Source organism: Streptococcus entericus DSM 14446 (assembly GCF_000380025.1).
GTDB classification, from domain to species: Bacteria; Bacillota; Bacilli; order Lactobacillales; family Streptococcaceae; genus Streptococcus; species Streptococcus entericus.
Window position 1 is genome coordinate 1 of sequence record NZ_KB904184.1, and the last position, 57,671, is coordinate 57,671.

A 57,671-nucleotide genomic window follows, 5' to 3' on the forward strand; every position below is an offset into this window, starting at 1 on the left:
TGGAAGCACTAGAGCTGACAATTACTGGTACTGTTACAGATAGGAATGCCCCGCATCTTATTTCGATTAGTACTGATAAGACCGAATATAGAGCAGGGGAAACGATTTCTGTCCAAGTTGAAGTTAGCGATGAATCAGCCTTATCAAGTGCTTATGTCAGCTTTAGAAATGAATCAAACACACACTCTCTGGGTAACGGTATTTATGACTCTTCTCAATTTCATCAGTTACCTAATGGTCATTACGTTGTTGAAATTCCTATTAATATCCCATTAACTCGACCAAGCGACCATTATACTCTTAGTTGGATTAGTTTAAGAGATACGGTTGAAAATGAAGTTACTTACTCTAGTTCAGAATATGAGACTAATAAAATTGAACCCCTAACAATTGTCATTGGGAAACCTAGCCAACCAATAGAAACGGTCACAACGCCCCCGTCAAATGCAACACCTAATCCTGATAGTACAGAAGAGGTTGATAAACCTGAATTACCGGATGCACCAGTAGAAGTAACCAGTCCTGAATTACCAGATACTTCGGTAGATCTGATTGAGCGTGATGTGGTTAATTTAGTGGTAGTCGTTGATGAGGGAACTGGAAGAGAGTTATTCCGCTTTACAATCAATGGAGAAGATTATGCTTCTCAAGTGACTGAGAAAATCGCAGCTTATTCTCTAGAAAATCAAATGAGTTTGACTGAGGGTAGTCACTTACTTGTGTCTGAACAACGTTCAGCAACAACAGTTGGTAATTACACTAAAGAAAGTATTCGTAGAGAATATAAAGTTAGTGTCAAACGTGATTCAGAATTACCATTACCTGAGGAAAATACAGGATTTGTTCCAAGTGGAACCTTGTATGATGATGTTAACAGTTACCGAGCAGCTTTTGATGTTGGGGTGTATGCTAATGGAGATCAGATATCCTCTTCAGATTACATTGGGACTGATACCATTGATGCTGTGATTCGTCGAGCTTTGGAGTCTGTTGATTCTGAACGTTATCGTTACGATAGAGTGGAGGTTAACCAAGGTTTTACAAGTCGTTTTGGAAATGGTGTTAACTTCAGTGGTCAGTTGTTTGACATTAAGGTTTTCTTGACAGAATTTCAGATGAAACCAATTGAGCCATTTATTTCATCAGAAACTCAGCCAGATTTGGGTAAATCTCCAATCGTTGAAACAGGTACGTCTGACGTTGATGTTCCAAAAAACGAATCTACAACCGCTCCTGAAATCTCTCCTGAAACTTCAGACTCACTAAAAACTCAGCCAGATTTGGGTAAATCTCCAATCGTTGAAATAGGTACGTCTGACGTTGATGTTCCAAAAAACGAATCTACAACCGCTCCTGAAATCTCCCCTGAAACTTCAGACTCACTAAAAACTCAGCCAGATTTGGGTAAGTCTCCAATCGTTGAAATAGGTACGCCTGATGTTAACATTCCCCAAATTGGTTCTGAAACCTCATCTGACAAACCAATTTTTTCAGAGTTACCATCAGAATCAGATGATCTGACTAAGATATCTGGCTTATTAAAAAATGGTTCCGATATGGCAATAGCTAGTCCCCCAGCTAAAGAGCTTACTCGAGAGATGATGCACCAAAGTGTGAAATCTCCCATGTCCCAAATAGCAACTGAAGGGAAAACTGCCGATAAATCGGCAAGTCTCCCTCGGACGAACAGTACTTCATCAATAATTGTGGCTGTCGTAGGTTTAGTTTCAGTAAGTTTAGGACTACTAGGTTTGAAAAAACAAGAACGGTAATTTTTTATTGATTCCGAGGTCTAACATTAATTTTTTTAGTTTGCTCCAGTCTCTTGATATGGTGAACTGTATCCTAAGAGTTAGACATAATAAAAACTGCCCCAAGACTAAGTCTTGGGGCAGTTTTTATGACATTACTGAATATTCAACCGCTTGGTCATGATATAGTTTGTCGCCAAGTAGCATCCTACACCCTGAACAGCTGATGTCAAGAGTACAAAAATAAGGTAACTATTATCGAATAATAATCCTGTATCACTGTTTAACTCTGGCAAGATAAAACTTGACAAGAAACTAATCAGAATATAAAGGGCAAAATAAGCGACAACACTCATCAGCCCACGCCGATTCTGAAAGAGTTGACCGATGGAAATCGCCAAATAAATCAGTAAAATACTTGCTAACTGGCTGACGATGACCACCAGCAGAAGTAGGGGAATTGAAACATACTGAGAAAGTTGGGTCAAGAGGTTTGGCAATAGCACCAAGAGATTTGGTAAATCAATTAATGGTGCAATGAAAAAGAAGAAAGCCAAGACTACTGTTGCTGATGAGGCAGTCATCCAGAAAAATGCCGCCGTTAATTTAGATAGAATAATCTGATGATTTGACACCGGCAAGGTTAACGTTAGGTAGCCCTCGCGCCCATAAATGTTTTTATAGAAGCGGTTGATGACTAAAAACAGAGTGGCAAGTCCTAAACCGATGGTTAGAGCGATAATCGTTAGTAAAGCAAGAAAGTAGAGATGATCCTGTAAGGAAAAGATACTTTCTGAGTATTCTAAGGTATTGTCGAGCCAAGCCCTGGTAACAAATCCAAAAATTGGTGAAATGATTAAGGTTGCCAGATAGAGCAACAGATACCATTTCCCTGCAGCTTTAATTTCATATTTGATGAGTTTTCCAAACATAGTATCCTCCTAAACTCTGAATGTCTCACGAAAGAGGGCATCAATTGATTTCCCATGCTCAGTTCGTAGGTCATCTGTGTTGCCTTGTAGGATGAGTTCCCCTTTTTTGATGAAAATGGCCTCATCTAAAATCGGCTCGACATCACTGATGAGATGAGTAGAGATGATGACAGAACTGTCAGGACTATAATTGTTGATGATGGTGCGCAAAATATAATCACGCGCAGCAGGGTCAACCCCACCAATTGGTTCATCAAGCACATAAAGTTTAGCGCGACGGCTCATCACAAGAATCAGTTGAACTTTTTCCTTGTTTCCTTTGGACAGGTTTTTCAAGAGACTAGTCTGGTCAATGTCAAGGTCAGCCAACAAGGTTATCGCTCTGCCATGGTCAAAATCACTATAAAAATCGTTGAACATGGTTAAGAGGTCTGATACCCTCATGTTGTCTCGTAAGTAAGTGGTATCTGGCAGATAGGATACGATAGCTTTGGTTGCTGGCGAAGGGCGTTGACCATCTACAAGCAACTCACCAGAACTTGGCTGCAACAGACCGTTGATGAGTTTGATGAGGGTTGTTTTCCCACTTCCATTCGGTCCCAATAGACCGATAATTTTTCCAGCATCAATCGTCAAGTTCAAGTCATTGATGGCTTGGTGATTGCCATATGATTTACTGAGGTGATGTAGGTGCAATAAGTGCGTCATTGTCAGTCTCCTTATCTTCTTATCGTATAGAGGTAAACGAGTAGCGGCATTGAGGTAAAGGGGATGCTATTACTTATTCCTAACATTATCGCTAAGATAAGTAGTTAGTCTCCACTCTTTTTGGAAAATTTCTTAGCCTTTAGTTTCTTTGAGATAGGCTTTAATCTCAGAAGTGATGTCCTTCTCGCTAAAACCAAGGGTCAGCATTTTTTTGATAAAGGTTGCAATTTCATTTGCAGCGAGCTCGTGACGTTTTTGGTCGATGAGTTCCTGATCATCAGTTACAAAACGTCCAGATGTCCGCTTGGCATAAACCAAACCCTCGCGTTCTAATTCTGTAAAAGCACGCTGCATGGTGTTAGGATTCACACCAGCTTTTTCTGCAAAATCACGCACCGTTGGTAGCTGCTCGCCACTCTTTATTTGGTAGCTAACAATTTGTAGCTTGATTTCTTGCACAATTTGTGAATAAATGGGCGATCTTTCGTCAAATGTCCAGACCATAATCTTTCTCCTTTCGCTTCAACGACCCAAAGGGTCTGTTAGTTTATCTCCTATCTAATAAATGAGATGAAGGTGAAACTCAATCAGTCATTTATCAGCAGTTGATGTTGTCGTCCTGCTTTGCCTAGTTCAACCATTGTTTTTAGGTTGCTGAGACTAGCGCATTTAACGAGTTGTTCCGTCAATCAAGATGATTGACCTTTAAAGTCCGTAGGGATTGAGGGACTCAGCCGTGTTTTTCAACACTAAAGTACCTACTAGAACGGTGGAGGGAAAACTCAACATCCAACAAAGCTGATAAAAATTACCCCTAACCATTGTGTCTCGTTGATTTAATAACAATAACATGGAAGGCTGTAACGTTTGCCACACTCTCGATTTCTCAAGCATTAGTTTGTACTATTCTAATCATGCGAAAAAAACTTAGATTTGTCAAGTGAAAACTCTTTTATAAAATAGTATAATAGACATAAGCATCAAGTAGTAGTTGTTCCCAGAAAAACTACTGCCACAAGTTTTGAGGAGGTTAGAATGTTTGTACCCTTAGACACAAAGACAGTCTACTCATTTTTAGATAGTTTGATCGATTTGCCAACCTACATTAGTACAGCTAAAGCTTTGGGCTATCAGAGCATTGGTATCATGGACAAGGAGAACCTCTACGCAGCTTATCATTTTATTCGTCAGACTGAAGCTGCTGGCTTGCAACCCATTCTAGGGATTGAAGTCCAGCAAGCGATTGCTGGGCTGGAATTGCCAATTTATCTCATTGCTAGGAATACAGCAGGCTACAAAATCTTGCTCAAATACTCCAGTCAGCGCCTAACTGATGATGTTGTCCCTGACCTGCCAGAAACTGATGATGTTGCTGTTGTTGTCCCCTACCAAGAGGGTATTGAAAAACTGGACTTGCCCCATCATGCCTTTATCGGTGTTTTTTTAGATAGTCCGCAAAAAGTGTTTAATCGGCCACTGCTCGCCCTGCAAACTGTTCGTTACTTCCGCGAAGAAGAGACGCAGGAATTACGCGTTTTGCATGCTATCCGTGATAATCTACCTTTGCGAGATATTCCGCAGCCAACCTCTCATCAGTTGCTCTATCCTGCTGAACAGATGACCGAGCAGTTCAGGCAGAGATTTCCTGAAGCTTTGGAAAACCTCGAACATTTGGTGACAGGTATCGATTATCAGTTTGATACAGCCCTAAAACTACCGCGGTTTAACCGAAACCGCCCTGCCCATGAAGAATTGCGTGATCGTTCAGAACAAGGACTGCGTTCAAAAAATCTCTGGCAGCCCCTTTACTGCAATCGATTAGATGAAGAGTTGTCCGTTATCCACGACATGGGCTTTGATGATTACTTTCTTATTGTTTGGGACTTGCTCCGTTTCGGACGTCATCAAGGCTATTATATGGGTATGGGAAGAGGTTCTGCAGCTGGCAGTCTTGTCGCTTACGCCCTAGACATCACTGGTATTGACCCCGTGGCTAATCATTTACTGTTTGAACGTTTCCTCAATCGCGAACGTTACAGCATGCCAGATATTGACATTGACCTGCCTGACCTTTATCGTAGTGAGTTTCTACGCTATGTCCGTGATCGTTATGGCAGTCAGCACACCGCTCAAATTGTCACTTTTTCAACATTTGGTGCCAAGCAAGCTATTCGTGATGTTTTCAAACGCTTCGGAACGCCTGAGTACGAATTAACCAACATAACGAAGAAAATCGGTTTCAGAGACACATTAGCCAGCGCTTACGAGAACAATATCAGCTTTCGACAGCTCATCAACAGTAAGCCCGAATACCAAAAGGCTTTCGCTATCGCCAAGAGGATTGAAGGACAGCCACGTCAGACCTCTATCCATGCGGCTGGTATCGTGATGAGTGACGATGAGCTTACAGACCATATTCCCCTCAAAAATGGAGAGGAGATGTTCATCACGCAGTATGATGCTCCTGCCATCGAAGCAAATGGCCTCTTGAAAATGGATTTTTTAGGCTTAAGAAATTTGACCTTTGTTCAAAAAATGGCAGAAAAAGTCAAGGAAGAGACAGGTGTTACGATTGACATTGCAGCTATTGACCTAGAAGACTCAGCAACCTTGGCACTGTTTGCCCAAGGTCGGACCAAGGGCATTTTTCAATTTGAACAAGCTGGGGCTATTAGCCTGTTGAAACGAATTAGGCCAAGACGATTTGAAGATGTTGTCGCAACGACCAGTCTCAATCGTCCAGGGGCCAGTGATTACATCGATAATTTTATCAAGCGACGAGAAGGAAGAGAAGCCGTTGATTTAATCGATGATGTGGTCGCACCGATTCTAGCACCAACCTATGGTATCATGCTTTACCAGGAGCAGGTGATGCAGATTGCCCAGGCCTATGCTGGCTTTAGCCTTGGAAAAGCCGATTTGCTAAGGCGTGCTATGTCGAAAAAAGATAAGGCTGAAATGGACAAGATGGAGGCAGAATTCCTCCAAGGCGCGGCTACACTTGGCCGCAACCTAGACACAGCAAAACGCCTTTATCAAATGATGGCAAAATTTGCAGGATACGGTTTTAACCGAAGCCACGCCTTTGCTTATTCAGCATTAGCTTTTCAGCTCTGCTATTTTAAGGCCCACTACCCAGCCGTTTTTTACGATGTCATGCTCAATTACTCGAACGCCGATTACATTGACGATGCACTAGCCGCAGGCTTTCAGCTGGGACGACTCTCGATAAACACGGTTCCTTACTATGACAAAATAGCAGAGCAGACGATTACACTTGGGTTACGTCACCTACGGGCAGTGCCAAGAGAACTTGCTTACTGGATTCTTGAAAGCAGAGCGAGTCAGCCCTTCGAAAGCATAGAAGATTTTATCACCCGTCTACCTGTCAAGTACCACAAAACTGAGCTACTAGAGCCTATGGTGCAGGTCGGACTGTTTGACCAATTTGATCGCAATCGTCGTAAAATCATCTCCAACCTAAGCCACCTCTTCACCTTTGTCACCGAACTAGGTAGCCTATTTTCGGATAGTTCCTACAGTTGGCTGACTGCTGAGGATTACAGCCCATCAGAGAAGTATCAGCTAGAAATTGACTTGTTAGGTGTTGGCATTAGTCCACACCCTCTTGTCACCATTAGCAAACAAGAACAGGGTAATTTCATCCCTTTATCTGAGCTAGTTGTTAATAGCCAAGCCACCATTCTCGTTCAACTGATGAGACTTCGCGTCATTAGGACAAAAACGAACGGGCAACAAATGGCTTTTGCCACCGTAACAGATACCAAGCAACAATTGGATGTGACCCTTTTCCCAGAAACTTATCAGTTGTACCAGCAGCAGTTAGTGGAAGGGCAAATCTACCTGATGACGGGGCGTTTGCAGGAGCGAAATGGGAACTTGCAGATGATTCTCTCCCAGTTGCATCAGCCTGTCACGGAAAAGTGCTGGATTCAACTGTCTAACCATGACCAAGACAAGGCAATTTTAGCTGTTTTAACAGAACATCCTGGTAATTATCCTGTCGTTCTACACTATGAGGACACTAAGAAAACGCTTCAGCTAAAACAGCCACGAGTGCAAAAAACGCTTGCACTGATTGAGGAACTAAAACCTCTTGTTATGAAAACGATTTTTCGATAAAATTTTGATACTATTCATTACATTTTTTTCTAACTGTGCTATAATAGATAAGTCAAATTGATTTTGAGTCAACTGGTTGACAGTTGGTTATTTTCCTAGAAAAGGAGTTACAAATGAAACGTATTGCTGTTTTAACTAGTGGTGGTGACGCACCTGGTATGAACGCTGCTGTCCGTGCCGTCGTTCGTAAGGCGATTGTCGAAGGTATGGAGGTCTATGGTATTAACCGTGGTTACAAAGGCATGGTTGAGGGAGACATTTTCCCGCTGAACGCTCGCGGGGTGTCTGATCGCTTAACGCGTGGAGGTACCTTCCTCCAGTCTGCGCGCTACCCTGAGTTTAGGGAATTAGAGGGCCAACTCAAAGGAATCGAGCAACTGAAAAAACACGGTATCGAAGGTGTTGTTGTTATCGGTGGTGACGGTTCTTATCATGGTGCTATGCGTTTAACAGAACATGGTTTCCCAGCTATCGGTGTTCCTGGCACAATTGACAATGACATTGTCGGTACAGATTTTACTATCGGTTTTGATACAGCTGTTAATACTGCGACAGAAGCCTTGGATAAAATTCGCGACACCTCATTTAGTCATAAACGTACCTTTGTGGTTGAAGTTATGGGACGCAACGCCGGTGATATTGCTCTCTGGTCTGGTATCGCCTCAGGTGCTGACCAAATCATTATCCCAGAAGAAGAGTACGACATCAATGATGTTGTTGCTAATATTCGTGATGGGTATGAGAAAAAAGGAAAAAATCACCACATTATCGTCTTAGCTGAAGGGGTGATGCGAGCAGAAGATTTTGCAGAGCAACTAAAAGCAGCTGGTGATACAAGTGACCTTCGGGTGACAGACCTTGGTCATATCCTGCGCGGAGGTAACCCAACGCCGCGTGACCGTGTTCTTGCTTCATGGATGGGAGCTCATGCTGTTGAGTTGCTTAAAGCTGGTCGTGGTGGTCTTGCTGTCGGTGTTCGCAACGAAGAATTGGTTGAAAGCCCAATCCTTGGTACAGCAGAAGAAGGTGCCCTGTTCAGCTTGACTGAAGACGGCAATATCGTCGTTAATAACCCACACAAGGCACGTCTGGACTTTGCAGCCCTTAACCGTGACTTAGCGCACTAATCTATCGTAAAACAAAAAGGAGTATCCTCACAAATGAATAAACGTGTAAAAATTGTCTCAACCCTTGGTCCTGCAGTTGAAATCCGTGGTGGCAAACGCTTCGGTGAAGAAGGTTATTGGGCTGGTGAGCTTGATGTTGAAGCATCAGCTCAGATTATCGCTCAGCTAATTAAAGAAGGTGCTAACGTCTTCCGTTTCAACTTCTCTCATGGTGACCACGCTGAGCAAGGCGCTCGTATGGCAACTGTGCGTCGTGCAGAAGAAATCGCAGGCAGAAAAGTTGGTTTCCTGCTTGATACTAAAGGTCCTGAAATCCGTACAGAACTTTTTGCTGACGATGCTAAGGGCTATGATTACAAAACTGGTGACCAGTTGCGTGTCGCTACTAAACAAGGTATCAAATCAACACGTGATGTCATCGCCCTCAACGTTGCAGGTGCTCTTGATATTTTTGATGATGTTGCTGTAGGAAACCAAATTTTAGTTGACGATGGTAAACTTGGTTTGACTGTCATCGCAAAAGATGAGGATACCCGTGAATTTATCGTTGGTGTCGAAAATGATGGCAAGATCGAAAAACAAAAAGGTGTTAACATCCCTTACACCAAAATTCCTTTCCCTGCTCTTGCTGAACGTGACAACGCGGATATTCGTTTCGGTCTTGAGCAAGGTCTCAACTACATTGCTATCTCATTTGTTCGTACGGCTAAAGATGTTGAAGAAGTTCGTAATATCCTTCGCGAGACTGGCAATGAGCATGTGCAACTAATTTCTAAAATCGAAAACCAACAAGGTATCGAGAACCTTGAAGAGATTCTTGAAGCCTCAGACGGTATCATGGTAGCTCGTGGTGATATGGGTATCGAAGTACCATTTGAGATGGTTCCTGTTTACCAAAAACAAATCATTTCAGCATGTAACGCTGCTGGTAAACCAGTTATCACCGCAACTAACATGCTTGAAACCATGACTGAAAAACCACGTGCCACACGTTCAGAAGTATCAGACGTCTTCAACGCTGTCATCGATGGTACCGATGCAACCATGCTTTCTGGTGAGTCTGCAAATGGTAAATACCCTGTTGAAGCGGTTCGTACCATGGCAACTATCAATAAGAATGCCCAACACCTTCTTAATGAATATGGACGCTTGTCATCTGACGCTTACCACCGTGATTCTAAGACAGATGTCATCGCGTCAGCAGTAAAAGATGCAACTAACTCAATGGACATTAAACTTGTTGTAACTGTGACAGAAACTGGTCATACTGCACGTGCTATTTCCCAATTCCGCCCAAATGCTGATATTCTCGCAGTGACATTTACTGAACTTGTTCAAAAGAGCCTCATGCTCAACTGGGGTGTTATCCCAGTTGTTACAGACAAGCCAAAATCAACTGATGACATGTTTGAATTGGCTGAAAAAGTTGCAATCGAACAAGGTCTTGTCGAAGCAGGTGACAACATCATTATCGTTGCTGGAGTTCCTGTAGGTGTGGCTGGTTCAACCAACACAATGCGTGTACGTACAGTACAATAATCTAAACCGCTAGTAGCCAGTTAGATACTTATTTATCTACTGGCTTTTTGCACTTCTGATTTGATTAAGTAGGTCTGATATGTCAATTGTTCAAAAATCAATAAAGCTTGTCCTTGCTACTAGTTTTGCGATCTATTTAGCCCATCAATTTGGTTTGCTGTACGCTAATTCAGCTGGTGTTATCGCTTTACTTAGTGTGTTAGATACGAGACGTACCTCTTTACTTGTCGCAAAGGAGCGATTGCTGGCGAATTTGTTGGGTCTGTTTCTAGCTAGCTTTATTTTTTCGATACTAGGTTTCTCACAACTTAGCTTAACCTCTTTTCTGGTGCTCTATTTGCCCTCAGCATTTTATTGGAAACTTGACAAAGGGATTGCGCCAAGTACTGTCCTTGTTCTTCATCTTTTTCAAGAAGGGCAAGTAACGTTCCAGCTTTTGTTAAATGAATTGGCTCTGTTTGGCATCGGGACTGGGCTTGCTTTAGTGGTTAATCTCTACATGCCCTCAAAAGCAACAGCTATCGCCCAATACCGTCAGCAGGTTGAGGATCAGTTGCGAGTGATTATGCGACGATTCGAGGCTTTTCTCCTGTCAGGCAACGGTATTAACGAAGGCTTGCTTGTCATCGAGCTGGAACAGCTTTTAGAAACTGCCCTGAAGCTGGTTTATCAAGAACGTCATAACCAAATCTTCCATCAAACCAATTATGATGTCCATTATTTTGAAATGAGACGGATGCAAGCGACTATTCTAAAACGAATGGCAAAGCTCATCAACGGACTCAAGGAATCTTCTCCAGAGAGCATTATTTTAGCTCAGCTATTTTCAGAAACAGCCCAACAAATTAGTGAAAAAAATTCGGGTTATCAGCTGCTTAAGGATATTGATGATTTCTTGATTTCTTTCCGTAAACGAGAACTGCCTCAGACACGATTAGCATTTGAAAATCGAGCCTTACTCTTTCAGTTACTCAATGATATGCAGCACTTTATTCAAGTGAAGTTGGATTTTTATCAGCATTATGAAGGAATCTTACTCAAAAATGAGCCAAATTCGGCACCTGAACTATAAAATCTGTTATAATAGAAGAAGTAGTTGAAAAGGAGGAGCTGATGCTAGAGCAACCTTTGTTAAGACCGGATCAGGAAAATGCCTATGCTCATGTTATTGAACACCTTAAGAGCAAGCAGATACGGATTACAGAAACGCGAAAAGCTGTCACCCGTTATATGATTGCCGCAGCGCATCACCCTAGTGCTGAGCAAATTTATCAAGACCTACTCCCTATGATTCCTGGAATGAGCCTGGCGACCGTTTATAATAACTTGAGGGTATTAGTGGAAGCGGGATTTGTCTCTGAACTCAAACTTTCTAACGATAACACGACTTATTTTGACTTTTTAGGTCACGAGCACTTGCACGTTGTGTGTGAGTCTTGCGGCAAAATTGCGGATATCATGGATGCAGATGTTTCGATTTTCAAACAGACTGCCCAATCGGCGACTGGTTATAAAATCAGCAAGGAACAGTTTCTCCTCTACGGGATTTGTCCTAACTGTCAGAACAATTAAAAATCCATTCTGAACTTATTCAGAATGGATTTTTTCGATTATAATGTTAGAGCGTTAAAGGTGTCACCATGTTCAATATCACCATACTGGTAGCCACGGTCAAACCAGCGTTTACGCTGCTCAGATGTCCCATGTGTGAAACTATCAGGCACCACTCGCCCGTAAGCTTCTTTTTGCAAGGTATCATCTCCAACTGCATGAGCAGCAGCCATCGCTTCTTCAATATCGCCGACATCAAGATAGCCTAGACCATCAACATATTTTGCCCAAGCGCCTGCATAATAATCAGCCTGCAATTCTAAGCGAACGTTTAGTTCATTAGCTTGCTTTTCAGACATCCCTTGACGTGAACGTGCGTATTGATTCATGATCCCTAACTCATTCTGCACATGATGACCGACTTCATGTGCAATGACATAGGCCATCGCAAAATCACCCTTGGCACGGTATTTTGTCGTTAATTCACGATAGAAAGAAATATCTAAATAGACAGTTCGATCAGCTGAACAGTAAAATGGTCCAGAAGATGCCTGTCCGACTCCACAAGCTGTATGTGTTTGTCCGGTATAGAAGACCAACTTCGGCGCATTATAGGTCTGACCATGGCGACGGAATTCTTCTGTCCAAAAGTCCTCTGTCGATGCCAGAACCTTACTAACAAATTCAGCTTCGTCATCAGTCACATCACTGGCTGGCGTCCCAACTTGAGTTGATTGGTAGGAAGAGTAGCCAGTATCTCCGCCCAGAAGATTCCCCATTCCTCCCCCAGCAAAGACCAGTAAAAGCAAGAGAAGAAGTAATTTACCCTTCCAGCCCATGCGTGAAAATAATAGTGGTAGTAAAATGTTACCACCAGACATGCCACCTTGTCTTCCATAGTTCCCGCCTGACAATGAACCTGATTGCCCACGTCGGTCTTCGACGTTGTTACTTTTTCGTAAATGATCAGTTTTCATACGATTCTCCTTTAGTAATAGCCTTATTATACGCTATTTTCTTAAAAATGTCACTAGACTTGCCTTTAGTTTATGAAAAGGTTATAATGGCAATTAGAAAGGTAGGCAACATGTCCATTGAGCTAATTATTATTATTGTTTTAGTAGCTTTTTCTATTGTCAAAATCGTTTCAATCAGCAAAGTCACCAAACTCATGACTGAAAAAATCAAAAAAGAGGCAGAAGAAGCTAAACAAGCAGAAAAAAATTAGAATTAACTACGGTTTACATGATAAGGTTAGAGTTGGTATACTTTCCAACTCTTTTTACATAATTATAATTACGCAAAAACATAGTATTTCCTAATAGAAAATGCTATTAAAACAAGGGAAAATCTGCTATAATAAACCTATGGAAATTGAAAAAACCAACCGAATGAACGCCTTGTTTGAGTTCTATGCAGCGCTGTTAACAGATAAGCAGATGAACTATATCGAGCTTTACTATGCCGATGATTATAGTTTAGCAGAGATTGCAGAGGAGTTTCAGGTTAGTCGGCAGGCTGTTTATGACAATATCAAGCGGACAGAGAAAATCTTAGAAGATTATGAGATGAAGCTCCATATGTACTCTGATTACATCGTTCGTTCCCAGATTTTTGAAGAAATAGCAGAGCGCTATCCAGAGGAGGAGTTTCTACAAGAGCGACTAGCCATCCTCAGCAGTATCGATAACCGTGAATGATTTTTACGTAACTTTATTTATGTAAAAAAATCAAAATTTACATCAAAAACACAGACAAAAGGAGGTTTACATAATTTATTTTATGTAATGTTTTATGGCATTTGAAAGTTTAACCGAACGCTTGCAGGGCGTTTTCAAAAACCTGCGTGGTAAGAAAAAGCTGAATGAAAAAGATGTTCAAGAAGTCACTAAGGAAATTCGTCTGGCTCTCTTAGAAGCTGACGTTGCTCTTCCTGTCGTTAAGGACTTTATCAAAAAAGTTCGTGAGCGAGCCATTGGTCACGAAGTCATCGACACGCTCAATCCCAGCCAGCAAATTGTCAAAATTGTCAACGAAGAGCTGACAACTATTTTAGGTTCTGAAACAGCTAATCTTAACAAATCACCAAAAATCCCAACGATTATCATGATGGTTGGTTTGCAGGGGGCTGGTAAAACCACGTTTGCTGGCAAGCTAGCAAACAAGCTCATCAAAGAAGAAAACGCTCGCCCACTGATGATTGCAGCGGATATTTATCGTCCAGCTGCCATTGACCAACTTAAAACCTTAGGTCAGCAAATCAATGTCCCTGTTTTTGATATGGGGACAGAGGTCCCTGCGGTTCAAATCGTAGCAGAAGGTCTCAAGCAGGCGCAGATAAATCGCAATGACTACGTCCTCATCGATACGGCAGGTCGGTTGCAGATTGATGAGAAGCTTATGGAGGAGCTACGTGATGTCAAGGCACTAGCTCAGCCAAATGAGATTTTGCTGGTTGTTGACAGCATGATTGGTCAAGAGGCCGCCAATGTTGCTCGTGAATTTAATGACCAGTTAGACATCACAGGGGTCATTTTAACCAAAATTGATGGTGATACTCGCGGCGGTGCCGCCTTGTCTATCCGCCACATTACTGGTAAGCCGATTAAGTTCACTGGTATCGGTGAAAAAATTACTGACATAGAAACCTTCCACCCAGACCGCATGTCCAGTCGTATCTTAGGGATGGGGGACCTCTTAACCTTGATAGAGAAGGCTTCAGCCGAATATGATGAGAAAAAATCGTTAGAATTGGCTGAAAAAATGCGGGAAAATACCTTTGATTTTAATGATTTCATCGATCAGCTGGATCAGGTACAAAGCATGGGCCCAATGGAAGACCTACTTAAAATGCTACCAGGTATGGCTAGTAATCCGGCACTTGCTAATCTCAAGGTTGACCAGCGCGAAATCGCTAGAAAACGCGCCATTGTCTCATCCATGACCCCTGAAGAACGGGAAAATCCAGACTTACTGACACCGAGCCGTCGTCGCCGTATTGCTAGCGGTTCAGGCAATAGCTTTGTTGAGGTTAACAAGTTTATCAAAGATTTTAACCAAGCTAAGGTCATGATGCAGGGAATGATGAATGGGGATATGACTCAAATGATGAAGCAGATGGGTATCAATCCCAACAATCTGCCGAAAAACCTCCCAAATATGGGGGGTGGTCTGCCTGATTTTGGTGGTATGGATATGTCTTCCCTCAGCGATATGATGGGGGGCGGTGCTATGCCATCTATGTCGGATATGTTTGGCGGCGGTCTCAAAGGGAAAATTGGTGAATTTGCCATGAAATCCGCTATGAAACGTCAAGTGAATAAGATGAAAAAAGCTAAGAAGAAACGTAAATAAGATAATCAAACTCACACCTTTTGATCTGCGATTGACAGAAACAAAAGGTGTTTTTTAATCATGCACTTTTTAATTAATAAAATAGTTGACTTTTATTTTTTTATCAGTTATAATTGATAAAATCCGAATGAAAAAGGTGTATTATAGATGGATATTCAACAACTACCTAAAGCCGAGCTACATTGCCATCTGGATGGTTCCCTATCATTCTCAGCCATTCGTCAACTAGCCCGTTGGGCCGATATCAGTCTTCCAGAAAGCGATGAGGAGTTAAAAAGACTTGTCACAGCTCCCTCAGATATTAGTAGCCTTAATGATTATCTAAGGACTTTTGATACTATTCTTCCTTTGTTACAGACTAAAAAAGCATTGAGATTTGCTGCCTATGATGTGGCTCAGCAAGCCGCTAAAGAAGGTGTCATCTATGCCGAAATTCGTTTCGCACCAACCCTGTCCACCGCTAAGGGGTTGACTGCCATAGAAGTCGTCGAAGCGGTTTTAGATGGCTTTGAACAGGCTCAAGATGATTTTGGTATTGTTGTCAAAGCCTTGGCTTGTGGGATGAGGCAGTCAAATCTTGATGAAACTTATCGCATGTTTAAGGAAGTTAGTCGTCTTGCGACACGAGGCCTAGTTGGTTTTGACTTTGCTGGAAATGAGGCTGATTTTCCGACTGGTGTTTTAGAAAAAATCATCACAGATACTCAGGCGCTAGGGTTGCCTTTTACCCTCCATGCTGGAGAATGCGGGTGCGCTAACAATATTGCACAAGGTCTGAAACTAGGCATTAAACGGTTTGGTCATGCGACAGCTCTATCCTTATCAGCAGAGATTCTTGATGATTTTGTTGCGAAAGAAGCAACTGCTGAATTATGCTTAACAAGCAATCTTCAAACAAAAGCAATTTCTGAATTAAGTGAATATCCTTACCATATTTTCTACGATAAAGGCGTACGAATGACGATAAACACCGATAACCGAACAGTTTCTGACACCAATTTAACAAAAGAATACCAATTATTTTCTGATTATTTTGGGGTATCTATAGCAGATTTTTTAAGGTTTAATGAATATGCTTTAGAGGCCAGCTTTGCCACTCCAGAGGAAAAAATGAAACTTTTGGAAAAATTACATCAGGGCTACGCACCATTTTTAAACACAGACAGCAATTAACTAGATAGAGTTGAGATGAGCAAACAATTCATACTTGAGATTGTCAGCGCATCCTACTCTAATTTTTACCTTACATCTTTCCGAAAAACTATAATTTTCTTGAAAAATATATCTCTCTATGCTATACTACTGGTATAGAAAGATACAGGTGATGTATGCGACGTGAGTTATTATTGGAAAAAATTGAGGAATTAAAAGGAATGATGCCCTGGTATGTCTTAGACTATTATCAGTCCAAGCTTGCTGTTCCTTATAGTTTTACGACCTTGTACGAGTATCTGAAGGAATACCGGCGATTTTTTGAGTGGTTGCAAGATACAGACTTGGTCAGCGCCAAGCGGCTGGCAGATATCCCCTTGGATACACTGGAGCATTTAACCAAAAAAGATCTTGAAGCCTTTATCCTTTACTTACGGGAACGTCCTCTGCTCAATGCTAATACCACCCAACAGGGGGTCTCTCAAACGACTATTAATCGTACTCTGTCTGCTCTATCTAGCCTTTATAAATACCTGACGGAAGAGGTTGAAAATGAACAAGGGGAGCCTTATTTTTACCGCAATGTTATGAAAAAAGTCTCCACCCAGAAAAAAAGAGAGACCTTAGCCTCTCGTGCGGAAAATATCAAGCAAAAACTCTTTTTAGGTGATGAAACGACTGCCTTTCTCGACTATGTGAACACCGAGTACGAACACAAACTCTCCAATCGTGCTGCTTCTTCTTTCCGAAAAAACAAGGAGCGGGACTTGGCGATTCTAGCCTTACTCTTGGCCTCTGGTGTGCGGCTATCTGAAGCGGTCAACCTCGACCTCAAGGATGTCAATCTCAAGATGATGGTCATTGAAGTGACGCGAAAAGGCGGCAAGCGCGATGCGGTCAATGTTGCAAACTTCGCCAAACCCTATCTCGAAGCCTATGTCGCCATTCGCAAGCAACGTTACCGAGCAGAAAAAACGGATCTAGCCTTCTTTTTATCGGAATACCGAGGCAAAGCCAACCGCATTGACGCTTCTTCTATCGAAAAAATGGTGGCCAAGTATTCTGCTGATTTTAAGGTTCGCGTGACTCCCCATAAACTGCGTCATACGCTAGCCACCCGTCTCTATGATGCTACCAAGTCACAAGTTCTTGTCAGTCACCAGCTGGGGCATGCCAACACTCAAGTCACAGACCTTTATACCCATATTGTCAATGATGAACAAAAAGATGCCTTGGACAAATTATAGTTGACATAATTTTAAATATGTAAAAACTGGGCGGGACGTCCCAGCTTTTTTATTTTATTAGCGCTAATTCATCATCTGTGATGAATCTGATATTAACCATAAGGTCAGGATGCAACAACTGCTTAACACGGCACTTATCGGCGATGTAAGCCTCTAATTCAGTCTCTAAATCAGGCGTAATGGGCTCTGCCAAAGTAACATTTAAATCAAATCCTGTCTCGCTGTAGCTTGCAGAGACTTCGACAGGCAAGTCCTTCTTCCCCTGCCGTCGTGCAAAATACCCCTGAACACACATGGTGACACAAGAAGCTAGGGCAACGACGACCAAACTGACTGGCGTTTCACCTTGTTCTGTTGTTCCAAAAGTAGTAATCGGCTCTCCGTAACCTGTCGAAGTCGCTTGAAAAAGTCGATTCCCTTTGACGATTGTTTGATACATCACTTGTTCTCCTGATCCTCAGTACTTGACACAGCTTTTTTAAATTCAGTAATCATTTTACCGATGGAAGCACCCAGTTCAGGCAGTTTTTGCGGTCCAAAAATAAGTAAAGCTGCAATCACAATCACCAAAACACCTGGTGCACCAATATCTCTTAATAATCCCATTATTATCCTCGTTTCTTTTCTACACGTCTACTTACTATGATACCAATTTCATAAATCAATAGCAAGGGCAAACTCATGACAAGGTCACTAATGACGTCTGCTGGTGTCATTATCACTGCCAAGCAAATCATGACAAAATAGGCCTGTCGACGATAAGTTTTTAAGAGTCGACTATTGACCAGTCCTAAATGCGTTAAAAAGGCAATGACCACTGGAAATTCAAATAAAACAGCCAGTGGTAGGGTGGTATGCCATACAAAAGACAGGTAATTTTGAGCTGTTATCTGAGTGATAAACAGACCATCTCCTAAAGACAGCAAAACCTGAAATAAGGCTGGCATGACCAGATAAAAACCAAATGCTAAACCAGCGACAAAACAAACGAAAACTGCTGGAATATAGGTCAATATCCCTCTTGCTTCCCTGGACGTTAGCCCTGGACGGACATAAGCCCAAATCTGATAAGTGATGACCGGTAACACCAAACTAAAACTCATTAAGCTAGCTAATCGCACATAAATCCATAAAATATCATTTGGACCAAGAACAAGCAATTTTTGCTTGAGGGGACTGGTGACAAATCGATATAATTCAGGTGACCAGTACAAACTTAGGATAAAAAATCCGACAAACGACAGCAAGACAATGATAAGTCGTTTCCTAAGTTCAGTCAAATGCTCTAAGATGCTTGCTTCTTTAGTTATCATGCGTCTTTTCTCCATCTTTCCTCTTCGTTACCAACAAGCTAGCTACAACCGCAACCACAAAGATTATTTGTGGCAGGACAACTTCCCAACTTGGGTAAATACCCAGCCAGTCAATGCTTGGCAACCAAACGATATGGTGGCTTGAGACTTGATTAGTCAGCTGTAGGGTGTGGATGCTGACGCCTAACATTTTAAAGGCCAGTGCATAAATCAACCACCCCAAAACATAAAAGAGACGATGAATCGGTAATCGCTGAGCGGATACTAAAAAGATGATGCTCAAAACGAGCAAGCAAGCTAGTGCCAGCCCAATACCAATCAAGAAATCGCGCAGGGAGATATGAGGCAGTATGCCTGCATAAAACAAAATGGTCTCAGCTCCTTCACGAAAAACAGCTAAAAATGATAGAAGAAACATGGAAAAGAAAGATCCTGTTGACATGACAAGAGACAGTTGTTTTGTCATATAAGCTTGCCAGGCAGTAGCTTGAGATTTACGATGTAACCACATGCCGATGGTCAGCATCATCACAACCGCAAAAATACCAATAAATCCCTCTAAAATTTCACGGTTAGCACCTGAGGCAATAGTTGGAAAGAGCTGATGGAGCAACAAAGCTGTCACTGCACTCGCTACTAGTCCTGCTACTGCTCCGCCATATACCCAGCGTAAGCCTTTCTTTTGCCCGACTGAGCGTAAGACACCCACTAAACTCAAAACAATGAGCAGAGCTTCAACTCCTTCACGCAGGAGAATTAACATGCTATCAAGAGGCGTATAAGCCGCTGCTGTATCAATGGTTTTTAGCTGGCTAATTAACTCACGCAAGTCTTGCTGTGCCTTTTGCTCAGAAAATTTTGCCATGATAATTGGTGTTTGGCTCTCGACATGCCGATACAAGCTGGCATTTCGTGTACTGACGGCACTTTCAAAGCTCGGCCAAGCAAGGATGAACTCACGCAGGCGTTGCTGACCTTGGCTTAATTTTCCCTCATTAAAAGCATTTGTGGCTTCTTCTAAAGTGGCAATGCCTTGACCAAGACTAGAAATCTTAGCAGACTCAGCAACTTCTTCTCCTGCCGTAAAAGCCCTAAGTGCCGTTTCCAGTTCATCTAACTGACTGATGATCTGTGCTCTATCTAAAGGTTCAGTCTCGATAGCTGCTCGTAAAAAGGATAGAGCTGTTTCGATGCGACCATAATGCTTAATGGTTGGTCGCACCAGAACTTCATGTCTTGTCCAAACGCCATTAAAGGTTAAAAAGGCTGTTTTTAACTCCTCGCTGGAGTCTGAACTGGTTATGGTTTGACGTAGGCGCTCGAGAGCTGGAAAAACCTTATGCTCAAATTTAATCAGCTCAGCGTCGTAATCAACAGGGTTTTGTTCATTTTCAAACTGAAGTAGTTTTTTGGATAGGCTAGTTAGTTCAGCTTCTGTAATGATTTTATCCGATAAAATAGCGGTTAATTCAGCTGAAACATCTTGACCTGCTGGTGACTGACTCTCTGTTAAGGTAACAAAGGTTTGCTTTAGGTCTTCTATTTCTGCAAGAGCTTGCTCTGTATGCCTGTTCTGTAGCGCTGTTTTGGCATCAGAGATTTGGACAAAAAACTCACTGTAAGACTGGGCATAAACCGGACGGACAACAAGGATAAATATTGCTACTATCGCCAACACAAGCCTATTCAAACAAGTCTTGACCAAGATAGCCTCCTTTTTTGACACCTGCAAAACATGCAAAGAGACCAGAACCGATATGGGTGATGTATTCATTGAGCTTATCACTAGCCCCCATCATGGTTTGGATTTTAACAAATTGGTCTGGATCTTTTTGAAAGGAAATAAAGAGCAGACCAGATTCAAATTGACCCGTTGTTTCGTTAATGCCATCAGAGTAGCTATACGAACGGCGGTAGAGCTCTAGCCCAGTTTTTTTTGCCAGGTGAACATGGGAATCAACAGGAATCATTGGATTGCCTTGGGCATCCTTTTTCTCAATATCAACTGGGGCAAATTCATCTGTTTCACCTAAGGGAGCTCCGCTGATTTTATGACGACCGAAGGTGTTTTCTTGCTCTTTCAAACTGGTCCTATCCCAGGTTTCTAAGTGCATACGAATTTTTCGGATAGCCATAAACGTCCCATCTTGCAACCAATCTTTGCCGTCATACCAAATGATATCTTGTTGGTCTTTGGGTCTTGTCGCATTAGCCGTTCCATCCTTAAAACCAAAAAGATTACGCGGTGTTTCTTTGCCATTACCAATAGCAGTAAAACCAGACTGGCTCCATTTCATGGTCACTGAACCTCTGGCTTTTCTGATTAAATTCCGTACAGCATGAAAAGCAACTTGTTCATCATCTGCACAGGCCTGAATCACGATGTCGCCCCCAGTATAACGGTCCTCTAGTTGCTCTCCAGGAAATGGTGGAAAATCTTTGAAAACACTAGGAATTTTATGGGGCCAGCCTAATTTTTCCAGAAAACGTCTGCTAATGCCAAAGGTCAAGGTTAAGCGATAAGGATTGAGCCCAACCGTTTCCCCTGTATCTTTTGGTGGGACGTGCGGATTATTGGGTTGGTCTTCGACAATTTTACCATCAATAAGGTTTTCAGCATAAGCTGTCCAATCTTTAAAGACTTGACGCAACTGTTGTTGATCTGTTGTCGCCAAATCTAATACCACAAGGTAGATATTTTTTTGAGTTGGGCTGACAATACCTGCTTGATGACGTCCATGAAAGGCAAAACGATCCTGCCCAATTATTTCTTTCTTGGCTGTTTGAACTTGTTTCGTGAGAAGACCACCAACAACCGTTGAGCCGACCAGCGCTCCAGCACCTGCTAAACTAGCCTGCTTAAGAAAATCTCTCCTGCTCAGCTTTTTATCGAAAAAGCCTGTTTTTTTATCATCTTGAGTCATCTATTTCTCCTACTCAATGACAATTCCCATTTGTGATAAGGGTTCACCTAGCTTAGTGACTGCTTCTGACAAGGCGCGTGTGTCTTCCTTAGTCAAGTCAGTATAAGACTTGTAGTTGGTGCTATTTGTCATATGGCTATCAAGCAGCGCATGTACATCAGCAAATCGTACCTCCAAATCCTCAACAAGGCTTGCACTCTTTTCTTGCAAGAGTGGTCGGAATAGGTCAAAAATCTTTTCTGCTCCCTCGATATTGGCACGGAAGTCGTACAGGTCAGTATGAGAGTAGATTTCTTCCTCGCCTGTTATCTTGCTGGTGGCAACCTCATTGAGCAAATCGACTGCTCCAGCCGTCATCATATCAGGGGTCACATCAACTGTCGCTACCTTAGCACGGAGTTCCTTGATGTCTTTAACCAACTGGTCAGCAAATACTTCTGTGCCTTCGGTTGTGCTACCTTCCCAAAGAATACGCTCAATACGGTGAAAACCAGACCAGCCTTCTTCTGTGTTGTTCTCATCGACATAGTCTACCAAGCGAAAATCAATCCGAACATCTAACTCACCGAAGCTCTCTGCGATAGGTTCACTCCGTTCATAAGCCATTCTGATAAGGGGATACTGCGCTTTAGCTTCTTCAAGTTTGCCCGCTTTTAAGAGCTCTGCCCATTTTTCGGTATCCGTCAGCAGCTGGTCGATTTGTTGTTCAACAAAAATACGATAGTCAGTGGTTATTTTAGATAGTTTGGTTTGATTAGCACTAACCTGCTCAGTAGTTGCAGTGGTTGGTGCTGTCTGATGGCTAGGAGTGGTACAAGCCACCAAACTCAACACAGAAACACTTAATAAAGAATAGCTAAAAATTCGTTTCATCATAACCTCTTTTCTAATGTACTATTTCATTATAAGGGATTGCTTGCTGTCCGTAAACACTTTCAGAAAAACGATAACGGTTATAAAGAAAACTAACAGGGCTTGTTTATTATCTTAACCATAATAAATTAAAAAACCTAGGAGCTCACCTAGGTTTGTGTCACTTCTGATAGGGAATTGACTTAGTCTTTCTTCTTCTCAATCGGTGCTAGGCTGGCCAGCAATTTTTTGAGACCGACTTCTGGGAACTTGATTTTGAGTTCTTGGCTACTGCCTGTACCTGTGACTTCAAGCACCAAGCCTTCTCCCCATTTGCGGTGGATAGCAGTGTCTCCCACCTGCCAGTCGGATACCTTGGCATTTGGTTGACCTCCACTTGGTCGGACAGGTTGTCCGAAGGCAGCTGGGCGAGCCTGAGCCTTGCGAGCTTGCAGGGCTTGAGATAAGCTCATGCCCTGACCAAACTGTGTCGCTCCGCCATTTGCAGAAGAGGCAATAAAGGAAGTATGGGCTGGACGCGCCAGTCCCTGATAGTCCAGTAAATCACCAGAAATCTCGTTGATGAAACGGCTAGGGCGGTTGTAGCCCAGTTTCCCAAAAAGGGTGCGAGCGTTGGCGTTGGTCAGGTAGAGCTGGGTTTCCGCCCGAGTGATGCCGACATAAGCTAGACGGCGCTCCTCCTCCAATTCCTCTGGACTTTCAGTTGCACGACTGAGCGGAAAGACACCCTCTTCCATGCCGATGAGAAAGACCAGCGGAAACTCCAGCCCTTTAGCGGCATGGAGGGTCATAAGAGTCACCTCAGCACTCTGGCTATCGCCGTCGTCAGTATCTGCAATTAAAGCCAAGTCATTGAGGAATCGGCTGAGTTTATCTAGCCCTGTCTCTTCTGTCATCTCGTCCTTGTCGTCAAAGTTCTTGGTCACAGAGAGAAACTCTCGAATATTTTCCACCCGCGCCTGACTTTCTAAGGTATTTTGTAACTCAAGGGCGGATAGGTAGCCTGTCTTGTCAAGAACGGTCTCCACTAACTCAGTCAAACTATAATTGTCTAATCGGTCACGGAGATTGAGCAAGAGATTACCCAGTTCAAAGAGAGCTTGAGCGGCCTTGCCCTTGATGCCAGATAGCATAACCTGACTGGCTCCCTCCAGCAAGGATATGCCAGCTGGATAGGCAAAATCGCGAAGCTTATCCAGCGTTCCTGGTCCCACCCCACGCTTGGGTTCGTTGACAATTCGCTCAAAGCTCATGTTATCAGCAGGGTTAGCAAGCACATTCAGGTAGGCGATGACATCGCGAATTTCCTTGCGGTTGTAGAACTTGGTTCCACCGACCATGGTGTAAGGGATATTGGCCTTTAGCAGGGCTTCCTCAATGGTACGAGACTGGGCATTCGTCCGATAGAGCACAGCCATATCCTTGAAAGACCTGCCCTCCTGTCTGACAGCTTGATCAATCTGGCTAGCGACAAAAATTGCTTCCTCATGCTCATCACGCGCCCGATAATAAACCAACTTGCCGCCGTCATCATTTTGCGTCCAGAGTTTCTTGTCCCTGCGGTTCTTGTTATTCTTGATAACATCATTAGCAGCCTGCAAGATGGTCTTGGTTGAGCGGTAGTTCTCCTCCAAGAGCACTACCTTAGCCTCAGGATAGTCCTTTTCAAAATCTAGGATATTCTGCATATCCGCGCCCCGCCAGCCGTAGATAGACTGGTCTGCGTCTCCGACCACACAAATATTGCGAAAACGAGAGGCCAAGAGCTTAACCAGCTGGTACTGAGCATGGTTGGTGTCCTGATACTCGTCCACGTGGATATACTGGTAACGGTTTTGGTAATAGCTGAGCACCTCTGGTTGTTCGTCAAAGAGGCGCAGGGTCACCATAATCAGGTCATCAAAGTCCATGGCCTCGCTGCGGCGCAGTTCAGCCTGATAGAGCTTGTAGCACTTGGCGACCATTTGTGTGTAGAGATCGCCAGCCTGCATCTCGTAGGCCTTGTCGTCCAGTAAATCATTTTTAGCATTGGAAATGGTGCCTAAAATCGCGCGTTCATTCCATTTTTTTGGATCCAGATTGAGCTGTTTGAGGATACGCTTCATCAGCGTCCGCTGCTCACCAGGATCAACGATGGTAAAGTTGCGACCATAGCCGATTTTGTCTCCCTCACGGCGTAAGATTCTCACGCACATGGCGTGAAAAGTGGCAATCAAGGTATCCGCTGTCGCTGGATTGAGGGCCATAGCACGCTCTTTCATCTCGCGTGCGGCCTTATTGGTAAAGGTGATGGCGAGAATGTTCCAAGGTGCCACACCGACCTCATCAATCAGATAAGCGATACGATGGGTCAATACCCTGGTCTTACCAGAGCCAGCCCCAGCCATAATCAAGAGCGGACCCTGCGTTGTCTGTACAGCCTCTGCCTGTTTGTCATTCATTCCGTTTAATAATGGGTTCATATCATCCTCATTTCTTTGTCTTGAAAATTATAGCACATTTCCATCAGGAAAAAAAGAATGGCACAAGCGATTTGCGCCATTTCGTGCTATAATAGTCTCATGACACATCCTAGTAAGAACCTTAAGTTAGCGGAGCGTGGACCGCTGATTAGCATTGTGACCTATCTCGTTTTAGCCATCAGCAAATTGACCGCTGGGTATTGGTTGACGTCATCGTCACTCATTGCCGATGGCTTTAACAACCTTTCAGACATTCTGGGAAACTTGGCCATCCTCATCGGACTAAAAATGGCACAGAAACCAGCCGACGGTGACCATAAATTTGGGCACTGGAAAATTGAAGATTTGGCCAGTCTGGTTACTTCTTTTCTGATGTTTGTGGTGGGGTTTCAGGTTCTGGTTCAAACAGCTAGAGACATTGTCGCTGACAGCCCTGTGACAGCTGACCCTCTAGGCAGTCTGGTCGGCTTGGTCTCAGCTGGCGTCATGTTTGCCCTCTACCGCTATAACAAGCACCTGTCTCAAACCCTAAAGTCGGGCTCACTCCTAGCTGCTGCCAAGGACAACCTCTCAGACGCGGTGACTTCGCTTGGAACCAGCTTAGCTATTGTCGCCTCAACCCTCAAGTTTCCCCTACTTGATAAACTCGTTGCCTTGGTTATCACGCTTTTTATCCTCAAAACCGCCTATGAGATCTTCAGCCGCGCTACCTTTAGTTTGTCGGACGGCTTTGACGACCAGCACCTGACTCAGTATGAAACGGCTATCCTCCAGTTGCCTAAGGTTTTGGCAGTCAAATCCCAAAGGGGTCGAACCTACGGTTCGAATGTGTATCTAGACATCGTGCTGGAAATGCACCCCGACCTATCGGTTTACGAGAGCCACGAGGTAACTGAACAGGTCGAGCAGCTCCTACGTGACCAGTTTGGTGTCTACGACATTGACATTCACGTCGAGCCTTCTCCTGTTCCTGAGGACGAAGTCTACGAAAATGTTTACCGCAAGCTCATTAAACTGGAAAAAACTGTCCTCTCTAAAATCCCAGATTACGAGAACTTGTTGGCAAGTGAATTTAGATATGTTGATTATAGAGGTCAAGTCCTTTCGGCAAGAGACTTTGACCATGATAAACCATCCGTCGGCAACGACATGACAGCTGTTGAACTAGTCTCTATCAGTCAGAAAACCAAACTCCTGACCTACGAGCTGGACGGCTGTCATCACAGCTCCCTCTGGCGACGGCATGAAACCTGGCAACTGATGTTTCATCAGGTAACAGAAATCCCTCGTTAAGTAAACCTTAGCGAGGGATTTCATATATCGTCATCGTAAAACAGCTTCTGCCAAGGCTTGTTGAATCTGGATGACACTGTTATCGCTCTTGAATTGGAGAATTTCAGCCGGTTCTGCTGCCGAGGAAATCCAAATTTTCAACTCAGAGTCAAGGTCAAAATGACCAGAGGTTTCAACAGTAAAACGTGAAATGGAACGATAAGGAATGGACTTGTAAGAGACTTTTTTTCCAGTTACTCCCTGTTTATCCACTAAAATTAAACGTTTCTCTGTAAACACAATCAAGTCGCGAATCAAGCTAAAAGCTAGGTGTACCTGTTCGTTTGGAATGAGAATGTCTGCTAAGTCGCGCTCGACCTTGTCATTATCACGCTGGGACGCATTGCCCAAAAGTCCTGAAAATAATCCCATAGTTATCTCCTTTTATTTGAATAGATGAATTAAGTACTGTAAAAACTTTGCGCCATAAACCCACAGCACAGAGTAGCCGATGATGGAAAATGGTTTTGTCAGCAAAATAATGGTCGTAAAGCGTCGCAAGCTCATCTTGGTCAAGCCTGTTATCATCACCATAATATCAGCTGGTGAGACAGGAGAGACCATACAAAAGATAAAGAACCATTCATACGTTTTACTCTCTAACTTCTTCTCGTACTTGTTGAACTCACTTTCTTTGACAAATAACAAAATGAAAGCTTTGCCATATTTCTTAACCAAGAGAAAGAGCAAAATGCTACCGATGACAATACCTGTATAGTTGTAAATAAAGCCCCATATTGGACCAAAAACCAAGGCACCTGCTACTGTCGTGACCCCACCTGGAATAATTGGAATAACGATTTGAACGATTTGAATGAGAATAAAAATAACAGGAGCAAGTAATTTGTACTGTAAGACCCAATCTTTGAACGCATTACTATCATTTAGGATCCCTTGCTTAAAGAGCCAGATAACCATGACTGCCGAGCCTACCAGAGCTAAAATACCTAAAATCTGGAAAAATTGCTGTAATCGTTTATACATGATTCTATCATACCAAAATCTTTTTTATTTTGCTATTTTTTACTGTTTATGTTACAATGTTGTAAGTATCATAATTCGGGGTCGTTACGGATTCGACAGGCATTATGAGGCATGTTCTGCAACTCGTGTGGCGACGTTAACGCTCAGTTAAATATAACTGCAAAAAATAACACTTCTTACGCTCTCGCAGCTTAATAACCTGCAAGCGTGACTGACGGCTGTTTGCTTACGGCAACCTGAGGTCTTAATTTAGTAAGCTGGTTGACAAGAGATGTTTTGTGCTTGTCAACGAGATTTAAAAACTCGCTAGTCGCAGGCCTGAGTGGTGTGTCGGCGATTAGTTAAAGCAAAACACCACCTATGGTTGTAGACGAATATGTTAGCAGGTGTTTGGACGTGGGTTCGACTCCCACCGGCTCCATAATAAGTTCTTAAAAATTTTTTAAAATAGCTAAAGACGTTGTTAAAGCAGCGTCTTTAGTTTTTACCTTGCTAATTTGCAATATTTTAAAATATCATTTATCACGGTTTAACAGTCGGTTCTGTCAGTCCGGCTGTTTCTTGCTTAATAACAGATGTCGCTAAATACCTTGTCTAACATCATATAGAGTGGGGCTTAATCGGTTTATCGCCAGAGCTATAAAGCTGATGACATCACCTCATTAGGGAGTAGAGATGATCTGCAACTCACCATTTCTTACCGCAAGGTTCAGTCACTTTGGAGCGCTCAGCTACGTCTTACTTAACGAATAATAATAAAAAGGAGAGAACTAATTTAGTCCTCTCCAAATTTTAGCGTTTTGCTAATTTATTTAAGGGCGATAATAATTTAAAATCTTATTTCGCACTTAAAGCTGCCATGGTGATGTAGTTGTATGGCTTGTTGAAGTGTGGCAAGAAGAGAATGTCAAGAAGAGCCAACTTGTCGATGGTTACTTGCTCTTGGATAGCGAGTGAGAACATGTGCATACCCATAGAGATGTCTTCTTTAGAAGCCATTTGTGCACCTAAGATAACACGAGTATCAGCATCGTAAACGATACGGATTTTCACATCATGGTTATCGTGTTCCATGAATTCTGGTTTTTGCAAATCTTCAAAGTCAGTTGCAACAGCATTGAATCCGAAACGTTTAGCTTTTTCAAGTGTCAAACCAGTTGATACCATCTTGAGATCAAAGATAGAGATACCGTTAGATCCTTGAACACCAGCTGTTTCAAGCTCAGTACCACAAGCGTTGTGAGCTGCAACGATAGCTGTACGAACAGCATTTGATGCCAAAGCGATATAGTTTGTATCTTGCAATGAGTTGTCATAAACAGTTGCACAGTCACCGATGGCATAAACATCAGGGATGTTGGTTTCACCTTTTTTGTTAACCACAAAGGCACCGTTACGGAAGAGTTCAATCTTACCATCTCCAAGGGCAGTGTTTGGACGGAAACCAACAGCCAAGATAACCATATCAACATCGAAAGTTTCTTTGTCAGTCACCAAACGCTCAACTTTGCCATCGCCTTCCACGGCTTGTACAGTTTGACCAAATGCCAACTTGATACCATTTTCTTCAAGGTTTTTATTCATCAAATCAGTGAATTCTGAATCGTAGTAACCACCGAGTGATGTTTCAGCAATATCAACCAAGATAACTTCTTTATCAAGGCGTTTGAAGGCTTCAGCCAACTCAACACCGATGTAACCAGCACCAACAACAGCTACACGTTTGATGTCTGGGTTGTTGAGTTTTTCGATAACCTCAGCAGAGTTTTGGTAAAGTTTTACGAATTGCAAGTTTTCCAAAGTTGCTTTGAACTCACGTGAACCTTCTTGGATTTCAGCACCTTTGATTGGAGGCAAGATTGGTTGTGAACCTGTCGCAAGGATCAACTTGTCATAGCTCTCAACATGTTTTTCACCGTTGACAATAGCATGCACTTCTTTTTTATCGTAGTCGATGAACTCAACAGGTGACTCCATGTAAACTTTAGCGCCTTTTGATTCAAGCGTTTCTTTATCTGAGTAGAACAAACCTTCTGGACCTGAGATTTGTTTACCAATCCAAAGCGCCATACCACATCCCAAGAATGAGATGTTGTTGTTTTGGTCGAAAACAACTACTTCGTTTTGATCGCCATAGTTGTTCAAGATAGTGTTAATAGCTGATGTACCGGCGTGGTTAGCACCGACAACAACGATTTTAGCCATGTGTAAATTCCTCTTTCTCATTTTATGTAATCATTTACAATAGCCATTATAGCATACTTCACAAAGAGTTTCAAGTTTTTTTTCTGAAAGCCCTTAAATTAACGAAAATCAAGATTTTTATCCGAAATTTTGTGAAATTTGTAACTTTTTTAGAAAGATAAATCAATCAAATATTACTAAAGAAGGTTTTAGCTCATATTGTTTTCTTGTTGGATTTGTCTGAAATGACCTAACAGTAATAAGAAAAAATAGCATCATAAGACCGGCGTGTCTCACTGGTCTTATGATGACTATTATTATTTTGATTTGATATAATTGACACCGCCTGCTTTTGGTCCAACGGCTTTACCAAAGAAAGCAGCAAGAACGATAATTGTCAAGAGATACGGAGCCATCTGCAAATAGACCGTCGGAACTTTTGACAAGAATGATATTTGCCCGCCAATAACTGCTAAACTTTGTGATAAACCAAAGAACAAGCTAGAGAGCATCGCTCCAATTGGATTCCAACGACCAAAGATCATGGCTGCTAGCGCAATGAACCCAGGACCCAGTATGGTTGTTACGGCAAAGTTAACAGAGACAGATTGTGCATACAAGGCACCGCCCATACCACCAAGGAAGCCTGAAATCATGATGCCTAGATACTTCATCAAATAAACGTTAATCCCTAAGGTATCTGCTGCTTGTGGGTGTTCCCCTACTGAACGTAATCTCAATCCAAATCGCGTCTTATAAAGGATATACCAAGCCACGAAAGCAAAAGCAACCGTTAGATAGCCTGCCAGGCTTGTGTTTTTGAAGAAAATATCTCCAATCACTGGCAAATCTGCTAGTACTGGAAAATTAAATTTACCAAAAGCATGTCTAATGTTATCTGTCTGACCTTTGCCATAGAAAACTTTAGTCAAGAAAACGGCTAAGGCTGGTGCCATTAGATTTAAGACAGTCCCTGAAACCACATGGTCAGCACGGAAATTAACCGTAGCAACCGCATGGATCAGTGAGAATGCTAGTCCTGCAACTCCTGCCACTAAGAGGGCAATCCAAGGGGTTGCTTTCCCCAAATTCTCCGCCATTTCAAGATTAAAGACAATACCTGTAAAGGCACCGATAACCATGATTCCTTCAAGACCAACATTGACAACGCCTGAGCGCTCGGAGAAGACGCCACCAATGGACGTTAAAATGAGAGGCGCCGCATAAACCAGCATTGAAGGAACTAAAATTGCAAGCATATTCATCTTATTTCCCTCCTTTTACTGCTTTTTTAGGCTTGATGTAACGCTCAATCACATAATGAGCTCCGACAAAGAAAATGATAGAAGCTGTCACAATTTTAACTACTTCCGGTGGGATGCCTGCAATATTCATACCTGGAGAACCTACACTCAAGGTTCCGAATAAGAAGGCTGCAAAAATACTACCGATTGGGTTGTTCCCTGCTAAAAGACTAACCGCCATACCGTCAAAGCCAATAGCTAGTGAGCTGGATTGAACAAAGACGTTTTCAAAAGTTCCTAGCCCTTCAACAACCCCAGCCAATCCTGACAGAGCTCCAGAGATGATCATTGATAGGATGATGGTTCGTTTTGAGGAGATACCCGCATACTCACTAGCATAAGGGTTAAGCCCTACTGAACGAATTTCAAAGCCAACGGTGGTCTTGTTGAGCAGGTACCAAATAATGGCTACTGCGATCAAGGCAAGGAAAATACCCAAGTTAGCACGAGAATTATTGGTTAAACCTGACAACCATTCCAGACGATAAGTGGCATTTGCAGAAACTGCAACTGTCGAATCAATAGACTTTTTCAGATTCTCAGCCATTAACTGTTGAATAGCGTAGTTGCCAAAATAAAGGATAATGTAGTTCATCATAATAGTGACGATAACTTCACTTGTTCCAAGGAAAGCTCGCAAGATGCCAGGAATAGCCCCTGCAATGCCACCAGCTATCATACCAATGACAACCGTTAAAACAATCATCACTGGGCGCGGCAGGTCTGGGAAAGCTAAAGCAAACCAGCCTGCTGCTAACCAACCTGCAAAGGCTTGACCAGACAGACCGATATTAAAGAAACCTGCTCGGCTAGCCACTGTAAAACCAAGTGCCACTAAAATTAGCGGTGCCATCGCACGAACAATTTCACCGATATTCTTCAAGCTACCAAATGCTGTCTGGAACAGCCCTTCATAACCCCAGATAGGATCATAGCCAAAAATCAGCATAATCAGGGCACCTAAAATAAGACCCATCAGCACCGAAATCAGAGGTACAGCAATTTGTTGTGCTTTCTTAGACATTATTTTCCTCCTTTTCAATACGACCACCTGCCATCAAGATACCTAATTCTTGTTTGTTGGTTTCTTCTGGCAAGACAATCCCCTGAATCTGACCATCATGGATAACCGCAATTCTGTCAGACAAGTTAAGGATTTCATCTAATTCAAAACTAACGACTAAAACAGCCTTGCCTTTGTCACGTTCTTCAATGAGACGACGGTGGATGTACTCAATCGCTCCGACATCAAGTCCACGGGTTGGTTGGCTAACAATGAGTAAATCAGGGTTTCTATCCACTTCACGAGCGATGATGGCTTTTTGCTGGTTACCACCTGAAAAACCTTTAGCAGGAACCAGTTCATTTGCTCCACGGACATCGAACTCAGCCATTAGCTTTCTAGCGTACTCATTCATTTTATTGTAGTTAAGGACACCATTTTTGCTAAGCGGTTCTTTGTAGTAAGTTTGCAAAGCGGTGTTTTCAGCTAATGTCATTTGAAGAATCAATCCGTCACGATGACGGTCCTCAGGAACATGACCAACACTGAGCTCTGTGATTTGGCGGGTCGTCATTTTTGAGACTTCTTGCCCTTTTATCGTAATACTACCTGATTTAACCTTACGAAGACCTGTGATAGCTTGGATCAACTCACTCTGTCCGTTACCATCAATCCCTGCAATACCAACAATCTCTCCAGCTCGTACATCCAAAGACAGGTTTTTCACGGCAGGGACACCACGGTTTTCATTGACAACTAAATCCTTGATAGACAAGACAACGTCCTTAGGCTGTGCTGCTTGTTTTTCAGTTTTAAATGAAACTGAGCGTCCGACCATCATTTCAGCCAAATCTTGTGCAGAAGCCCCGGCCACATCAACTGTTTGAATGGATTTACCACGACGAATAACCGTCACGCGGTCTGCAACCGCACGAATCTCATCAAGCTTATGGGTAATCAGGATGATTGACTTGCCTTCCTTGACCAGATTTTTCATGATAACCATCAATTCTTGAATCTCAGCGGGGGTCAGAACTGCTGTTGGCTCATCAAAAATGAGCATGTCAGCACCACGATAGAGGGTTTTCAAAATCTCTACACGTTGTTGTGCCCCAACAGAAATATCTGCAACTTTGGCTTCTGGATCAACAGCCAAGCCATACTTTTCTGACAAAGCTTTAATTTCCTTATGAGCTTGTTTCAAATCAAGCACACCATTTTTTACAACTTCATTGCCTAAGATAATATTTTCAGCAACCGTAAAAGCCTCAACAAGCATGAAGTGCTGGTGAACCATCCCAATGCCCAAGTGAGCTGATTTAGATGGGGAGTCAATGACAACAGGTTGGCCGTTAATCAAAATTTCACCACTGGTCGGTTGTAAAAGACCAGCCAGCATGTTCATGAGCGTTGATTTGCCAGCTCCGTTTTCTCCCAATAAAGCATGTATCTCGCCTTTTTTGACTTGAAGATTGATGCGATCGTTTGCAACGAAATCACCAAATTTCTTGGTAATTTCACGCATATCAATGACAGGTTGTGCCATATCGTTTTCCTTTCATCCAAACATTATAATTCAGTAAAACCTATCAAAACGATGATAGGTTTTGCTGAAGCATAAGGCTTCAGTTTTGGAAAAAGCGACCGACTCTAGTCAGGTCGCCTTTCTCTTATATTATTTTTCAGGAACAGTAACTTTACCTGAGATAATCGCTTCTTTTGCTTCTTCTACAGCTTTTTTCGCGTCATCATCTAGGCTAGTTGTTGCCAATTCTACACCAGCATCTTTCAAACCGTAAACAGTAACAACACCACCCGGGAATTTACCGTCTTGTGTTTGAGTTGCAATCAATTGAACAGCTTTACCAACTTCTTTGATGGTTGATGCTAAAACAAAGTTAGACTCTTTACCGTCTTTAGAGGTGTATTTACCTTCCTCTGCTTGGTCACGGTCAACACCGATAACCCAAACTTTTTCAGCTTCATTTTTTGTTTCGTTGATTGCTTTAGCTTCAGAGAAGACACCTGCACCGGTACCACCAGCAGCTTGGAAAATCACATCAGCACCTGCAGCGTATTGAGCTGCAGCGATGGTTTTACCTTTAGCTGAGTCGCTAAATGAACCAGCATATTGAACGTCAACTTTGATTGATGGGTCAACTGAGGCAACACCTGCTAAGAAACCTTTTTCAAAGCGAGTGATAACGACACCTTCCATACCACCGACAAAACCGATTTTCTTAGTTTTAGTTGCTTTTGCAGCAGCAACACCTGCTAAATAAGAAGCTTCGTGGTCAGCAAAGGTTACGCTAGCAACGTTGTCCAAACCTTCAATAACATTATCAACAATGATAAAGTTTGTGTCGGTATTATTTTTTGCTGATGTTTCAACAGCTTCTGTCAAGAGGAAGCCGATACCTGCAACAAGATTGTAGCCATTTGATACCGCTGTATCAAAGTTAGTCACATATTCTGATTCATTGTTAGATTGGAAATAGTCAAAGCCATTACCTTTAGACAAACCATTTTCTTTACCCCAAGCTTGAAGACCTTCCCAAGCTGATTGGTTAAATGATTTATCATCTACACCACCAGTATCTGTAACGATAGCAACCTTCAAATCAGTCTTAGCTTCACCACCTGATGCAGCTTCTTTTGATGCACCACGGTTACCACATGCAGCTAAACCAAGAACAGCAACTGCTGTCAAACCAACACCGATATATTTCTTGTTCATTTGAATGAACCCTCCTAATTTTTTTGGCAACAAAATGTTGCGAGTGAAATGGCTTTGCCTCAAAGAGGCTGTTTCCACAAACTACGTCAAGTCTGTGAAAGAATATGGAAGTAATTCCCCGACCGTCATCTCGACCGTCTGACCGTTTTTAGCGATCAATGTTATTTTTGCATCTTGTTGAAAAAATTCTGCCATAACTTGACGGCAAGCACCGCAAGGTGAAACAGGTTGCTCTGTTTGACCATAAACCGCTAATTCAATCAGGTCGCGATGCCCATCGGAAATGGCTTTGAAAATAGCTGTTCTCTCACCACAATTGGTCAGACCAAAACTGGCATTTTCAATATTGCACCCTGTATAAACCTGTCCATCTGCGGTTTTCACAGCTGCACCAATGGGAAAATGTGAATAGGGAACGTAGGCGTTTTGGCTGGCTTCAATGGCTAATTCAATCAGATTAGTAGCCACCATTGACCTCCTGTCCTTGGACAATCGCTACGCCGGAAGATGTTCCAATACGTGTTGCACCAGCTTTTATAAAAGCTTCAGCATCTGCTAGGCTACGTGCACCTCCAGCTGCCTTGACCCCTAAATCAGGTCCGACAGTTTGCCGCATCAAAGCTACATCTTCTAAAGTAGCTCCTCCAGTTGAAAAGCCTGTTGATGTCTTAACAAAATCTGCTCCTGCACGTACACTTGCCTCACAAGCAGCTACTTTCTCTTCGTCGGTCAATAGACAAGCTTCTATGATGACTTTAACGATTTTGTCACCACTCGCCTCAACAACAGCACGAATATCTTCTTCAACGAGTTGCCAGTTGCCGTCTTTGGCAGCGCCGATGTTAATCACCATATCGATTTCATCAGCTCCATTAGCGATAGCGTTCGTAGTTTCAAACGCTTTGACTGCACTTGTGGTAGCACCAAGAGGAAATCCAACAACAGTACACACTTTTACAGCTGTCCCATTCAGTTTTTCCGAACAATACTCAACCCATGTCGGATTGACGCAGACGCTTGCAAACTGATATTGAACTGCTTCTTCAAGCAACTGATCAATTTGAGCTTTGCGGCTGTCTGCTTTAAGCAAGGTATGATCGATGTAGGTATTAATTGACATTGATTATCCTCCTTTATCTGATAATGGTGATGATTTCTTTAGGGATAACTTTCTCCTCACCTATTGTAACATTTTTTTGGAAATTTGTAAGCCCTTTTGAATCAATTTTTTCATTGGAATAGATTTTGGCAATAATCTCTCCTTCTTCAACAGAGTCACCTACCTTTTTATCGAACACTATTCCTGTTTCGAAATCCAATAAATCGGTTTTTACAGCACGACCTGCCCCTAAGCGCATGGCATATAAGCCAAATTCTAAAGCTGGCAGAGCTGTGATGTAGCCTGTTTTTTCAGCATAAACTTCTGTGACACAAGCTGCTGTGCTAGGACGGAAAAGGTCATCAAGGTCTCCACCTTGAGCAAGAACCATCTGCTTGAATTTGTCCAAAGCTCTGCCATTGACCAAATGCTCTTTAATCTCATCAAGAGACTTGGTAACGCCTGCTAAATCAAGCATGAGCTGAGCCAGTTCGCAGATAAAATGGGTGATGTCCTCGCGCCCCCGTCCCTGCATGATGTCAAGGGCTTCTAGCACCTCTAAGCGGTTCCCAATAGCGCGTCCAAGTGGCTGACTCATGTCTGTGATGACCGCAATCGTCTGACGGTTAACAGCTTTTCCGAGGTCAACCATGGTACGAGAAAGCTGTTTGGCATCCTCAATGGTCTTCATGAAAGCCCCGTCTCCAACAGTCACATCAAGCAGAATAGCATCTGAGCCCGCAGCAATTTTTTTACTCATGACCGAGCTTGCAATTAAAGGAATAATATCCACAGTCGCTGTCACATCGCGCAAGGCATACAGCAATTTATCTGCTCGCACCAACTGGTCAGATTGACCGATGACTGCGATATTGATGTCCTGAACCTGTTTGATAAATTCTTCCTCGCTACGCTCAATCTGAAACCCTTTAATTGACTCCAGTTTATCCAACGTACCGCCAGTATGCCCCAGACCTCGACCGCTCATTTTTGCCACAGGTACTTCAAAACTAGCAACGAGGGGAGCTAGGATTAAAGTCACCTTATCGCCAACACCGCCGGTTGAGTGTTTGTCCGTCTTTATCCCTGGAATGGCTGATAGGTCAAACTGTTGACCGCTACCAACCATTGCCATGGTCAAGTCACTGGTTTCCCTCGTGCTCATCCCCTTAAAATAAATTGCCATAGCTAAAGCTGACATCTGGTAGTCGGGAACATCACCTTTGGCATAGCCATCAATTAGCCAATAAATTTCTTCTGTTGACAGCTCCTTGCCGTCTCGTTTTTTCTGGATTAAGTCAACTGTTCTCATAGTAACTCCTTAGAATATAGTAGCCCTTATCCTTTTTCAAAATCTCACAATTCCCAAAAACCTCTGCCATCTTCGTTTTGGCACTCGGTGCGCCTTGTTTCTTTTGAATCACAATAGTCAAATGCCCACCTGTTTTCAGATAAGTTGGCGCCTGCTCGATAATGGCATGAACAACCTGTTTTCCTGCTCGAATGGGTGGGTTGCTGATAATGGCATCAAACTGTCCCTCCACCTGAGCGTAGAGATCTGACTGGTAAATCGTCGCAATCACACCATTTCTCTCAGCATTTTTCTGGGCAAGCCCAATCGCTCTGCTATTGACATCAATCATAGTAGGCACCACACCTTGTGTTTTTGCCAGAGCAATGCCAAGAGGTCCATAGCCACAGCCAACATCAAGCAAGGTCTGACCTGAAGTCATATCATCTAAGCAACTCAGCAATACCTGACTACCGTAGTCAATCATTTTTTTCGAGAAAACCCCTGCATCAGTATAAAATTGAAACGTTTCACCTAGTAACGTCACGCTTAAATTATGAATGTCATGAGCAGCATCTGGATTTTCCGCATAATACATCTGTGTTATCGTTATCACCTACTTTCATCCCACAAAGTAATTATAACATTTTTTGAAAATGTTTTCAACAACCAGCTGACACTAGTAAATAAAAACCATATCCCCTCAGATAAACGTATAAGAGGTTGTCACCGCATTTGCTACTCGAACTAAATATAAGAGATCTTCTAATGGTTTACTATTCGTTGTATGTTTAACCTTGCAAACATTCTTAATGTCATAAAAATCCTTCAGTATTTTCCTATTTTAGAAAGTTCTATTGACGCAATCTATTCCAGTTCTCATTTACCATTAAAAACACCCTAGAGCTTAGATTTGTTATCTGATGCTCTAGGGTGCTATTTAAAAGAATCACCGGTTGCAAATTAGAAGTATGGATTTGAACTAATTATTAAATAGATACAAATTAATTGTTCTACTCATGCAACTCTAGTGGCAAGCCATCTGGATCAAAAAAGAAGGTCATGGCTTTCCCTGTGTAGTCATCATAACGAATGGGTTCACAAGCAATCCCTAGTTTGGTTAATTCTGCTACTGTTGTTTTAACGTCTGGAACATAAAAAGCTAGGTGTCTAAGACCGCAAGCCTCTCGGTCGTACTCTGGTCTGCCTATCCGCTTGGGCGGTGCAACGTAGGCAGCATCGCTCAGCTTATTGCCAAAAATCTCTAGCTCAATAGTCCCGCAACGTAAATCTAATTTATAATCATGGCGTTCTGGACGATGGTTCTCACGAATCACTTCAAAACCCAGCTTGTTAACATAAAAATCACGGGACTGATCGTAGTCTGAGACGATAATGGCCACATGATGAATGGCTGATAGGTCAAGTGTCATCTGTTTCTCCTTACTAAGAACCCCTCGCAAATGCGAGGGGTATTGTCTTAAAAAATACGCTGGTTGTACTTCATTTCAAAGGCTTTGAGGACTTCCGTTGGTGCTTTTGCAAATTCTACAGACCCTTGGAAAGTGCCGTGAACGATAATCCGATTCGTCGCATCAAAGTCTGTACAGGTCACCAGAGTCACCTCCGTTTGACCGGGACGGTCATCAATGACCTCAACGTGTTCAGGTGATACGACCTTGACCTCAGAAATGACATAGGTATAGATTTTTTCCTTGTCAGTCAAGTAGATTTTCATGCCGTTTTGAGCATTGTCCAGCGGTGAAAAGAGCATTTTAGAAGCTCCTTCGATACCGAAGATATGGTGGCTAGCGAGTGCATAGTTACGCTCTCCCATCACCTGATCAGGCTTCATGGTGCCTGCACCATAAGCAATCTCGGTATTCCCAACCCCTTTAAAAATCGGTAGATTAATTTCCAACTCAGGAATAGCAATGCCTCCGATAACAGGTAAGTTTTGAGCATTCATCTGAGCCGATAGAACAGCCTCTGTACTGAGTGCCTGAACAGCTTCAAAATCAAAGCTGGCTTCCGCTTCTTTGTTGGCCTCAATTTCTTCCTTTGTAACTTCTGTCACCTGATATTTATTACTATTTTGCCCTATGATAAAATTGCGGATAGACTTGTTAAAAATCAAAGCCAAACCAACAATAACTAGAAGAACCAAGAATAGATTGTAGAGGAAACGTCCTAGTCTTTTTGAATGTTTGGTTTTACGAGTTTTCGTCATGTTCTGTCTCATTTTCTTCATTTATTTCCTCAGGCTTGACCAAAGCAAAGGTGACAATTTTTGCTTCCTCATCTAGTCTCATAACCTTAACCCCTTGGGTTGAGCGACCGGTTTGAGAAATGTCTGCCACGCGTGTTCGGATAATAACCCCTGTATCAGTGATAATCATGATGTCCTCATCTCCTGATACGGTTACTAAACCTGCCAAGGCCCCGTTTTTGCTGGTGATGTTAGCAGTTTTAATGCCTTTACCGCCACGGTTCTTGGTTGGGTATTCGGTCGCTGAGGTCCGTTTACCAAAGCCTTTTTCGGTGATAATCAAGACTTCCTGATCATCATTGATTTGGGCTGCGCCGACGACACGGTCACCTTCTCTTAAAGTTACACCTTTAACCCCGGTCGCGACACGGCTCATGCTGCGGATGGTTTCTTCGTTGAAACGAACAGAATAACCCGTCTGAGTCCCGATAATGATGTCGTCTTGACCCGATGTCAACAGAACGTTAATCAACTCATCTTCGTCCCTCAGATTGAGTGCTCTTAGTCCATTCTGACGGATGTTGCCAAATTCAGATAGGCTAGTCCGCTTAATCACTCCTTGACGGGTCGTGAAGAAGAGGTGCTTATCCTTGAAGTCATCAGTTTTGACATTGATAATGGTCTGAATCGTTTCCCCCTCATCGAGCTTGAGCAGGTTGACGACAGGAAGACCCTTGGCAGTCCGTCCGTATTCTGGAATTTCATAGCCCTTTAGACGATATACCCTTCCTTTATTCGTAAAGAAGAGCATGGCGTCGTGGGTGCTGGTAGACACTAGCTCACGAACAAAGTCATCATCATTGACACCAGTTCCTTGCACCCCACGACCACCTCGTTTCTGAGCACGAAATTCATCTTGTGCCAAGCGTTTGATGTAACCCTTGTTGGACAGAGTAATCAAGACATCTTCTTCTTCGATCAAATCTTCATCTTCGATAGACAATACTTCACCGACCATGAGCTCGGTCCGGCGGGCATCGTCATACTTGCGCTTAATCTCATCCATCTCATCCTTGATGATGGTCACTACCCGCTCTGGTTTAGCTAGAATATCAGTCAAATCAGCAATCAAGGCAATTAACTCATCATATTCGGACTGAATCTTGTCACGTTCCAAGCCCGTCAAACGACGCAGGCGCATATCCAAGATAGCTTGACTCTGACGCTCTGACAGGTCAAACTTAGCCATCAATTCTGCCTGAGCTTGGGCATCTGTCTCACTATTTCGGATAATCCGAATGACCTCATCAATATGGTCAAGGGCAATCAAGAGACCAGCTAAGATATGCGCCTTGCTTTCTGCCTTGTCTTTATCAAATTGGGTGCGACGAACAATGACTTCCTTCTGGTGAGCAATGTAATTATCCAAAATCGCCCTCAGGGAGAGGATTTTCGGAATGCCATTTTCAATGGCCAGCATGTTAAAACTAAAATTAGTTTGAAGCTGCGTCAGCTTGAAGAGGTTGTTGAGGATAACACTAGCTGAGGCATCACGCTTAACCTCAATCACCATCCGTACCCCTTCACGACTGGACTCATCCCGAACAGCGGTGATGCCCTCTATTCGCTTCTCCTGAGCAAGCTTAACAATATGCTCAAGTACCTTACTTTTGTTGACCATGTAAGGGAATTCTGTCACCACAATACGTTCTCGACCAGACTTGGTGATTTCGATTTCGGTACGTGACCTCAGAACAATGGACCCCTTACCTGTATCATAAGCGCGGTGAATGCCTGATTTCCCCATGACCAGAGCCCCTGTAGGGAAGTCTGGACCTGGCAGGACCTCCATCAATTCGCGGGTCGTCACCTCTGGCTTGTCCATGACCAGCTTGACAGCATCGATAGTTTCACCGAGGTTATGAGGGGGGATATTGGTTGCCATACCAACGGCAATCCCTGTCGCTCCATTAACCAAGAGATTAGGAAAGCGTGCTGGGAGTACTAAAGGCTCTTTCTCATTACCATCGTAGTTGTCAGTGAAATCGACAGTATTTTTGTTGATGTCACGGAGCATCTCAAGAGCAATCTTACTCATACGGGCTTCTGTGTAACGCTGGGCAGCCGCACCATCGCCATCCATAGAGCCAAAGTTGCCGTGACCATCAACAAGCATGTGACGGTAACTCCACCACTGGGCCATCCGCACCATCGCCTCATAGATTGAACTATCTCCGTGTGGATGGTATTTGCCCATAACATCACCCGTGATACGGGCGGATTTTTTGTGAGGCTTATCAGGTGTCACCCCTAGCTCATTCATACCATAAAGGATACGCCGATGAACAGGTTTAAGCCCATCTCGAACATCCGGAAGAGCCCGAGCCACGATGACACTCATGGCGTAGTCAATAAAACTCGTTTTCATTTCGTTGGTTAAATTGACTGTAACTAAGTTTTTATCTTGCATAACCATTACTCTTTCTTTGAGGTTAATCAATTACTATTATACCACAAATTAAGGATTTTAGCAGATTTATCGGCGATTAAACTTCTCAGTTAATTATTTTAAAGTCATTGATGGTTTTTAAGTGATTGATGACAGAACATCAGGGCTAAAAATATGGTTATAAGATTGGTTATAACTGCGTAGTTTATGCCATTGCTTGGAATGAGCAATTCTACATCAAGAAAGTTCATCTTGAAAAAGATATCATAAACATAAATAAGTGCAAAAAATTCTAATACAGCCCGAGAAGATAATTTTTTTTCTTCTACTGGATTTTGTAATTCCTTCTATACTTTTTACAAAGTCAATAATAGCTTGAGTTGAAACTGTTGTTTTAGAATTCAAATCAGACAAGATACAATTGTTAGGGGCTACAGCATTCCTTAAATTGCGAACCAGATTCAAAACTTCCTTTGAAATATGAGAGACTATCTTTATTTATTTGATCCATTACCTTGTTTCCATACTTTTCTAGCATTTCTTCCAAAAATCTTGCTAATTCATCTATGTCTCTTATTTCAATAGTTGCATTTAACATCATTGCGTCATCCTTCTTCCCAAAAATTTTGAATGGATCATTGAAAAAGACACAAAAAAAGAGACACAAACATAACCTAACCGGAAAAAATCTCATTCAAGATGAAGCTGGAAATTTTTATGTTGTCGTTAAACGCGGTAAAGGGGGTAAACGGCAGGAACAATTAATCTTACCAAAAGATGTACCTACAGTTTTAGATACATTTAAAAATATTGACAATGAAGACCCCGTCTTTTCAGATAGTAAAATGAAAAATTTGATCAATTTTCATGGAATGCGTGCGCAGCACGCAAGGGACTGTTGACCGTTCATACTTACCATTTCAGTCAGCAAGAGAGTACCAGGATACTAATATGCAAAAATGGATGGATTTTTCCTATCTGAGCACACTAGTGCCCTTTTTGAAGATATGCGCAAGATTACTTTTCTAAGTGACCTTACCCTTGAACAAAAGATACTTCTTCTCAGTCAGGTCTATGCAAACCAGTTAATCACGCTCCTACAGGTGAGAGGTAACAATAGAATAGGATATTTCACTGGCAAAATACCATCAATTACAAAAGAACATATCATGGTTCGTACTTCAAAAGACCACATCAACATCCAACTATCTGATATTCCTAGCATTGAACCAGTAGAGGAGATGTTCCATGAATCAGCTTGAATTTCATAAAAATGAGCTACAGATGAACTACTTTAGTGAAAGCTATCAGAGATTTGAAACTGATTTCTATCGTTATTCTGCTCTGAATACCCCTCTGACTTTCCTAACGGATGACATCATGCGAAGTATGGCCAAATCTCAAAAGCCATACTTCAAGCCAAACAAAGAAAATACCAAAGACAATCATGATCACTACTTTCTATTCAGCGTTGAGCCTATCGAGAACAATAAGCTCATCAGAAAATATGTTTACCTAAAGACCGTTTACTCTATAAACTAAAAAGGAGCAGTACGCTCCTTTTCATATTGACTAAAATATCTATTTATTTACCAAAGAAAAGTCAAAAACTGGATTTTTGCTAAAATACGGTGCAACCATTTCTTCCCATCTAGCTCTAGAAAATTTAATGGATTTTAAAGGCGATAAACCGTAATTCCCAAGAGCATAACCATCATTTACTTCAACAACTAATGTACGGCCATCCTTGGTAACACCAATATCCAACCCATAAGCCCTAGGTGCACTATCCCAAGCAGCAACCGCTTTGTCAATAACACTGGCATCGTACTGAGCATGATAGTCACCTGTATAAGGACGAACATCCAGTACCTCTCCATTAAGTACAAAACAGCGCCATTCTGCAACAAATTCTACAATATCACTAATCCAAATAGGATAGTCAAATGGTAATCCAATACCAACCAAATCTCGGGTTCCATTAACTACTCTTCCTGTAAAAACTTTTGAACCAGCTTTAGGCTTAATAAATTTGCCCCAATTATCAGGAATATTGACAATCTCTCCCATAAGTCCCTCTCGGATAGTACGACCATAAAATTCAGAAAGCTCCTCCGGGTAGTCAATAACTGGTATATCTATTCCCATCCAAGACAACAATAATCTCGTCTCAGCAATATAGTCAACAATGAGATCTTCACGGGTCAAAGCTTCTAATTCACTAAAATCACTATACAACACTACTTCTTCCCCTAATAAATGAGCACCTACTTGAGCATTATACTTATTAATAGACACTTCACTTAGTCTACTACTATCGTTTATATAAACAACCATTTCCACACCTTTCAATCACTAGTGCAACACCAATATTCAAAAAAAAAAATAAAATAAATTTTATTTTTTTGAATAGATTGCTCCCATAATATCATCAAAATAATCAACTGTATTCAGTAATAGTTCAATAATCTGCGATTTTGTCAATCTCATACCTCGCCTATCACGAGCATCTTCAATGAGCAATTCCAATTTCTCAAGATTCTTATCATCTAAACTGATCATAATACGATTTTTATCTGTAACCACATCTATCACCTCTCTTTCATATTAACACAAGTGTTACACCAGTGTCAACTATAAGTTCTGAAAAACTTTAATTAGTAAATTGAGTGAGTTACTATCTAATTGCCACGTCAAGCAGAAATAACTTAAAGCTTGAGCTACAAAAAATACGACTCTCATCACCATTCCTCTAGTAATTTGTCACAATAGAGACTAAGCTACTCAATAAACTAAAAAGGAGCCTTATGCTCCTTTTAGTTTGTACCACTTTCAATACCAAGCTCTCATACCATTCTCTGGTGGATTACCTTTCTCTAAACCATCTAGAATACCAGAGATAGCCTGATCTGCATAGACTCTCCTGGTGAAGCCTTCGGTAACATATTCTTCAAAATCATCACCGCCATTTTCAGCAATCATATCATTGAGGGCTCTTATCAGACTATTTCTTTCCTCGGCAGTAACGTATCTTTCAAAGTCCCTAGCAGCTAACTTAACTAGATAGATACTCTCAGCATTCAAATTAAGTTCAATGACACCTGGCTCGGATGCAAAATCGCCTTCAGGATAATAATGATAAGTATAGATATCATTTTCTGATGCAACAAGTTCAAATTTTACCATAATTTCTCCCATTAACTTGGTATTGCTCAGTCCTCAATATCAAACCTACTCTTTTGAGGTATGTCGCTTCCCTAGATTTAGTGCCTCTTCCTCTGACATCTGTACTACTCTAGAAAAGTTAGTATTAGATGGCATATTATCCAATGAGTACCAATATACATCCGCACTACCATTCCTTGCAATATAAACTACTGGAGCAAGTTGGGTATTAGGTTGGACAGATTGTGTCGTCTCACTAACTGTTCCCTCGGCAGATGCTGGAGTGGTCACTTGACTGCTTGTTTCTGTAGGAACTAATGACGGTGTGGCTGTTCCTTTCAAATAGTCAATTGTTGCATTTTTAGAATAATTATCTAAAATTACAGTTGTTATTCCATAGCCATCTACAGATTCTTTAGGACTACCAAACTTTATACTAATGAAATTTCCAGTTTCATCTAGACCAACATACTGTAGGATTAATTGCCTTGGAACTAGTTCATCACCCGTGTAAACAGGGGTAACTTTATAATCTAACCAAAAATTGGGATGGGTCGCAAGCCAACTATCCAAACGATTCTCATAATAGAGCATTCCCTCAATATTACTATCGTCCATCCCCTTATAGTTACCACTATTAGTCCATGCTGTTAAAGGAACAAGGTTTTTTCCTTCATCCGTAAGACCACTAAATTGATAACCAATAAGATGACCCCTATTAAATAACCATGATTTTTTTCCTTGGTTACCATAACTCATCTTGTAGTTATGCCAACCAACTGGATTGTACTTAATCCTCGGCTCTCTGCGTTTTTTAGGTTCATCTTTGTCTTGAAGCTGGATATGTGCCGAAGTTGCTCTACCTAAATGGTCAAACTCTCCAAGAACAATCTGCTTGCTACCGTTAAAAGGTAATAAATTCAAGCTCTGATAGTCGATATTTTGGTTAGCTTTAACCAAACTACTACTGAAAATGAGAGTGAAGATAAAAAATAATAATAGTTTTAAACGTTTCATAATTATAGTGATTGTATGTTAAATGTCAATTATAAAAAACCTATGCAGCAGATGACTCATAAATATTTTTTTGCAAGTTTAAATACTCCATGAGATTAATAACTTTATTATTTTCACCTACTTTACTAATCGTAGATATATCAAAGTCATTTGCCTCGGCAAAATTAACTGTATAATTGTAAACTAGTTCAAATAGTTCATCGACAGTAGAATCAAGTTTTAAGGCAAGAAGTTCCTTCTGATTAACCTGTAAAAATTTTATAAATTCATCTACATAGTCTTCATTTAGCTCACCTTCCTGTGCCAATTTGATGAAGCGAACAAGCTTTTCTAAAAGTTTTTTTACAACTCGTTTGTATTTGTTCGATGCCCAAATATAATATCCCACACTACCAACTGTAACGACACCAGCTCCAATAGCACCTACCAATACATATTTATTTTTAGTAAGGTTTTTAGCTATTTGCTGTGCAGGCTCAGATACTTTAACCTCTTTTAAGTGTTTAACAATATGCCCAGAAGCATCTCTAATTACTGATCCGTATCGTTTATAGATTCCAGAACTCAACCCCATCTGAATATCTAACGGAATTTCTAAAATAACTTGATTGACTGACATAAAATATCCCTCCTTCCGTATTAGAGCTATATAATACTATTTGTAAAAATATCCAATCTCAACTAAACAGTCACTTTCAAAAAGTTGGTTCTTACTAAAATTTGAATACCCATCTACTTTGATAAAGCAAACAGTACCTTTAGCAGTAAACATACTCCATATTCTCTTCTCACAAGGAACTCTGGAAACATTTGTAAAACCAGCATTACTAAATAAGTTATCTATATAGTCAACATTAGATCTGAGAATTTCCTCGGATGATAACGGGGAAAAGGCCTTAAACTGATATAAAATATCCTTTATACCTTCTGAAACTTTATTTAAAAATACACCAGGAATTGTAGAGTCACTATTTTCTATATGACTCTTAAACCATCTTCCACTCAGATTACCATAATCATAGAAATCAGCAGAAAAAGACCAAGTTGAAATACCGCTACTAGTTTTTACCTCACATGATACATCTAAACCATCAATGGAAGTGATTTTTAACCGTCTAATTGACTTTGCAGCCTTACGACAAATTGTTTCAAATACCTCTTGAGATAATCCATCTGGCCAGTTAATAGGCATAGCTCTTCGTCTAGCTCTCTCTTCAGCCAAATCCCTATCATGTTTTAGTGATAAGCCAATAGCACCTATGGCAAGTGCACCAATACCTAATAGTGCTACCAAACCCAAATCATCATCACTTTTAGCCATTCATAGCTCCTTAAAATCATATTAAATCATGTCTTGGCAACTGTCCTATAAGCCCAGGCCTCGTCCACAAAGTATTGGTCATCAAGAATAGGGGCATACTCCAACTCAAAATGTTCATACATTTCCTTTGAAAATTTGAGTGAAGCGACTGCACGCTTTTCATCGATGAACATAAACTGATAGTTATCATCACCTACCTTGGTAAATACCATGTGGTCATAGCTGAACTGAATATCCTCTTCTTCCTTGGGAGCAAGGACAAACTTCATCAACTCAACAACCCTATCATCATACCCCGCATCAAATATCTGCACCTTCTCAATGAAAGACTCCATATCAGAAACAATACGGAAGTTGTAGGAATCAAGAGAGTTAAAGTACCTATCTCCTTCAACCTGCTTTATTTGGCTGAACATCTCCTCAATCCTAGCCACTTCCTGCTCTCTATTAACCACAGCAGGAATGTAGTAAAGCATGAGCCGATTCTCCATGTCATGATACAAAGTCTCATAACAAACAACTCTTTGTTCACCACAATTCAAACAATAAAACTTGAACAGTTCTCTGTCAATGAGTTGCTGCTTCAACTTTGGTTCGAGGGTAGCATTAATACTTTGATAAGTAGTAAAGCCGCTTTGATGTTTACATACAGGGCAAGCTATAAATTCAACTGTTGTTCGTGTCATAAATTTTTCTCCATTTAAATACCCTATAATTTCCTACTATTCAAGGGACTTCGCTAACTCAGGTCATTCTTATGGCGGCTTAGTCTCTCCACTAATTTCAGAGGACACACTTAAGAATTCCAAGTCAAATTCTTTTGCCCTCGTTTCTAATATTACGACTTGCCCCCTTAACAAGGCTTAGTCATTGACCGATTACCTGGCATAGCCGACACATTGTCTTTTAATCAGTTTTTACACTTTTAATAAACTGTATTCAGCCCAAATGAAATCTCACAGAATAATTGGTAATACCCACCATCATTATATCATAAAATGAATCCGCTTATCTCAATTAATTGGAACATGCGAATACTTAAAGTAATGAAGTTCTTGATAATAGAAGAGTAGAAATATTTTTCTCCTTTTCTTAATTAAAATAATACGAATATATTTTTCCTTCAATAAAGGCTCGTGCATGATAATAAAATAGTGTCAATTTCAGAACTCACACTTCCAAACACCATTTAAGCGATATTGAAGGTGGGTACGTTTCTATTCCCGCAAACTCCTTGTCAATGGAAACAAACACGTACCCACAGGGTAAATGGAAATAGATTTTTGATAATTTCTTGCTATCACTTCTACTCACTCCAAAAAATTACTCACTCTGATACTTCCCCCCATACTACAAAAAGCCTTGTCTCCAAGGCTTTTTAAGATGCTTTCGTTCCAAGGTTTCTATGCTTTCACGAGCAGAGCTACGCGCTCCACATGTGATGAGAGCTTTCTTCTATACTAATGAACGAAAGGAAGTGAAAGTGATTTCAGGATTATACTGTGGAACGGAACAGTAGCCCTAGTATCGACTACTGTTGTTTCTATTCATATTGGCTATTCTAGGACTGAGATGAAAAAATCTATAAATGCTCAGAAAAAAATTGAACCCGCAAATCTCCCCAAAACAATGGTGAGTCATGTACTTGAATTATTCCGAAAGAAATACACCTCTGGTGCAGTGAGACAAATTGGTGTGTCTTATAGTGGTTTTGTAGATGAAAGCTATACTCTTCTATCACTCTTTGATGATGTAGAGCAAATTGAAAAAGAAAACAGACTTCAGACAGCTATTGATGTTGTCCGAGAACAGTTTGGTTTTTTAGTCATACAAAAAGGAACCGTCCTAACTGAAGGTTCCAGAAATATTGAACGTAGTAAACTTATCGTTAGAACAATACCAAGTCTGAATAAGGATTTCATTTTGATAAAAACTACAACAGGTCACATCAATTTGAAATTGAAAGATATTTTGAGTATTGAACTTGTTGAGGAGGTGCTTTATGAATCAGCTTGAGTTTCAGCGTAATCACCTGCAAATGTACTATTACAGCGAGAGCTACCAAGATTTTGAACGTGACTTCTACCACTACTCTAACATGAATATTCCATTGACCTTCCTGACCGATGATATCCTCAAAACAATGGCGACTTCACGTAAGAATTACTTTGTCCTCAATAAGGAAAAGGCTAGAGATAACCGTGATCATTTCTTCCTATTTGAGATAAATATCATAGATGAGAATCCGCTAATCTACCGCTATTCTTACAAGAAAACAACTACATATTTAACACAAAAATAGGAGCAGTTCAATTGACCGCTCCTGTTTATCATTAAGAACCAGTAAAAGTCCATGAAGGGTACAACAACTCCCATTACTATTCTAGTCCGTGCTCTTTTCTAATTGCTGCTCTTTCTTCTGCAGTTCCCCCCCTAGCTCCAACAACTACACCATTTCTCCGATAGGCATGAGCTGCTGGATCTTTTCTTTGTTTTGGGTAGTTATGAGTGTTATTATTTTCAGAGACTGATATTTCCACGTTATTATTTCTATTATCGAATGTCGAAGTCGTATCGCTAACAGAATCATCTTCACAGTCTGCTTGACCACTAAAATTCGCTTTTGAACGCGTTTCTCTGTCACTAATATTCATAGCAACTACACTCGCAATTACGCCAGCCGTAGCGAGCACTTCCTCTTTATGTTCACCAATAAATTTTAGAATACTTAATCCACCTTTTATTATCTGCCCACCTAAACCTCTTGCAAATTTCATACCTTTGTCTACTACAGAATCAGGACCAATATCTCCCTCCAGCCTATGCTCAATAGTCTGCTTTTGATAAGATTTGGAATCTATACCTGACATTGTGTCATTACTTCCAACATTTCTGCCTTGATTGTTCAGCTTGATTTCTTCTGTAATCGGTTGAAGAATTTCTTTGCTTTCACTAGAATACACATTCCAATCATAAGACTGACCATTTAAAACTTCACCACTATAGAGCTTCTCTTTTATTCTAGATACACTTGCATCTTTTATTGACAGTTCTGACACGGTACTTGGTAGTATATTAAACTCAACATACTTCAAATAATCCGCAACAACTCTATTGATATCTGCCTTTTCAAAAGCAATATCAAGTGGTCGCTTGTTTGGATATAAGGCACTTAACTCTTCAAATTCTTCACGTTGTTTCTGAGTTAATTGTTTTATCCCTTCCTCTGTAGTTAATATGCCATCGATGTCTACCATCGGTATTTCATAGCGATATTTTACAATCTTTTTCCACTGGTTAAAGACGTATGTACTTCCACCACTCTTGATATCTGGACCAGGAACGGCTTTATACCCCTCCCCAGTATCAACTATGTGAAGTAAATCTGCTTTCGAAGATGGGTCAGGGTTAGTTATGGTCATAACTACAGCTCCCTTATTCTTTAAGGCATTGTACTCAGCACAAACTAACCATTCAGAAATAATTCCACGAAACAAACTTAAATCATTTTTCCCATTTCTTTCTCTAAGTAATGCTAGTCCCTTAGAAAGGCTTTGAGGAGTTCTCACCATTCTATCTATTGCATCATCTGTATAATTTTTTGTAGAATACTGCTTAATAGCAACCTTGACACAGTCTACCAATTCATCAGGTACGCTATATTCCGATGTCAAAAGTTGGACTAATCTATCTCTCGTACTAACTGTTAATTCCATATCACTTACCTAAATTGTTAAATATATTTTTCCATTTTCTGAAATATTTTGTTTAACACTCCGATTCAACGGATGAACAGGTTGTCCCCACTTAGTTAATGGCGCGAATGAGTAAACTCTAATACCACTTTCTTTGAAAAACGATAGTAGTGTATCTCTACCTTGTACTAAGGAAGGGTGAACTAGATTCCCCCAGGCTCCCCATACTTCAGTTATTTTATTCTGAATTAAAAAATCCATTATGATACGCACGTTTTCATCTACAAGCTCAGAATTAAATTCATCTAAATCAGCTGCATTGGTAGCTCGCTCTGGGTAAACATTGGCGACAACCCAGCCATCACATCCTAATTTTTTACTAGCATTTATAATTCGGTTGATTGTACGATCGCTATAGTCCTCATTAGCTGCTGAGGGATTCATACATATAGCCACGAGTGGATTAGTTCCTAAGCGTCCCAGTAGGAATCTATGGTAGGCATTATATTTTTCAGGAATACATAGATTAGGCTCTTCTCCTAAAGGATAGGCTGGTCTGACTTTTGTAACTTTATCGTTCATAGAGTTACCTCCTACAATATATTATAACATGAAATCCCTTGCAAAAATATGAAAATGGCAGGAATACAATAGTTGTACTCCCACCAATAATTTTTATCTTCGTTCCTTACTATTTATTGTCGTTTTTACGAAAGTCAGATAGTTCCTCAAAATCCTTCAATTCAAAAACAAAAGCCTTATTAATTGCCTAGTCACGTTAAAAATATACTCTTAGCCCAGTTTTCAGAAATCTCATTCTCTTTTAGGACCAACTCCTGCCATTGTCCTGCGTAATATATCCCTTCCTTCTTAGCTGAATTTTTAACCCGTTTACTGATATTAGTTGGAAGCAAAGCTTCTACTTCATTCCAAATAGCTTTGGAACAACCTTCTTTCGTAAGAATTCTTTTTTCAGTGAATGTGAATACTCCGGACCCACTACGAGAATTGTCAAAAGATAATTCCTTAGTTGGTAAATACAACATATTTGTCTTTTGCTTAGCACGTTCAGGATGAGCATGTGGATGCCATTGATATTTTTTTTGTAACGTATCTTGTTCCGAGATAAGTTCACCAACTTGCAAATAACCATACAAAATGTGTAGATCTGGGGCACCTTTTACATATCGCAATGTGCCTTCACATGGATTGCCTTCCGTTTGTTTAAACCACCCGAAAAAGAGAAAAAGATCTCCAATTCCAACATTTTGATTCCTTAGATAGCTCTGAGATTGATTAATTTGTCCAAATCCTGCAATCCAATCTTGAGGTAAATTTAGATGTGCTTCTGGTCTAATATCTGGATCCAGATGGCAATTCCAATCTCTTATTTTTAAATCTTTTGGCTTTAACTGTGTTAAGATATCTGAATATGCTACCCCTTCATATTGTAAATCTTGATACGTTAGTTGATCGATTTTTGCAGGAATTGGAAAAGACAAAAGAGTACCATCGGGTAAAATTGGATTAGGCACGCCACCTGCCTTACTGTCAAATCCCTTTCGTGATAAGATAACTTTCATTTAGTTCTCTCCTTTTATATACATCGGATGATAGGGTAAATCTACAACTTCATTTTTTTCTCCCAACAATTCTGTGATGTAATTCATAAGTTCTTTTGTATCTTCTGGTCTTTCATTAGAATTATAAAAACCATTTTTTGTATTCCACCTTGGAAATGGTTTACCTGCTAACCTTGATCGACTTCCCATTGGAAAAAAGTCTAAAATGTTTTTTGGCAACTCTAAAGGTGACTTACCAAAATACTTAAATCTTTCCGAAATGATAATCGGATCATTCATAGTTTTTGGATTCCACCATTCATGATCGATACAATAATTATAAGTGTAGGCATCCCGACGATTGATTGAACTGTCTGATTTTAAATAATTCCTTATTGAATCAACTTTAGATATTTTTGCAACAAATACTAAATGATTGTACTTTGGAGAAATAAATAAACCTTGTTCATCTCTCCATTTACCACCATCATGTGAATGCCCTGCAACTGCCATAACATAAGCATCCACTTCTCCATAATTTATTCTATCTGCCCAATTTTTTCTCAAATTTCTACGTAGTTGTAACATACAACCTCCTTCAGTCAACAACTCAGGTGTTGCCTCATACTTTTCCGTAAAAACGCAAGGATTAATACCATAATCATGCGTCATTCGATAACAATAGATTATAGTCTGCTTGTCCATATTCATCCCTCCTAAACATCTACTTTATGACCACTATCTTTTCTTTTCAACACTAGCATTTGGAATATTTTTTGCATAAAATTCAGCTGATTGTTTATCATAGAACCCTTGTGCAATCATATTACCAAACTGATCAACAACAATCCATTCTTGCATGTTAATAGTCTCCTTTCAATTGAGAACATTTTGATTTACATATCATTGATTTTTTGAAACGATACTTGTTGTTGATCCCCATTGTAACCGTTCCTGTAATTTGCTAGAAACTTCCAGGCTATTTGGGGCAACAGTTGAAGAAATAATAAACTGTTTCTTGTTTGCTTCGATCAGCTTTGCTAGCTGTTCTTCAAGAACATCATCTTTAGGCATTTGATTCAAATCATCAATTAAGATATGGTCAAATTCGGAATATGTAAGATTTTCTACCAAATGATAGGTTAAATTTTCTGCTGATAACAAAATTACCTGATTTTGTTCAGATAGCAGTGCATTGTTTGTAGCATTTAGCAAATGAGATTTCCCAACTCCCTCTTCGCCGTAAATATAGACTGGATTGTAGCGTTTTTTGTCCTTGACAACAGCTTTTAATGCAGCAATAGACCAAGCATTTCCATCATTGACCGAAAAAATTCTCAAACGTCTGATTCTTGTTAAGTAGTTTCATCTTTCATACCTCTTTTTTCTTGATAAGTTTATTATAAAAGATTCCGTAGACAATATTTGTCCACCTATTTCTATTTGTCATAATTTTGTTGCATTTTTTTGAGAAAATTCTTCATGTCGTCCACTAAAATAGCAGGTGAAAGCACTGTCAAAGCATCTGCTTGACTTAGCAGCCAGCGTTTCAACCCTGGAGTGTCTTGACTAATAAATTCAACGATAACTCCGTTGGGAGTATGTTCAATGATCCTGGCTGTTGGAAATTGATCCGTTACAATGGTAGGATCAAAAGAAAATAGAACTCTAATCGTCAACTCTCGTCCCATAAATGGATCAACACGTTTGTTCCGTACTTCGCCATCACGAAACTTCCTCCCATAAGATATCTGCGGTTTCTTTTCTTTTGATACTTTCCAATCTATAATTCTATCTAGTTTTAAGGTCATATATGACTCGAAAGCCAAATTATATGCTACAACATAAAAGTAATGTACATCATAGTATAAGGATACAGGAAGAATCGTATGTTGTTTTTCGGTATTATAAGGTGACTGATACCGAATATCTAGAACCAACTCTTTACGTATCATTTCCGACCATTCCCAAATTTTATCAATCCGATTTTGAGTATCAGACAATGGTGCATAATGTAGTAACTCACTCGCAATAATTTGATAAACCTCTTTTTGTTCCTCTTTAGAGGTTAAAACCAACAAACTATCGATCAGAGACTTATTTTCGTCTTTGTTCAAAGAACGGTTCTCTAACAAAATCTTTGATATAACCAAAATATCCTTTTTATTAAATAAGGATTTGCCTTTTAGATAACGGGTATGATATTTTGCATCATAGACAAGTTCCGCTGCAACTATTGGCTGCGATTCCAAGAAGTTCCCTAAAAGAGAGAAATCTCTCTGTATTGTTTTTTCACTAACTCCAAACTCATCGGCTAACTGTAACTTAGAAAGATGAGCACCTGATTGCAAACGTAGAAAAATCGTTAGTAAGCGTTCTTGATCGTTCATATTTACCTCAATTCTAAAAAAATTATAACATCTCTAACAGTTTATATTCAAGCATTCCACCTTTTCTAGATTGATAGTTCCGTTAAAAATATCATTTCAGTATCTACCAAATCCAATTACTGGAATTGAGATTTGACTATTTGTTTCAAAACTTTCCAGAGCATTCACAATATCCTCTAGTGTCACTAGACTCAAAATCTCTAGATTTGATAAATGACTATCCTCCATATTGATAACCCTCTGCGCCTGGCAAACAATAATATGGTCAACAAGTTTTCGGACATAGCGAGCATTCCCAAAATGACTATCGGGTTTTAGCTCTGAAAAGTGATGGCAGAGTTTGTTCTTACAGTCATCCGTCAAATGATATTGTTTTCTCGAAATCATTAGTTCGAAGATAGCAAAGAGTTCGTCAGAAGAGTAGTCTTCGAATATGATTTCCTGAGAAACCCTAGAAGATAGACCTGGGTTTATATCAAGAAACTCCTTCATCAAATCCTCGTAGCCCGCAAAAATAACTAAGACCTCATCTCTCCGATTTTCCATCTCCTGAATAATTGTCGCAATAGCTTCATGTCCATAATCTTTTTCGTGCCTAGGAATTAAACTGTAGGCTTCATCAATAAAAAGAACACCACCTTTAGCTTTATCAAATACGTTTTTAACTTTGGGAGCAGTACTACCAATATACTCTCCAATTAGATCCGCACGGCCTACTTCAACCAATTTATCTTCTTGAATGATCTTGTTATTATACAAAATCTTTGTATAAAGTCTTGCAACTTCTGTCTTTCCTGTACCAGGATTTCCAGAAAAAACAAGATGATGGTTACTAGTTTCGTTAATAACTCCATGCTGTTTTCTAAGATAGTTGACTTTATTGAAAGCTATTTGCTGAGACAATAAATTTTTGACTGCTTTCAATCCTATCAATTCTCGCAAAGTATCTTCTGGCGTCTTCTTGAGTCCAATCTGACTTTCAGGAGTGATTAAAAAGTTTTCTAAATGCATCTCCTTATCATCAGAGGGATCAAACCCACTTTGGACAGCGAACTCAATAATCTCTTGAACTAATTGTCGAATATCTCTTGCATTGTTTATACTCGACTTTTTGGATATCACATTTCTAAAATCATCATCGTTAACGCGAATCATTTTCTTTGCTAGCATCATCCTACCAATAGATGCTAGCTCTTCTTGCTGGTAATCTGGGAAAGGGACAATTGAAATCCTATAGGCTGTTTCTGACAGCTCTTTTTCAATTGACTTCGCCTCCTCAAAATTATTAGTCATAAAAATAGCTAATGTGTGCCCTTCATGTTGACGAAGACTTTCAAAAAATTCGATTTTTGGCCTTGCTCTTGCCGAGAAATAATCGTAAACCACAGGAAAATCTTCAGTTGTTATTTTAGGAAGGAAAAACTCTTTACAGTTCGCGACAACTGCTCGCAAGCCAAATAAAGATTCCAAGAATTGGATGGCAAATTTTCGCCCTGAACCTTGTTCACCTGTAAAAATATAAAAATGCCTTTGCTTCTCGAGACTATTTATTTTATCTTGGAATGATACATAGGCGACGAGTTCTTTTATTGCATTTTTAAAATCTGTTAAACCAATAATACTATTTAATTCCTCTAACTTTTCAGCGTTAGGTATCATCATTGAATACTGTGTATCATTACGACTATTGAGTAAAAATTTGATCAGGTCAGCACGATGACTTTTCTCGAGCTTTTTTAAAAAATCAGTTTCCGTCAACTTATCAAACTTATCTAGATAAACCTTTTTCTCAAAAACACTTCTAAATTTTTCAATCATTTCTCTCTTACTGTAATCATCTTGCGTAATTAGATAATATGTTTCACCCTCCTTCATAAGTAGCCAGCGATGAGCTTTCACAAAATCTTCTGTTTGTAGTTTTAAAAATTCATCAGGATTTTCTAACTCAACCTCAAAATATTTCATTTTACATTCCCTCATTTCATTTATTGATAAATTGAGTTTACAAAAAAGAGTGGACAATTTTTGTCTACTCTTGACCTTTAAAATAGTTTTTTTTTTTTAAAACGATTTGAAGTTGCCTAAATTATTACTTATTCGGTAAAATGCAGTATTGCTTTCAACAGATTTCCTTCAACTACACTTCACTTGATTCAAACAACAAGGTGGGGACGTTTCTATTCCCACAAACTCCTTGTCAATGGAAACAAACACATACCCACAGGGTTAATGGAAATAGATTTTGATAATTTCTTGCTATCACTTCTACTCACTCCAAAAAATTACTCACTCTGATACTTCCCAACCCCAAAGTTCAATCCTTGCAATCAAGGCTTTTCACTAACCCTTTCATTCAAGGGTTTCTAGGCTTTCACCAGCAAACCAACTACCTCAACGTGATGCGTCTGTGGGAGTAAAATAGTCCAGTGGACTGTTTTAGCCTTGTGCCTTAAAATACAAAGGCACAAGGGGCTATCAATCTGCGGATTTCTCTAACAGTCCGACAACTTCGCAATGTGCTGAGAGCTTTCTTCTATACTAATAGACGAAAGGGGCTTAAAGTGATTTTAAGATTATACTGTGGAACGGAATTTATTTATTGAAGCAATTAAAGTACATTTTTCATCATACCACTCTATGCCAAAATTTGTTAATTAAAGCGACTCGATATAGCATACAAAACTATCTCATTTAGTTTTTCTGTATGCTCTTTATTAGAAATAGAACGATATGCTTCATAATTATTGAAACTACAGAAATAATCTATAAATTTATAAAATAAAATTGCAGTATCAAAATAGATGCCAACTTGAGTAGTCCAATATACAGACTGGTATTTTCTCAGCAAACCAC

At 40.8% G+C, this 57,671-nt stretch carries 58 protein-coding genes, 1 other RNA gene and 2 pseudogenes (1 of these 61 running past the window's edge); 18 read left to right on the plus strand and 43 right to left on the minus strand.

Features of this window, described 5'->3' with window-relative positions:
* The coding region (locus A3GW_RS11075; protein ID WP_040798844.1) for a DUF7035 domain-containing protein at nt 1-1,772 on the plus strand (1,772 nt) is incomplete at its 5' end.
* 134 nt (nt 1,773-1,906) lie between these two features.
* Here the strand turns inward: A3GW_RS11075 and A3GW_RS0108870 are convergent.
* From A3GW_RS0108870 to A3GW_RS0108880, 3 genes are all read right to left on the minus strand, one after another.
* Nucleotides 1,907-2,683, minus strand: a complete 777-nt coding sequence (locus A3GW_RS0108870) for a hypothetical protein (RefSeq protein ID WP_018368933.1) — start codon at nt 2,681-2,683, stop codon at nt 1,907-1,909.
* 9 nt (nt 2,684-2,692) lie between these two features.
* Nucleotides 2,693-3,391: an ABC transporter ATP-binding protein gene (locus tag A3GW_RS0108875; RefSeq protein WP_018368934.1), complete on the minus strand. Its 699-nt coding sequence runs from the start codon at nt 3,389-3,391 to the stop codon at nt 2,693-2,695.
* A 132-nt stretch (nt 3,392-3,523) separates the two neighbouring features.
* Nucleotides 3,524-3,895 carry a GntR family transcriptional regulator gene (locus tag A3GW_RS0108880; protein ID WP_018368935.1) on the minus strand — a complete coding sequence of 124 codons (372 nt, stop codon included), beginning with the start codon at nt 3,893-3,895 and terminating at the stop codon, nt 3,524-3,526.
* Between the two features lie 531 nt (nt 3,896-4,426).
* Here A3GW_RS0108880 and A3GW_RS0108885 point away from each other — a divergent pair.
* From A3GW_RS0108885 to A3GW_RS0108905, 5 genes are all read left to right on the plus strand, one after another.
* The gene (locus A3GW_RS0108885) at nt 4,427-7,534 is read left to right on the plus strand and encodes a DNA polymerase III subunit alpha (protein WP_018368936.1); all 3,108 of its coding nucleotides are present in this window, start codon (nt 4,427-4,429) and stop codon (nt 7,532-7,534) included.
* Nucleotides 7,535-7,647: 113 nt separating this feature from the next.
* Entirely contained in the window at nt 7,648-8,661 is a 1,014-nt protein-coding gene (pfkA, locus tag A3GW_RS0108890) for a 6-phosphofructokinase (protein ID WP_018368937.1), read from the plus strand.
* A gap of 33 nt (nt 8,662-8,694) precedes the next feature.
* Entirely contained in the window at nt 8,695-10,200 is a 1,506-nt protein-coding gene (gene pyk / locus A3GW_RS0108895) for a pyruvate kinase (RefSeq protein WP_018368938.1), read from the plus strand.
* Nucleotides 10,201-10,279: 79 nt separating this feature from the next.
* Nucleotides 10,280-11,272 (plus strand): aromatic acid exporter family protein, encoded by a 993-nt coding sequence (locus A3GW_RS0108900; protein ID WP_018368939.1) that lies wholly within the window; start codon nt 10,280-10,282, stop codon nt 11,270-11,272.
* Nucleotides 11,273-11,313: 41 nt separating this feature from the next.
* Nucleotides 11,314-11,772 carry a Fur family transcriptional regulator gene (locus A3GW_RS0108905; protein WP_018368940.1) on the plus strand — a complete coding sequence of 153 codons (459 nt, stop codon included), beginning with the start codon at nt 11,314-11,316 and terminating at the stop codon, nt 11,770-11,772.
* Between the two features lie 38 nt (nt 11,773-11,810).
* Here the strand turns inward: A3GW_RS0108905 and ypfJ are convergent, their stop codons facing one another.
* Nucleotides 11,811-12,728, minus strand: coding sequence for a KPN_02809 family neutral zinc metallopeptidase (gene ypfJ / locus A3GW_RS0108910; protein ID WP_018368941.1), 918 nt, complete (start codon nt 12,726-12,728; stop codon nt 11,811-11,813).
* A gap of 47 nt (nt 12,729-12,775) precedes the next feature.
* Here ypfJ and A3GW_RS11905 point away from each other — a divergent pair, with 47 nt between their 5' ends.
* The 5 genes from A3GW_RS11905 (at nt 12,776) to xerS (ending at nt 17,504) form a co-directional block, all read left to right on the plus strand.
* Nucleotides 12,776-12,979 (plus strand): hypothetical protein, encoded by a 204-nt coding sequence (locus tag A3GW_RS11905; protein ID WP_169333187.1) that lies wholly within the window; start codon nt 12,776-12,778, stop codon nt 12,977-12,979.
* Nucleotides 12,980-13,118: 139 nt separating this feature from the next.
* Entirely contained in the window at nt 13,119-13,451 is a 333-nt protein-coding gene (locus A3GW_RS0108920; protein ID WP_018368943.1) for a putative DNA-binding protein, read from the plus strand.
* Between the two features lie 94 nt (nt 13,452-13,545).
* Nucleotides 13,546-15,105 (plus strand): signal recognition particle protein, encoded by a 1,560-nt coding sequence (gene ffh, locus A3GW_RS0108925; protein WP_018368944.1) that lies wholly within the window; start codon nt 13,546-13,548, stop codon nt 15,103-15,105.
* A gap of 147 nt (nt 15,106-15,252) precedes the next feature.
* Nucleotides 15,253-16,278, plus strand: coding sequence for an adenosine deaminase (gene add / locus A3GW_RS0108930; RefSeq protein WP_018368945.1), 1,026 nt, complete (start codon nt 15,253-15,255; stop codon nt 16,276-16,278).
* A gap of 155 nt (nt 16,279-16,433) precedes the next feature.
* Nucleotides 16,434-17,504 (plus strand): tyrosine recombinase XerS, encoded by a 1,071-nt coding sequence (xerS, locus tag A3GW_RS0108935; RefSeq protein ID WP_018368946.1) that lies wholly within the window; start codon nt 16,434-16,436, stop codon nt 17,502-17,504.
* Nucleotides 17,505-17,553: 49 nt separating this feature from the next.
* On the opposite strand, the gene A3GW_RS0108940 is transcribed toward xerS, so the two are convergent.
* From A3GW_RS0108940 to pcrA, 7 genes are all read right to left on the minus strand, one after another.
* Nucleotides 17,554-17,943, minus strand: a complete 390-nt coding sequence (locus A3GW_RS0108940; RefSeq protein ID WP_018368947.1) for an OsmC family protein — start codon at nt 17,941-17,943, stop codon at nt 17,554-17,556.
* Nucleotides 17,943-18,110: a twin-arginine translocase TatA/TatE family subunit gene (locus A3GW_RS0108945; RefSeq protein ID WP_018368948.1), complete on the minus strand. Its 168-nt coding sequence runs from the start codon at nt 18,108-18,110 to the stop codon at nt 17,943-17,945. Before A3GW_RS0108945 ends, A3GW_RS0108940 begins: the two co-directional genes overlap by 1 nt.
* A gap of 2 nt (nt 18,111-18,112) precedes the next feature.
* Nucleotides 18,113-18,817 carry a twin-arginine translocase subunit TatC gene (tatC, locus tag A3GW_RS0108950; RefSeq protein WP_018368949.1) on the minus strand — a complete coding sequence of 235 codons (705 nt, stop codon included), beginning with the start codon at nt 18,815-18,817 and terminating at the stop codon, nt 18,113-18,115.
* Nucleotides 18,807-20,522 carry an FTR1 family iron permease gene (locus A3GW_RS0108955; RefSeq protein ID WP_018368950.1) on the minus strand — a complete coding sequence of 572 codons (1,716 nt, stop codon included), beginning with the start codon at nt 20,520-20,522 and terminating at the stop codon, nt 18,807-18,809. The genes tatC and A3GW_RS0108955 overlap by 11 nt, the downstream gene beginning before the upstream one ends.
* Nucleotides 20,500-21,741, minus strand: a complete 1,242-nt coding sequence (gene efeB / locus A3GW_RS0108960) for an iron uptake transporter deferrochelatase/peroxidase subunit (RefSeq protein WP_018368951.1) — start codon at nt 21,739-21,741, stop codon at nt 20,500-20,502. The genes A3GW_RS0108955 and efeB overlap by 23 nt, the downstream gene beginning before the upstream one ends.
* A 9-nt stretch (nt 21,742-21,750) precedes the next feature.
* On the minus strand, nt 21,751-22,614 hold the full coding sequence (gene efeO / locus A3GW_RS0108965; RefSeq protein ID WP_018368952.1) for an iron uptake system protein EfeO: 864 nt from the start codon (nt 22,612-22,614) through the stop codon (nt 21,751-21,753).
* Nucleotides 22,615-22,796: 182 nt separating this feature from the next.
* Nucleotides 22,797-25,076 (minus strand): DNA helicase PcrA, encoded by a 2,280-nt coding sequence (gene pcrA / locus A3GW_RS0108970; RefSeq protein WP_018368953.1) that lies wholly within the window; start codon nt 25,074-25,076, stop codon nt 22,797-22,799.
* 99 nt (nt 25,077-25,175) lie between these two features.
* On the opposite strand from pcrA, the gene A3GW_RS0108975 reads away from it, so the two are divergent.
* Nucleotides 25,176-26,369 (plus strand): cation diffusion facilitator family transporter, encoded by a 1,194-nt coding sequence (locus A3GW_RS0108975; RefSeq protein ID WP_026216679.1) that lies wholly within the window; start codon nt 25,176-25,178, stop codon nt 26,367-26,369.
* A 30-nt stretch (nt 26,370-26,399) separates the two neighbouring features.
* Here the strand turns inward: A3GW_RS0108975 and A3GW_RS0108980 are convergent, their stop codons facing one another.
* Nucleotides 26,400-26,780 (minus strand): PH domain-containing protein, encoded by a 381-nt coding sequence (locus tag A3GW_RS0108980; RefSeq protein WP_018368955.1) that lies wholly within the window; start codon nt 26,778-26,780, stop codon nt 26,400-26,402.
* 12 nt (nt 26,781-26,792) lie between these two features.
* Nucleotides 26,793-27,392, minus strand: coding sequence for a TVP38/TMEM64 family protein (locus A3GW_RS0108985; RefSeq protein ID WP_018368956.1), 600 nt, complete (start codon nt 27,390-27,392; stop codon nt 26,793-26,795).
* 77 nt (nt 27,393-27,469) lie between these two features.
* On the opposite strand from A3GW_RS0108985, the gene ssrA reads away from it, so the two are divergent.
* Nucleotides 27,470-27,816, plus strand: a transfer-messenger RNA (tmRNA) gene (ssrA, locus tag A3GW_RS11590).
* 413 nt (nt 27,817-28,229) lie between these two features.
* On the opposite strand, the gene nox is transcribed toward ssrA, so the two are convergent.
* The 13 genes from nox to A3GW_RS11910 all read right to left on the minus strand — a co-directional run bounded on the left by nox (nt 28,230) and on the right by A3GW_RS11910 (nt 42,269).
* A complete protein-coding gene (gene nox, locus A3GW_RS0108990) occupies nt 28,230-29,597 on the minus strand; it encodes a H2O-forming NADH oxidase (protein WP_018368957.1) in 1,368 nt (455 codons plus the stop codon).
* A gap of 296 nt (nt 29,598-29,893) precedes the next feature.
* Entirely contained in the window at nt 29,894-30,841 is a 948-nt protein-coding gene (locus A3GW_RS0108995) for an ABC transporter permease subunit (RefSeq protein WP_018368958.1), read from the minus strand.
* Nucleotide 30,842: 1 nt separating this feature from the next.
* On the minus strand, nt 30,843-31,904 hold the full coding sequence (locus A3GW_RS0109000) for an ABC transporter permease (protein WP_018368959.1): 1,062 nt from the start codon (nt 31,902-31,904) through the stop codon (nt 30,843-30,845).
* Nucleotides 31,897-33,429, minus strand: a complete 1,533-nt coding sequence (locus A3GW_RS0109005; RefSeq protein WP_018368960.1) for an ABC transporter ATP-binding protein — start codon at nt 33,427-33,429, stop codon at nt 31,897-31,899. Before A3GW_RS0109005 ends, A3GW_RS0109000 begins: the two co-directional genes overlap by 8 nt.
* Nucleotides 33,430-33,558: 129 nt before the next feature.
* Complete coding sequence (locus A3GW_RS0109010; RefSeq protein ID WP_018368961.1) at nt 33,559-34,620, minus strand: BMP family lipoprotein; 1,062 nt, start codon at nt 34,618-34,620, stop codon at nt 33,559-33,561.
* Between the two features lie 81 nt (nt 34,621-34,701).
* A complete protein-coding gene (locus tag A3GW_RS0109015) occupies nt 34,702-35,091 on the minus strand; it encodes a cytidine deaminase (protein WP_018368962.1) in 390 nt (129 codons plus the stop codon).
* A complete protein-coding gene (gene deoC, locus A3GW_RS0109020) occupies nt 35,078-35,740 on the minus strand; it encodes a deoxyribose-phosphate aldolase (RefSeq protein ID WP_018368963.1) in 663 nt (220 codons plus the stop codon). Before deoC ends, A3GW_RS0109015 begins: the two co-directional genes overlap by 14 nt.
* Before the next feature lie 13 nt (nt 35,741-35,753).
* Nucleotides 35,754-37,031, minus strand: a complete 1,278-nt coding sequence (locus A3GW_RS0109025; protein ID WP_018368964.1) for a pyrimidine-nucleoside phosphorylase — start codon at nt 37,029-37,031, stop codon at nt 35,754-35,756.
* On the minus strand, nt 37,018-37,608 hold the full coding sequence (locus A3GW_RS0109030) for a class I SAM-dependent methyltransferase (RefSeq protein ID WP_018368965.1): 591 nt from the start codon (nt 37,606-37,608) through the stop codon (nt 37,018-37,020). Before A3GW_RS0109030 ends, A3GW_RS0109025 begins: the two co-directional genes overlap by 14 nt.
* A gap of 415 nt (nt 37,609-38,023) precedes the next feature.
* Nucleotides 38,024-38,443, minus strand: coding sequence for an SMU1112c/YaeR family gloxylase I-like metalloprotein (gene gloA2, locus A3GW_RS0109035; protein WP_018368966.1), 420 nt, complete (start codon nt 38,441-38,443; stop codon nt 38,024-38,026).
* A 47-nt stretch (nt 38,444-38,490) separates the two neighbouring features.
* On the minus strand, nt 38,491-39,240 hold the full coding sequence (locus A3GW_RS0109040) for a class A sortase (RefSeq protein ID WP_018368967.1): 750 nt from the start codon (nt 39,238-39,240) through the stop codon (nt 38,491-38,493).
* Nucleotides 39,224-41,689, minus strand: a complete 2,466-nt coding sequence (gyrA, locus tag A3GW_RS0109045; RefSeq protein ID WP_018368968.1) for a DNA gyrase subunit A — start codon at nt 41,687-41,689, stop codon at nt 39,224-39,226. Before gyrA ends, A3GW_RS0109040 begins: the two co-directional genes overlap by 17 nt.
* A gap of 403 nt (nt 41,690-42,092) precedes the next feature.
* Nucleotides 42,093-42,269, minus strand: a complete 177-nt coding sequence (locus A3GW_RS11910; RefSeq protein ID WP_018368969.1) for a hypothetical protein — start codon at nt 42,267-42,269, stop codon at nt 42,093-42,095.
* A 37-nt stretch (nt 42,270-42,306) separates the two neighbouring features.
* Here A3GW_RS11910 and A3GW_RS11730 point away from each other — a divergent pair, with 37 nt between their 5' ends.
* The 3 genes and pseudogenes from A3GW_RS11730 (at nt 42,307) to A3GW_RS0109065 (ending at nt 43,210) form a co-directional block, all read left to right on the plus strand.
* Nucleotides 42,307-42,570: a hypothetical protein gene (locus A3GW_RS11730; RefSeq protein WP_018368970.1), complete on the plus strand. Its 264-nt coding sequence runs from the start codon at nt 42,307-42,309 to the stop codon at nt 42,568-42,570.
* A 49-nt stretch (nt 42,571-42,619) separates the two neighbouring features.
* A pseudogene (locus A3GW_RS0109060) lies at nt 42,620-42,930 on the plus strand (hypothetical protein).
* Nucleotides 42,917-43,210 carry a DUF5960 family protein gene (locus A3GW_RS0109065; RefSeq protein WP_018368972.1) on the plus strand — a complete coding sequence of 98 codons (294 nt, stop codon included), beginning with the start codon at nt 42,917-42,919 and terminating at the stop codon, nt 43,208-43,210. Before A3GW_RS0109060 ends, A3GW_RS0109065 begins: the two are co-directional and overlap by 14 nt.
* A gap of 39 nt (nt 43,211-43,249) precedes the next feature.
* On the opposite strand, the gene A3GW_RS0109070 is transcribed toward A3GW_RS0109065, so the two are convergent.
* The 7 genes from A3GW_RS0109070 to A3GW_RS11080 all read right to left on the minus strand — a co-directional run bounded on the left by A3GW_RS0109070 (nt 43,250) and on the right by A3GW_RS11080 (nt 47,857).
* Nucleotides 43,250-44,005: an ATP-grasp domain-containing protein gene (locus A3GW_RS0109070; protein WP_018368973.1), complete on the minus strand. Its 756-nt coding sequence runs from the start codon at nt 44,003-44,005 to the stop codon at nt 43,250-43,252.
* Between the two features lie 60 nt (nt 44,006-44,065).
* Nucleotides 44,066-44,254 carry a hypothetical protein gene (locus A3GW_RS0109075; protein ID WP_018368974.1) on the minus strand — a complete coding sequence of 63 codons (189 nt, stop codon included), beginning with the start codon at nt 44,252-44,254 and terminating at the stop codon, nt 44,066-44,068.
* 246 nt (nt 44,255-44,500) lie between these two features.
* Nucleotides 44,501-44,866, minus strand: a complete 366-nt coding sequence (locus A3GW_RS0109080; RefSeq protein ID WP_169333188.1) for a hypothetical protein — start codon at nt 44,864-44,866, stop codon at nt 44,501-44,503.
* 33 nt (nt 44,867-44,899) lie between these two features.
* On the minus strand, nt 44,900-45,850 hold the full coding sequence (locus A3GW_RS0109085) for a DNA/RNA non-specific endonuclease (RefSeq protein ID WP_018368976.1): 951 nt from the start codon (nt 45,848-45,850) through the stop codon (nt 44,900-44,902).
* A gap of 40 nt (nt 45,851-45,890) precedes the next feature.
* Nucleotides 45,891-46,469 (minus strand): hypothetical protein, encoded by a 579-nt coding sequence (locus tag A3GW_RS0109090; RefSeq protein ID WP_018368977.1) that lies wholly within the window; start codon nt 46,467-46,469, stop codon nt 45,891-45,893.
* Nucleotides 46,470-46,505: 36 nt separating this feature from the next.
* Nucleotides 46,506-47,171 (minus strand): hypothetical protein, encoded by a 666-nt coding sequence (locus tag A3GW_RS0109095; protein WP_018368978.1) that lies wholly within the window; start codon nt 47,169-47,171, stop codon nt 46,506-46,508.
* A 26-nt stretch (nt 47,172-47,197) separates the two neighbouring features.
* Nucleotides 47,198-47,857: a CpXC domain-containing protein gene (locus A3GW_RS11080; protein WP_018368979.1), complete on the minus strand. Its 660-nt coding sequence runs from the start codon at nt 47,855-47,857 to the stop codon at nt 47,198-47,200.
* An 814-nt stretch (nt 47,858-48,671) separates the two neighbouring features.
* On the opposite strand from A3GW_RS11080, the gene A3GW_RS11085 reads away from it, so the two are divergent.
* Nucleotides 48,672-49,187, plus strand: coding sequence for a DinB/UmuC family translesion DNA polymerase (locus A3GW_RS11085; RefSeq protein ID WP_473965406.1), 516 nt, complete (start codon nt 48,672-48,674; stop codon nt 49,185-49,187).
* Nucleotides 49,174-49,473, plus strand: coding sequence for a DUF5960 family protein (locus A3GW_RS0109110; protein WP_018368981.1), 300 nt, complete (start codon nt 49,174-49,176; stop codon nt 49,471-49,473). Before A3GW_RS11085 ends, A3GW_RS0109110 begins: the two co-directional genes overlap by 14 nt.
* Before the next feature lie 76 nt (nt 49,474-49,549).
* On the opposite strand, the gene A3GW_RS0109115 is transcribed toward A3GW_RS0109110, so the two are convergent.
* The 10 genes and pseudogenes from A3GW_RS0109115 to A3GW_RS0109155 all read right to left on the minus strand — a co-directional run.
* Nucleotides 49,550-50,887 carry a hypothetical protein gene (locus tag A3GW_RS0109115; RefSeq protein ID WP_018368982.1) on the minus strand — a complete coding sequence of 446 codons (1,338 nt, stop codon included), beginning with the start codon at nt 50,885-50,887 and terminating at the stop codon, nt 49,550-49,552.
* A 9-nt stretch (nt 50,888-50,896) separates the two neighbouring features.
* The gene (locus A3GW_RS0109120) at nt 50,897-51,448 is read right to left on the minus strand and encodes a DUF1643 domain-containing protein (RefSeq protein WP_018368983.1); all 552 of its coding nucleotides are present in this window, start codon (nt 51,446-51,448) and stop codon (nt 50,897-50,899) included.
* A gap of 191 nt (nt 51,449-51,639) precedes the next feature.
* Nucleotides 51,640-52,449, minus strand: coding sequence for an Nmad3 family putative nucleotide modification protein (locus A3GW_RS0109125; RefSeq protein ID WP_018368984.1), 810 nt, complete (start codon nt 52,447-52,449; stop codon nt 51,640-51,642).
* A complete protein-coding gene (locus A3GW_RS0109130) occupies nt 52,450-53,133 on the minus strand; it encodes a hypothetical protein (RefSeq protein WP_018368985.1) in 684 nt (227 codons plus the stop codon).
* 33 nt (nt 53,134-53,166) lie between these two features.
* Nucleotides 53,167-53,289, minus strand: a complete 123-nt coding sequence (locus A3GW_RS12135) for a hypothetical protein (RefSeq protein WP_018365282.1) — start codon at nt 53,287-53,289, stop codon at nt 53,167-53,169.
* Between the two features lie 42 nt (nt 53,290-53,331).
* The gene (locus A3GW_RS0109140) at nt 53,332-53,769 is read right to left on the minus strand and encodes a DnaA ATPase domain-containing protein (protein WP_018368986.1); all 438 of its coding nucleotides are present in this window, start codon (nt 53,767-53,769) and stop codon (nt 53,332-53,334) included.
* 98 nt (nt 53,770-53,867) lie between these two features.
* A complete protein-coding gene (locus tag A3GW_RS0109145) occupies nt 53,868-54,818 on the minus strand; it encodes a helix-turn-helix transcriptional regulator (protein ID WP_018368987.1) in 951 nt (316 codons plus the stop codon).
* A gap of 96 nt (nt 54,819-54,914) precedes the next feature.
* Nucleotides 54,915-56,693, minus strand: a complete 1,779-nt coding sequence (locus A3GW_RS12175) for an AAA family ATPase (protein WP_336884520.1) — start codon at nt 56,691-56,693, stop codon at nt 54,915-54,917.
* Nucleotides 56,688-56,783: pseudogene (locus A3GW_RS12080) on the minus strand (DNA recombinase); the annotation flags it as partial. The gene A3GW_RS12175 and the pseudogene A3GW_RS12080, both read right to left, overlap by 6 nt.
* A gap of 685 nt (nt 56,784-57,468) precedes the next feature.
* Nucleotides 57,469-57,671 carry the end of a DUF3800 domain-containing protein gene (locus tag A3GW_RS0109155; RefSeq protein WP_018368989.1) on the minus strand. 1,012 nt of this gene lie beyond the right edge of the window, so 203 of the gene's 1,215 nt are visible here — the last part of the coding sequence; the start codon falls outside the window, past its right edge; its stop codon occupies nt 57,469-57,471.

Excerpts from the sequence above, each read along its gene's own strand:
- efeB (WP_018368951.1), bottom strand. The coding sequence starts at position 21,741 with ATGACTCAAGATGATAAAAAAACAGGCTTTTTCGATAAAAAGCTGAGC.
- A3GW_RS0109145 (WP_018368987.1), bottom strand. The coding sequence starts at position 54,818 with ATGAACGATCAAGAACGCTTACTAACGATTTTTCTACGTTTGCAATCA.
- A3GW_RS0109010 (WP_018368961.1), bottom strand. The coding sequence starts at position 34,620 with ATGAACAAGAAATATATCGGTGTTGGTTTGACAGCAGTTGCTGTTCTT.
- A3GW_RS0109120 (WP_018368983.1), bottom strand. The coding sequence starts at position 51,448 with ATGAACGATAAAGTTACAAAAGTCAGACCAGCCTATCCTTTAGGAGAA.
- A3GW_RS0109090 (WP_018368977.1), bottom strand. The coding sequence starts at position 46,469 with ATGTCAGTCAATCAAGTTATTTTAGAAATTCCGTTAGATATTCAGATG.
- A3GW_RS11905 (WP_169333187.1), top strand. The coding sequence starts at position 12,776 with ATGTCACTAGACTTGCCTTTAGTTTATGAAAAGGTTATAATGGCAATT.
- pfkA (WP_018368937.1), top strand. The coding sequence starts at position 7,648 with ATGAAACGTATTGCTGTTTTAACTAGTGGTGGTGACGCACCTGGTATG.
- pyk (WP_018368938.1), top strand. The coding sequence starts at position 8,695 with ATGAATAAACGTGTAAAAATTGTCTCAACCCTTGGTCCTGCAGTTGAA.
- A3GW_RS12135 (WP_018365282.1), bottom strand. The coding sequence starts at position 53,289 with ATGCAAGAATGGATTGTTGTTGATCAGTTTGGTAATATGATTGCACAA.
- A3GW_RS0108940 (WP_018368947.1), bottom strand. The coding sequence starts at position 17,943 with ATGTATCAAACAATCGTCAAAGGGAATCGACTTTTTCAAGCGACTTCG.
- A3GW_RS0108920 (WP_018368943.1), top strand. The coding sequence starts at position 13,119 with ATGGAAATTGAAAAAACCAACCGAATGAACGCCTTGTTTGAGTTCTAT.
- A3GW_RS0109085 (WP_018368976.1), bottom strand. The coding sequence starts at position 45,850 with ATGAAACGTTTAAAACTATTATTATTTTTTATCTTCACTCTCATTTTC.
- xerS (WP_018368946.1), top strand. The coding sequence starts at position 16,434 with ATGCGACGTGAGTTATTATTGGAAAAAATTGAGGAATTAAAAGGAATG.
- A3GW_RS0108980 (WP_018368955.1), bottom strand. The coding sequence starts at position 26,780 with ATGGGATTATTTTCAGGACTTTTGGGCAATGCGTCCCAGCGTGATAAT.
- ypfJ (WP_018368941.1), bottom strand. The coding sequence starts at position 12,728 with ATGAAAACTGATCATTTACGAAAAAGTAACAACGTCGAAGACCGACGT.
- A3GW_RS0108880 (WP_018368935.1), bottom strand. The coding sequence starts at position 3,895 with ATGGTCTGGACATTTGACGAAAGATCGCCCATTTATTCACAAATTGTG.
- A3GW_RS0109040 (WP_018368967.1), bottom strand. The coding sequence starts at position 39,240 with ATGACGAAAACTCGTAAAACCAAACATTCAAAAAGACTAGGACGTTTC.
- A3GW_RS0108985 (WP_018368956.1), bottom strand. The coding sequence starts at position 27,392 with ATGTATAAACGATTACAGCAATTTTTCCAGATTTTAGGTATTTTAGCT.
- A3GW_RS0108900 (WP_018368939.1), top strand. The coding sequence starts at position 10,280 with ATGTCAATTGTTCAAAAATCAATAAAGCTTGTCCTTGCTACTAGTTTT.
- ffh (WP_018368944.1), top strand. The coding sequence starts at position 13,546 with ATGGCATTTGAAAGTTTAACCGAACGCTTGCAGGGCGTTTTCAAAAAC.
- A3GW_RS0108995 (WP_018368958.1), bottom strand. The coding sequence starts at position 30,841 with ATGAATATGCTTGCAATTTTAGTTCCTTCAATGCTGGTTTATGCGGCG.
- A3GW_RS11910 (WP_018368969.1), bottom strand. The coding sequence starts at position 42,269 with ATGATGTTAAATGCAACTATTGAAATAAGAGACATAGATGAATTAGCA.
- A3GW_RS0109015 (WP_018368962.1), bottom strand. The coding sequence starts at position 35,091 with ATGGTGGCTACTAATCTGATTGAATTAGCCATTGAAGCCAGCCAAAAC.
- A3GW_RS0109110 (WP_018368981.1), top strand. The coding sequence starts at position 49,174 with ATGAATCAGCTTGAGTTTCAGCGTAATCACCTGCAAATGTACTATTAC.
- tatC (WP_018368949.1), bottom strand. The coding sequence starts at position 18,817 with ATGATAACTAAAGAAGCAAGCATCTTAGAGCATTTGACTGAACTTAGG.
- gloA2 (WP_018368966.1), bottom strand. The coding sequence starts at position 38,443 with ATGACACTTGACCTATCAGCCATTCATCATGTGGCCATTATCGTCTCA.
- A3GW_RS0109080 (WP_169333188.1), bottom strand. The coding sequence starts at position 44,866 with ATGGGAGAAATTATGGTAAAATTTGAACTTGTTGCATCAGAAAATGAT.
- A3GW_RS12175 (WP_336884520.1), bottom strand. The coding sequence starts at position 56,693 with ATGAAGGAGGGTGAAACATATTATCTAATTACGCAAGATGATTACAGT.
- A3GW_RS0109000 (WP_018368959.1), bottom strand. The coding sequence starts at position 31,904 with ATGTCTAAGAAAGCACAACAAATTGCTGTACCTCTGATTTCGGTGCTG.
- A3GW_RS0108905 (WP_018368940.1), top strand. The coding sequence starts at position 11,314 with ATGCTAGAGCAACCTTTGTTAAGACCGGATCAGGAAAATGCCTATGCT.
- A3GW_RS0109130 (WP_018368985.1), bottom strand. The coding sequence starts at position 53,133 with ATGGACAAGCAGACTATAATCTATTGTTATCGAATGACGCATGATTAT.
- A3GW_RS0109070 (WP_018368973.1), bottom strand. The coding sequence starts at position 44,005 with ATGGTTGTTTATATAAACGATAGTAGTAGACTAAGTGAAGTGTCTATT.
- A3GW_RS0108945 (WP_018368948.1), bottom strand. The coding sequence starts at position 18,110 with ATGGGATTATTAAGAGATATTGGTGCACCAGGTGTTTTGGTGATTGTG.
- deoC (WP_018368963.1), bottom strand. The coding sequence starts at position 35,740 with ATGTCAATTAATACCTACATCGATCATACCTTGCTTAAAGCAGACAGC.
- A3GW_RS0108885 (WP_018368936.1), top strand. The coding sequence starts at position 4,427 with ATGTTTGTACCCTTAGACACAAAGACAGTCTACTCATTTTTAGATAGT.
- add (WP_018368945.1), top strand. The coding sequence starts at position 15,253 with ATGGATATTCAACAACTACCTAAAGCCGAGCTACATTGCCATCTGGAT.
- A3GW_RS0109005 (WP_018368960.1), bottom strand. The coding sequence starts at position 33,429 with ATGGCACAACCTGTCATTGATATGCGTGAAATTACCAAGAAATTTGGT.
- A3GW_RS0109030 (WP_018368965.1), bottom strand. The coding sequence starts at position 37,608 with ATGTATTATGCGGAAAATCCAGATGCTGCTCATGACATTCATAATTTA.
- A3GW_RS0109065 (WP_018368972.1), top strand. The coding sequence starts at position 42,917 with ATGAATCAGCTTGAATTTCATAAAAATGAGCTACAGATGAACTACTTT.
- efeO (WP_018368952.1), bottom strand. The coding sequence starts at position 22,614 with ATGAAACGAATTTTTAGCTATTCTTTATTAAGTGTTTCTGTGTTGAGT.
- A3GW_RS0109115 (WP_018368982.1), bottom strand. The coding sequence starts at position 50,887 with ATGGAATTAACAGTTAGTACGAGAGATAGATTAGTCCAACTTTTGACA.
- A3GW_RS0109125 (WP_018368984.1), bottom strand. The coding sequence starts at position 52,449 with ATGAAAGTTATCTTATCACGAAAGGGATTTGACAGTAAGGCAGGTGGC.
- A3GW_RS0109095 (WP_018368978.1), bottom strand. The coding sequence starts at position 47,171 with ATGGCTAAAAGTGATGATGATTTGGGTTTGGTAGCACTATTAGGTATT.
- pcrA (WP_018368953.1), bottom strand. The coding sequence starts at position 25,076 with ATGAACCCATTATTAAACGGAATGAATGACAAACAGGCAGAGGCTGTA.
- A3GW_RS0109025 (WP_018368964.1), bottom strand. The coding sequence starts at position 37,031 with ATGAGAACAGTTGACTTAATCCAGAAAAAACGAGACGGCAAGGAGCTG.
- A3GW_RS0108875 (WP_018368934.1), bottom strand. The coding sequence starts at position 3,391 with ATGACGCACTTATTGCACCTACATCACCTCAGTAAATCATATGGCAAT.
- A3GW_RS0108975 (WP_026216679.1), top strand. The coding sequence starts at position 25,176 with ATGACACATCCTAGTAAGAACCTTAAGTTAGCGGAGCGTGGACCGCTG.
- nox (WP_018368957.1), bottom strand. The coding sequence starts at position 29,597 with ATGGCTAAAATCGTTGTTGTCGGTGCTAACCACGCCGGTACATCAGCT.
- A3GW_RS11080 (WP_018368979.1), bottom strand. The coding sequence starts at position 47,857 with ATGACACGAACAACAGTTGAATTTATAGCTTGCCCTGTATGTAAACAT.
- A3GW_RS0108870 (WP_018368933.1), bottom strand. The coding sequence starts at position 2,683 with ATGTTTGGAAAACTCATCAAATATGAAATTAAAGCTGCAGGGAAATGG.
- gyrA (WP_018368968.1), bottom strand. The coding sequence starts at position 41,689 with ATGCAAGATAAAAACTTAGTTACAGTCAATTTAACCAACGAAATGAAA.